Annotated in this window: 55 protein-coding genes (2 of these 55 cut by a window edge); 29 read left to right on the top strand and 26 right to left on the bottom strand. The window is 63.0% G+C overall.

The window, feature by feature from the left end; translation table 11 throughout:
• The 4 genes in view from JQ624_RS24445 to JQ624_RS24430 are tightly spaced (at most 36 nt apart) and all read left to right on the top strand, a layout consistent with a single transcriptional unit that may run on beyond the window.
• On the top strand, positions 1–543 hold the 3' portion of the coding sequence (locus tag JQ624_RS24445; protein ID WP_212421470.1) for a universal stress protein. Its footprint begins 297 nt before the window's first position; 543 of the gene's 840 nt are visible here — the last part of the coding sequence; its start codon lies beyond the left edge, outside the window; the stop codon is at positions 541–543.
• A gap of 36 nt (positions 544–579) precedes the next feature.
• Positions 580–2133, top strand: a complete 1554-nt coding sequence (locus tag JQ624_RS24440; protein ID WP_212421469.1) for a thymidine phosphorylase family protein — start codon at positions 580–582, stop codon at positions 2131–2133.
• Entirely contained in the window at positions 2130–3032 is a 903-nt protein-coding gene (locus JQ624_RS24435) for a ribose-phosphate pyrophosphokinase (RefSeq protein ID WP_212421468.1), read from the top strand. Before JQ624_RS24440 ends, JQ624_RS24435 begins: the two co-directional genes overlap by 4 nt.
• Positions 3029–4621 carry an MBL fold metallo-hydrolase RNA specificity domain-containing protein gene (locus tag JQ624_RS24430; protein WP_212421467.1) on the top strand — a complete coding sequence of 531 codons (1593 nt, stop codon included), beginning with the start codon at positions 3029–3031 and terminating at the stop codon, positions 4619–4621. Before JQ624_RS24435 ends, JQ624_RS24430 begins: the two co-directional genes overlap by 4 nt.
• 77 nt (positions 4622–4698) lie before the next feature.
• Here JQ624_RS24430 and JQ624_RS24425 read toward each other — a convergent pair whose 3' ends face one another.
• The 7 genes from JQ624_RS24425 to JQ624_RS24395 all read right to left on the bottom strand — a co-directional run bounded on the left by JQ624_RS24425 (position 4699) and on the right by JQ624_RS24395 (position 14355).
• Entirely contained in the window at positions 4699–7392 is a 2694-nt protein-coding gene (locus tag JQ624_RS24425; protein WP_212421466.1) for a bifunctional acetate--CoA ligase family protein/GNAT family N-acetyltransferase, read from the bottom strand.
• 140 nt (positions 7393–7532) lie between these two features.
• Positions 7533–9392 (bottom strand): alpha/beta fold hydrolase, encoded by a 1860-nt coding sequence (locus JQ624_RS24420; RefSeq protein ID WP_212421465.1) that lies wholly within the window; start codon positions 9390–9392, stop codon positions 7533–7535.
• A gap of 13 nt (positions 9393–9405) precedes the next feature.
• Complete coding sequence (locus JQ624_RS24415) at positions 9406–9774, bottom strand: hypothetical protein (RefSeq protein WP_212421464.1); 369 nt, start codon at positions 9772–9774, stop codon at positions 9406–9408.
• Positions 9775–9932: 158 nt separating this feature from the next.
• Complete coding sequence (locus tag JQ624_RS24410; RefSeq protein WP_212421463.1) at positions 9933–10766, bottom strand: universal stress protein; 834 nt, start codon at positions 10764–10766, stop codon at positions 9933–9935.
• A 129-nt stretch (positions 10767–10895) separates the two neighbouring features.
• Positions 10896–11798: a CHAD domain-containing protein gene (locus JQ624_RS24405; RefSeq protein ID WP_212421462.1), complete on the bottom strand. Its 903-nt coding sequence runs from the start codon at positions 11796–11798 to the stop codon at positions 10896–10898.
• A gap of 2 nt (positions 11799–11800) precedes the next feature.
• On the bottom strand, positions 11801–13375 hold the full coding sequence (locus JQ624_RS24400; protein ID WP_212421461.1) for a bifunctional aminoglycoside phosphotransferase/ATP-binding protein: 1575 nt from the start codon (positions 13373–13375) through the stop codon (positions 11801–11803).
• Positions 13372–14355: a zinc-dependent alcohol dehydrogenase family protein gene (locus tag JQ624_RS24395; protein ID WP_212421460.1), complete on the bottom strand. Its 984-nt coding sequence runs from the start codon at positions 14353–14355 to the stop codon at positions 13372–13374. The genes JQ624_RS24400 and JQ624_RS24395 overlap by 4 nt, the downstream gene beginning before the upstream one ends.
• 135 nt (positions 14356–14490) lie before the next feature.
• Here JQ624_RS24395 and JQ624_RS24390 point away from each other — a divergent pair, with 135 nt between their 5' ends.
• Both JQ624_RS24390 and JQ624_RS24385 read left to right on the top strand, forming a co-directional pair.
• Positions 14491–14961: an Hsp20/alpha crystallin family protein gene (locus tag JQ624_RS24390; RefSeq protein ID WP_212421459.1), complete on the top strand. Its 471-nt coding sequence runs from the start codon at positions 14491–14493 to the stop codon at positions 14959–14961.
• 73 nt (positions 14962–15034) lie between these two features.
• On the top strand, positions 15035–15763 hold the full coding sequence (locus JQ624_RS24385; RefSeq protein ID WP_212421458.1) for a CBS domain-containing protein: 729 nt from the start codon (positions 15035–15037) through the stop codon (positions 15761–15763).
• Between the two features lie 33 nt (positions 15764–15796).
• Here JQ624_RS24385 and JQ624_RS24380 read toward each other — a convergent pair whose 3' ends face one another.
• Both JQ624_RS24380 and JQ624_RS24375 read right to left on the bottom strand, forming a co-directional pair.
• Complete coding sequence (locus tag JQ624_RS24380) at positions 15797–16222, bottom strand: HPP family protein (RefSeq protein ID WP_212421457.1); 426 nt, start codon at positions 16220–16222, stop codon at positions 15797–15799.
• A 25-nt stretch (positions 16223–16247) separates the two neighbouring features.
• Positions 16248–17075 carry a universal stress protein gene (locus tag JQ624_RS24375; RefSeq protein ID WP_212421456.1) on the bottom strand — a complete coding sequence of 276 codons (828 nt, stop codon included), beginning with the start codon at positions 17073–17075 and terminating at the stop codon, positions 16248–16250.
• 280 nt (positions 17076–17355) lie between these two features.
• Here JQ624_RS24375 and fixL point away from each other — a divergent pair, with 280 nt between their 5' ends.
• The 5 genes from fixL to JQ624_RS24350 all read left to right on the top strand — a co-directional run bounded on the left by fixL (position 17356) and on the right by JQ624_RS24350 (position 21100).
• Positions 17356–18897: a sensor protein FixL gene (gene fixL / locus JQ624_RS24370; RefSeq protein WP_212421455.1), complete on the top strand. Its 1542-nt coding sequence runs from the start codon at positions 17356–17358 to the stop codon at positions 18895–18897.
• Positions 18881–19498: a response regulator FixJ gene (gene fixJ / locus JQ624_RS24365; protein WP_212421454.1), complete on the top strand. Its 618-nt coding sequence runs from the start codon at positions 18881–18883 to the stop codon at positions 19496–19498. The genes fixL and fixJ overlap by 17 nt, the downstream gene beginning before the upstream one ends.
• Before the next feature lie 43 nt (positions 19499–19541).
• The gene (locus JQ624_RS24360) at positions 19542–19979 is read left to right on the top strand and encodes a response regulator (protein WP_212421453.1); all 438 of its coding nucleotides are present in this window, start codon (positions 19542–19544) and stop codon (positions 19977–19979) included.
• Between the two features lie 114 nt (positions 19980–20093).
• Entirely contained in the window at positions 20094–20798 is a 705-nt protein-coding gene (locus JQ624_RS24355) for a helix-turn-helix domain-containing protein (RefSeq protein WP_212421452.1), read from the top strand.
• Positions 20799–20842: 44 nt separating this feature from the next.
• Positions 20843–21100, top strand: coding sequence for a hypothetical protein (locus tag JQ624_RS24350; RefSeq protein WP_212421451.1), 258 nt, complete (start codon positions 20843–20845; stop codon positions 21098–21100).
• Positions 21101–21192: 92 nt separating this feature from the next.
• Here the strand turns inward: JQ624_RS24350 and glp are convergent, their stop codons facing one another.
• The 11 genes from glp to JQ624_RS24295 form a co-directional block, all read right to left on the bottom strand.
• On the bottom strand, positions 21193–22410 hold the full coding sequence (glp, locus tag JQ624_RS24345) for a gephyrin-like molybdotransferase Glp (RefSeq protein ID WP_212421450.1): 1218 nt from the start codon (positions 22408–22410) through the stop codon (positions 21193–21195).
• 91 nt (positions 22411–22501) lie between these two features.
• The gene (locus JQ624_RS24340; protein ID WP_212421449.1) at positions 22502–23092 is read right to left on the bottom strand and encodes a DUF2478 domain-containing protein; all 591 of its coding nucleotides are present in this window, start codon (positions 23090–23092) and stop codon (positions 22502–22504) included.
• Positions 23061–23600, bottom strand: coding sequence for a molybdopterin adenylyltransferase (gene mog / locus JQ624_RS24335; RefSeq protein WP_212421448.1), 540 nt, complete (start codon positions 23598–23600; stop codon positions 23061–23063). Before mog ends, JQ624_RS24340 begins: the two co-directional genes overlap by 32 nt.
• Position 23601: 1 nt before the next feature.
• The gene (locus JQ624_RS24330) at positions 23602–24330 is read right to left on the bottom strand and encodes a carbonic anhydrase (RefSeq protein ID WP_212421447.1); all 729 of its coding nucleotides are present in this window, start codon (positions 24328–24330) and stop codon (positions 23602–23604) included.
• A gap of 50 nt (positions 24331–24380) precedes the next feature.
• Positions 24381–24719, bottom strand: a complete 339-nt coding sequence (locus tag JQ624_RS24325) for a hypothetical protein (protein WP_212421446.1) — start codon at positions 24717–24719, stop codon at positions 24381–24383.
• Between the two features lie 9 nt (positions 24720–24728).
• Positions 24729–25553 carry a peptidylprolyl isomerase gene (locus JQ624_RS24320; protein WP_212421445.1) on the bottom strand — a complete coding sequence of 275 codons (825 nt, stop codon included), beginning with the start codon at positions 25551–25553 and terminating at the stop codon, positions 24729–24731.
• 3 nt (positions 25554–25556) lie between these two features.
• Entirely contained in the window at positions 25557–26273 is a 717-nt protein-coding gene (gene narI / locus JQ624_RS24315; protein WP_212421444.1) for a respiratory nitrate reductase subunit gamma, read from the bottom strand.
• A 10-nt stretch (positions 26274–26283) separates the two neighbouring features.
• Positions 26284–26991 carry a nitrate reductase molybdenum cofactor assembly chaperone gene (gene narJ / locus JQ624_RS24310; RefSeq protein WP_212421443.1) on the bottom strand — a complete coding sequence of 236 codons (708 nt, stop codon included), beginning with the start codon at positions 26989–26991 and terminating at the stop codon, positions 26284–26286.
• Positions 26991–28511, bottom strand: coding sequence for a nitrate reductase subunit beta (gene narH / locus JQ624_RS24305; RefSeq protein ID WP_212421442.1), 1521 nt, complete (start codon positions 28509–28511; stop codon positions 26991–26993). Before narH ends, narJ begins: the two co-directional genes overlap by 1 nt.
• The gene (locus JQ624_RS24300) at positions 28508–32260 is read right to left on the bottom strand and encodes a nitrate reductase subunit alpha (RefSeq protein ID WP_212421441.1); all 3753 of its coding nucleotides are present in this window, start codon (positions 32258–32260) and stop codon (positions 28508–28510) included. Before JQ624_RS24300 ends, narH begins: the two co-directional genes overlap by 4 nt.
• 11 nt (positions 32261–32271) lie before the next feature.
• On the bottom strand, positions 32272–35016 hold the full coding sequence (locus JQ624_RS24295) for an MFS transporter (protein ID WP_212421440.1): 2745 nt from the start codon (positions 35014–35016) through the stop codon (positions 32272–32274).
• A 209-nt stretch (positions 35017–35225) separates the two neighbouring features.
• On the opposite strand from JQ624_RS24295, the gene JQ624_RS24290 reads away from it, so the two are divergent.
• Entirely contained in the window at positions 35226–35924 is a 699-nt protein-coding gene (locus JQ624_RS24290; protein WP_212421439.1) for a cyclic nucleotide-binding domain-containing protein, read from the top strand.
• A 264-nt stretch (positions 35925–36188) separates the two neighbouring features.
• Here the strand turns inward: JQ624_RS24290 and JQ624_RS24285 are convergent, their stop codons facing one another.
• A complete protein-coding gene (locus JQ624_RS24285) occupies positions 36189–37451 on the bottom strand; it encodes an aminotransferase class III-fold pyridoxal phosphate-dependent enzyme (RefSeq protein WP_212421438.1) in 1263 nt (420 codons plus the stop codon).
• A 185-nt stretch (positions 37452–37636) separates the two neighbouring features.
• Here JQ624_RS24285 and JQ624_RS24280 point away from each other — a divergent pair, with 185 nt between their 5' ends.
• On the top strand, positions 37637–38272 hold the full coding sequence (locus tag JQ624_RS24280) for a DsbA family protein (RefSeq protein ID WP_212421437.1): 636 nt from the start codon (positions 37637–37639) through the stop codon (positions 38270–38272).
• A gap of 85 nt (positions 38273–38357) precedes the next feature.
• Complete coding sequence (locus tag JQ624_RS24275) at positions 38358–39326, top strand: tripartite tricarboxylate transporter substrate binding protein (protein WP_212421436.1); 969 nt, start codon at positions 38358–38360, stop codon at positions 39324–39326.
• A gap of 11 nt (positions 39327–39337) precedes the next feature.
• On the opposite strand, the gene JQ624_RS24270 is transcribed toward JQ624_RS24275, so the two are convergent.
• Complete coding sequence (locus JQ624_RS24270; RefSeq protein ID WP_212421435.1) at positions 39338–39616, bottom strand: PilZ domain-containing protein; 279 nt, start codon at positions 39614–39616, stop codon at positions 39338–39340.
• A 268-nt stretch (positions 39617–39884) separates the two neighbouring features.
• Between JQ624_RS24270 and JQ624_RS24265 the strand changes: the two genes are divergently transcribed.
• Positions 39885–41087, top strand: coding sequence for an acyl-CoA dehydrogenase family protein (locus JQ624_RS24265; RefSeq protein WP_212421434.1), 1203 nt, complete (start codon positions 39885–39887; stop codon positions 41085–41087).
• A gap of 10 nt (positions 41088–41097) precedes the next feature.
• On the top strand, positions 41098–41499 hold the full coding sequence (locus JQ624_RS24260; RefSeq protein ID WP_212421433.1) for a VOC family protein: 402 nt from the start codon (positions 41098–41100) through the stop codon (positions 41497–41499).
• Between the two features lie 295 nt (positions 41500–41794).
• On the opposite strand, the gene JQ624_RS24255 is transcribed toward JQ624_RS24260, so the two are convergent.
• On the bottom strand, positions 41795–42529 hold the full coding sequence (locus JQ624_RS24255) for a Spy/CpxP family protein refolding chaperone (RefSeq protein WP_212421432.1): 735 nt from the start codon (positions 42527–42529) through the stop codon (positions 41795–41797).
• Between the two features lie 423 nt (positions 42530–42952).
• Between JQ624_RS24255 and JQ624_RS24250 the strand changes: the two genes are divergently transcribed.
• The 7 genes from JQ624_RS24250 to JQ624_RS24220 all read left to right on the top strand — a co-directional run bounded on the left by JQ624_RS24250 (position 42953) and on the right by JQ624_RS24220 (position 50447).
• Positions 42953–44293, top strand: a complete 1341-nt coding sequence (locus JQ624_RS24250) for an ABC transporter substrate-binding protein (RefSeq protein WP_212421431.1) — start codon at positions 42953–42955, stop codon at positions 44291–44293.
• Positions 44294–44438: 145 nt separating this feature from the next.
• Positions 44439–45374 carry a carbohydrate ABC transporter permease gene (locus JQ624_RS24245; protein ID WP_212421430.1) on the top strand — a complete coding sequence of 312 codons (936 nt, stop codon included), beginning with the start codon at positions 44439–44441 and terminating at the stop codon, positions 45372–45374.
• Positions 45374–46285: a carbohydrate ABC transporter permease gene (locus JQ624_RS24240; RefSeq protein ID WP_212421429.1), complete on the top strand. Its 912-nt coding sequence runs from the start codon at positions 45374–45376 to the stop codon at positions 46283–46285. Before JQ624_RS24245 ends, JQ624_RS24240 begins: the two co-directional genes overlap by 1 nt.
• Positions 46286–46289: 4 nt before the next feature.
• Positions 46290–47390 carry an ABC transporter ATP-binding protein gene (locus JQ624_RS24235; protein ID WP_212421428.1) on the top strand — a complete coding sequence of 367 codons (1101 nt, stop codon included), beginning with the start codon at positions 46290–46292 and terminating at the stop codon, positions 47388–47390.
• Positions 47391–47421: 31 nt separating this feature from the next.
• The gene (locus JQ624_RS24230; protein ID WP_212421427.1) at positions 47422–48411 is read left to right on the top strand and encodes a hydroxyacid dehydrogenase; all 990 of its coding nucleotides are present in this window, start codon (positions 47422–47424) and stop codon (positions 48409–48411) included.
• 64 nt (positions 48412–48475) lie between these two features.
• Positions 48476–49900, top strand: a complete 1425-nt coding sequence (locus JQ624_RS24225) for an amidase (protein ID WP_212421426.1) — start codon at positions 48476–48478, stop codon at positions 49898–49900.
• Positions 49901–50021: 121 nt separating this feature from the next.
• Positions 50022–50447, top strand: a complete 426-nt coding sequence (locus JQ624_RS24220; RefSeq protein ID WP_212421425.1) for a hypothetical protein — start codon at positions 50022–50024, stop codon at positions 50445–50447.
• Between the two features lie 21 nt (positions 50448–50468).
• On the opposite strand, the gene JQ624_RS24215 is transcribed toward JQ624_RS24220, so the two are convergent.
• Positions 50469–50981, bottom strand: a complete 513-nt coding sequence (locus JQ624_RS24215) for a DUF1993 family protein (protein WP_212421424.1) — start codon at positions 50979–50981, stop codon at positions 50469–50471.
• 96 nt (positions 50982–51077) lie between these two features.
• On the opposite strand from JQ624_RS24215, the gene JQ624_RS24210 reads away from it, so the two are divergent.
• The 3 genes from JQ624_RS24210 (at position 51078) to JQ624_RS24200 (ending at position 53395) form a co-directional block, all read left to right on the top strand.
• Positions 51078–51857, top strand: a complete 780-nt coding sequence (locus tag JQ624_RS24210; RefSeq protein ID WP_249130040.1) for a transporter substrate-binding domain-containing protein — start codon at positions 51078–51080, stop codon at positions 51855–51857.
• Between the two features lie 194 nt (positions 51858–52051).
• Positions 52052–52888, top strand: a complete 837-nt coding sequence (locus JQ624_RS24205; protein WP_212421422.1) for a DUF2147 domain-containing protein — start codon at positions 52052–52054, stop codon at positions 52886–52888.
• A 153-nt stretch (positions 52889–53041) separates the two neighbouring features.
• Positions 53042–53395, top strand: a complete 354-nt coding sequence (locus JQ624_RS24200) for a hypothetical protein (RefSeq protein ID WP_212421421.1) — start codon at positions 53042–53044, stop codon at positions 53393–53395.
• A gap of 12 nt (positions 53396–53407) precedes the next feature.
• Here JQ624_RS24200 and JQ624_RS24195 read toward each other — a convergent pair whose 3' ends face one another.
• Both JQ624_RS24195 and JQ624_RS24190 read right to left on the bottom strand, forming a co-directional pair.
• A complete protein-coding gene (locus JQ624_RS24195) occupies positions 53408–53812 on the bottom strand; it encodes a cupin domain-containing protein (RefSeq protein WP_212421420.1) in 405 nt (134 codons plus the stop codon).
• A 24-nt stretch (positions 53813–53836) separates the two neighbouring features.
• Positions 53837–54535 (bottom strand): ribonuclease activity regulator RraA, encoded by a 699-nt coding sequence (locus tag JQ624_RS24190; RefSeq protein WP_212421419.1) that lies wholly within the window; start codon positions 54533–54535, stop codon positions 53837–53839.
• Between the two features lie 281 nt (positions 54536–54816).
• On the opposite strand from JQ624_RS24190, the gene pxpB reads away from it, so the two are divergent.
• The 3 genes in view from pxpB to JQ624_RS24175 are tightly spaced (at most 35 nt apart) and all read left to right on the top strand, a layout consistent with a single transcriptional unit that may run on beyond the window.
• Positions 54817–55548: a 5-oxoprolinase subunit PxpB gene (pxpB, locus tag JQ624_RS24185; RefSeq protein WP_212421418.1), complete on the top strand. Its 732-nt coding sequence runs from the start codon at positions 54817–54819 to the stop codon at positions 55546–55548.
• Positions 55545–56600, top strand: a complete 1056-nt coding sequence (locus tag JQ624_RS24180) for a biotin-dependent carboxyltransferase family protein (protein WP_212421417.1) — start codon at positions 55545–55547, stop codon at positions 56598–56600. Before pxpB ends, JQ624_RS24180 begins: the two co-directional genes overlap by 4 nt.
• 35 nt (positions 56601–56635) lie before the next feature.
• Positions 56636–57038: the 5' portion of a LamB/YcsF family protein gene (locus JQ624_RS24175; protein ID WP_212421416.1), read on the top strand. The gene runs 380 nt beyond the window's last position; 403 of the gene's 783 nt are visible here — the first part of the coding sequence; its start codon is at positions 56636–56638; its stop codon lies off the right edge, out of view.

Below are 57038 nucleotides of genomic sequence, written 5' to 3'. Positions count from 1 at the left end.
CCGACCTACGCCGTGCCGGATATGCTGGTAGACCACGCGCGGCTTCGCGACCTCACCATCGTGCCGGTGCCGGAAAGCTACGACCAGTGGTACGCAGAAGCCGTGATATTCGGATCGGGGCGACCTGTCCTCGTTCTGCCCGAGAGTCAGCGAGCGCGCCCGTTCGAACTGGGGACCGTCGCCGTCGCCTGGGATTTCAGCCGCGCCGCAGCCCGCGCGGTTTCAGATGCCATGCCGCTGCTCGAAAAGGCGAAGAAGGTACGGATCGTCACCGTCACCAACGAAAAGAAGCTGGACAGCAAGCATTCCGCCGAAGCACTGGCCAAAAACCTCGCTCGCCACGGCATCGACGTGGTGCTCGACAACGTCGATGCCGGTGGCCGGCGGATCGGCGAGGTGCTCGAAGCCTACACCGTTTCGCATCAGGTCGACGTTCTCGTGATGGGCGCCTATGGGCATGCGCGATGGCGCGAGTTCATCCTCGGCGGCGCCACCAAGAGCCTGCTGTCGAAACCGCCGCTCCCGATCCTGTTTTCGCATTGACAGCCAATTCGGACATCGGAGTGCCGGGAAGTTCAGATGGTCGAAAATTTCAAGCGGGATAATTCCCGTCCGCCGCTGAAAGTCCGTCGGGTCAACCTGGACACCGGCCGCGAAAATGTCGTGGTGATTTCGCGTCACTCGAGCGCATTGCGGCCGGATATTTTTCGCGGCTTCAGCCGGGTCGAACTGCAGCGTGGCTCGAAGGTGCTGCTTGCCACGCTCCTGATCACGGATGACGACACCTTGGCCGGATCCGATGAAATCGGGCTCTCGGAGCCGGCGTTCCGCCGCTTCGCCGAGCCGGTCGGCAGTCTCGTGACGGTCTACCCTGCCGCACCGCCCGAAAGCCTCGATGCCGTTCGCGGCAAGATTCAGGGCCGAACGTTCGAGCCGGCCGAGATCGACGCCATCATTAATGACCTCACGCATTACCGCTATTCAGACATGGAGGTCGCGGCGTTCCTGATCAGTTCGGCGAGCTTCATGACCAGCCGCGAGCTGCTCGCGTTGGTTCACGCGATGGCGGTCGCCGGGACGCAACTGAAATGGCCAAGCCCCATCGTCGTCGACAAGCATTGCATCGGCGGCATTCCGGGAAACCGCACCTCCATGATCGTCGTCCCGATCGTCGCCGCGCACGGCCTCACCATCCCCAAGACATCGTCGCGCGCGATCACCTCGCCGGCCGGGACCGCCGACACCATGGAGGTGCTGGCCCGCGTCGACGTCTCTGTCGACGAGATGAAGGAAGTGGTCGCCGCATGTCGCGGTTGCCTGGTCTGGGGCGGGCACGTCAACCTGTCGCCGGCGGACGACATTCTCATCTCCGTCGAGCGTCCGCTCTGTCTCGACACCCGCGAGCAGATGGTCGCCTCGATCATCTCGAAAAAGCTCGCGGCCGGTTCGACCCATCTCCTGATCGACCTGCCGGTAGGTCCGACGGCAAAGCTCGCCAACGCCAGCGAAGCAATGCGGTTGCGCAAGCTGTTCGAGTTCGTCGGCGACCAGTTCGGCATTGCCGTCGAGGTGATCACGACGGACGGCCGTCAGCCGATCGGCAACGGCATCGGTCCGGTACTGGAGGCTAGCGACGTCATGGCTGTCCTGACCAACGAGCCGGATGCCCCCGCAGACCTGCGGGAAAAGTCATTGCGGCTTGCCGCGCATCTCCTCGAATACGACCCGCAATTGCGCGGCGGTGCGGGCTATGCGCGCGCCCGCGAACTGCTCGATAGCGGCGCGGCCCTGAAGAAAATGCAGGAGATTATCGACGCGCAGGGACCCTCGAGCTGCCGCAACGATATCGGCAAGCTGACCTTCGATGTCCGAGCTGCCGATGATGGCGCCGTTTCCGAGATCGACTGCCTGCAACTGAACCGCCTGGCGCGAACCGCGGGAGCGCCGATCGACAAGGGCGCGGGCATCAAGCTGTTCCGCAAGATCGGCGATCGCGTCGAGAAGGGCCAGCCGCTCTATCGAATTCATGCCTATGACCAGTCCGAATTCGATCTTGCCGTGACGGCTGCAACACGCAACAGCGGATATGTCATCGGCGCGCGGCAGCCGCTACCTGTCGAGACGACGCTGTGAGCGTGGCCATTCAAAGCCTGCCGTCGTCCTCGCGCGACGCTGCGAGCCTCGCTGCTCGACTCGGTGTGCCATTTCACGAGATCGCCATCCATGCCTTTCCCGATGGCGAAATACGGGTGACGGTCGGCCCGGCGTCGCCCACCACGATCATCTACGCCTCGCTGGACCGGCCAAACGACAAACTCATCGCGCTGATGTTCGCTGCCGAAGCGCTGCGGCGCGGAGGCGCGGAACGCCTCGTGCTCGTCGCGCCTTACCTGTGCTACATGCGGCAGGATACCGCCTTTCACGAGGGCGAAGCGATCAGTCAGAAGGTCATTGGCCCGTTGCTCGCACGATGCGCAGACCGTGTCGTCACCGTCGACGCGCATCTGCATCGCACGCCCGATATCAAAGCGGTATTCCCCGGCATCCAATCCGACAATCTCTCGGCCATGCCGGCCATATCCGACACGCTGCGCAAGACCGGGCTTGATCCGGCGACCCTCGTGGCGGGACCTGACGCCGAATCCCTCCCTTGGGTCAGCGACCTCGCCGGCCGGCTCGGCCTTTCCTATACGGTTGCGAAGAAGACCCGCCGCAGCGACCGCTCCGTTGCGATCGAATTTCAGGGCGGGACGCGCATCGCAGGCCGTCCCGCCCTGATCGTCGACGACATCGTCTCGTCCGGCGGAACCATCATCGCCTGCGCCAATGCGTTGACCGCTGCCGGTGCGACGGCGATCGACGCCGTCGTGACGCATGCGCTGTTTCCGGAAGCGGCTTGCAAGCAGATGACCTCTTCGGGGATTCGCTCGATCCGTTCGACGCGCAGCGTGCCGCATTCCACCAACGCGATTGCGCTCGATGAACTGTTCGCCGATGCCTTGAAGGGTGAGCTTGGGGAGACGGTTCAATGAGCGTGACCATCCGGTTTTGCGGCGCATCGCGCACCGTCACGGGCTCCTGCTATCTCTTCGAGACGAGCGCTGCGCGTTTCCTGGTCGATTGCGGGCTGTTTCAGGGACAGAAGACCTTGAAAGAACTGAACTACCGCGCTTTTCCGTTTCGCCCCGCCGATATCGACGCCGTGCTGTTGACCCATGCCCATATCGATCATAGCGGCCTGTTGCCCAAGCTCGTGCGCAGCGGATTTGCCGGCCGCATCCTGGCGACGCGCGGAACCATCGATCTCTGTTCCTACATGCTGCCCGACGCCGGCAGCATCCAGGAATCGGAAGTCCTGGCGCTGAACCGGCGCAACGCCGCGCGCGGACGCGGCGAGGTCAGCCCGATCTATACCCAGGCCGATGCGATCGCCGCCCTGCAATCGTTTTCTCCGGTCGACTACGAAAAATGGATCGACGTGATTCCCGGCGTTCGCGCGCGCTACTGGAATGCCGGGCATCTGCTCGGTTCGGCCTCGATCGAGATCGAATGCAGTGATGGAAATTCGTCAGGAAGGCCCATGCGCATTCTCGCATCCGGCGACATCGGACCGGATGCCAAATTGCTGCAGCCCGATCCCGACGCCCCTTCCGGCTTCGACTATGTCATCTCCGAATCGACCTACGGCGACAGGGAGCGGGCTGCGACGACGCCCGATGCGCGCCGCGCGCGTCTCGCCGAGGAAGTCCGCGACGCCGCAACCCGCAAGGGCGCGCTGCTGATTCCAGCCTTTGCGGTAGAGCGCACCCAGGAACTTCTCGTCGACCTGGTGGACCTGATGGAACGCGGCAAGATCCCTGCCGCCCCGATTTTTCTGGATTCTCCACTGGCGATCCGCGCCACCGAGGTGTTCCGCAGGCACGCCGAAAGCCTCGACCCCATGGTCGATGTTCGCCGGCTGCTGAACTCCCGGCAACTCCGGTTCACCGAGACGGTCGAGGAGAGCAAGGCGATCGCCAAGCTGACCGGCTTTCACATCGTCATCGCCGCCAGCGGCATGTGTGATGCCGGGCGTATCCGGCACCATCTCAGGAACTGGCTGTGGAATTCGAGAGCCACCGTCTTGCTGGTCGGCTTCCAGGCGCAGGGCACGCTAGGCCGGTTTCTGGTCGACGGCGCCAAGGCCGTCCGTATCCAGGGCAACGAGATCAAGGTGGCGGCGACTATCCGTACCATCGACGACTATTCCGGGCATGCCGACGGATCAGAACTGGCGCGATGGATCGCCGCTCGCCGCCCGATTCAGCGCGGGCTTTTTCTCGTCCATGGCGAGGAGCCGGCCATCGCCGGCCTCGCCGAACGCGTCTCCGAGCGCATTATTCCAGCGGCGCGCGTGTTTGAGCCACTGCTCGACGACATCTACGATTTGTCTGCCGCCGTGCCGACGCCGCTCGACGCGGGCCGCCGCCGGCGGCTGGCACCGGAGGCGGTGGTTGCGCTCGACTGGCACAACGACATGTCGAAGCTCGTCCTCGATATCAACGACCGCATCGAGGCGGCCGCCGACGACCGTGCGCGCGGCGTCATTATCCGGCGACTACGGCGGGCGCTCGAAGAGTAGCGTTTTCGAGCGAAGCATGCCCCCGGAATTGATCCCGGGGGGTACCGGTTCACGGAAGAATGCGTCGGAACAAGAGGCTAAAGCGTCAGCCTGACGTTACAGATGTCATGCTCCTGCGGGTCCGATTTCACTTCGAAGCCAAGGCTGCGGCACATCGCCAGCATTACGGTGTTGTCAGCCAGGACGTCGCCTGAAATGGCTTTTAATCCCTCGGATTTCGCATATTCGATGATCATCTGCATCAGCGCCCAGCCGAGCCCCCTGCCCTTGAGGTCCGACCTCAACAGGATCGCATATTCGCCGCTCTCATAGATCGAGTCCGAATGGATCCGGACCACGCCGACCAGTTCGTTGGTCGCCTCGTCGAGCGCGACAAAGGCCATCGCCCGGGCATAATCGAGTTGGGTCAGGCGGGCGATGAATTCATGGGAAAATTCCTTCATCGGAGCGAAAAACCGCAGCCGCAGGTCGTGCATCGTGACGTGTTTCAACATCGCGTGGATCAGCGGCTCGTCTTCGGGCCGGATCGGGCGAACGAACACGCGCCAGCCGTCCTTCACTTCGATGTGACGTTGCCATTGCGAGGGATAGGGACGCACGGCGAAATTCGCCGGGCCTGAACCGCGAAACTTCCGTGCCACGCGCCCGATCACGACGCGCGCGTCGACGGCGAGCACGCCGGCTTCATCGGCCAGCAACGGGTTGATATCGAGGCCGCGGATTTCGGGAATGTCGGCGGCCATCTGCGCCAGCTTGACCAGAACCATCGCGACGGCGTCTTCCTTCACCGCCGGCACGTCGCGATAGGCGCGCAACAGCCGCGAGACGCGGGTGCGCTCGATCAGGCTGCGCGCCAGTTGCAGGTCGAGCGGCGGCAGCGCCAGTGCTTTGTCGTTGATGATCTCGACCGCCGTGCCACCGCGGCCGAACACGACGACGGTGCCGAAGGTCGGATCGTCGGCGAGGCCGAGAATAAGTTCGCGCGCCTTCGCCCGCACCACCATCGCCTGCACCATCACGCCCGAAATCCGCGCCTCCGGCCGCAGCGATTTCGCCCGCGCCAGAATATCGGCGGTTGCCTTGCGCACCGCATCGGCGTTGGTGAGGTTGAGCACGACGCCGCCGACATCGGATTTGTGCACGATATCGCGCGACATGATCTTGAGCACGACGGTGGAGCCTTGTGCAAAAAGCTTGTTCGCATGCGTGACCGCCTCTTCGGCATCGGCGGCGGCAAATGTCGGCACGACGGCGATGTCATAGGCATCGAACAGCCGCTTGACCTCGATCGGATCGAGCCAGGAGCGGTCGTCGGCCAGTGCGGCGGCAACGATCTGTCGCGCCGCGTCGGCATCAGGCGCGAACTCGCTCGGCATGGCGGGTGGAACCCGCGCCAGCGCCTCCACCGCCTCGCGATGGCGAACCAGGTGCATGAAACCGAGGACGGCGTCGCCGCCGGTCTGATAGTTCGGAATTCCCGCGCCGCTCAGCAAATCACTGATCGACTGGTCCGCCCCGACCCAGACCGCCAGCACGGGCTTCGGCGACATGCGGTGTTCGGCGCGGTATTTCCCGACCACGGCGATGACGGCCGCTGCAATGTCATCGGCACGGGCGATCGCCGTCTGGACATTCATCACCAGCACGGCGTCATTGCCAGGGTCGGCCAGCAACACTTCGAGCGCCGCCGCATAGCGCGCAGGATCGGAATCGCCAACGATGTCGATCGGGTTCGATTTCGACCATGTCGGGGGCAACACCGCATCGAGCTTGTCGCGGGTCGCAGGCGAGATGCCGGCGGGAATGCCGCCTAGCTCGGCCAATCGGTCGACCGCCAGCACGCCGATGCCGCCGCCATTGGTCAGAATCGCAAGCCGCTTTCCGGGCGGCGATTTGACCCGCCCGAGCGTCTCGGCGCAGTCGAATAGTTCACGCAGATCCGATACACGCAGGATGCCGGCACGCTGAAACGCGGCATCGTAGACCGCATCAGCCCCGGCCAGCGCGCCGGTATGGGTTGCAGCGGCGCGCGCGCCTTGTGCCATCCGGCCTGACTTGACGACCACGACCGGCTTGATTCTGGCGGCTGCGCGCGCCGCCGACATGAACTTGCGGGCATCCTTGATCGCCTCGATATAAAGCAGAATGGCGTGGGTTTTTTCATCCAGCGCGAAGTAATCGAGCAGATCGGCGATATCGACATCGAGCTGGTCGCCGATCGAAACAATGCCGGAAAAGCCAACGGCCCGCTGTGCCGCCCAGTCCACCATGCCGGCCGCAATAGCGCCGGACTGGGAGATCAGCGCCAGATTTCCCGCAGCCGGCATGTGCGCGGCAAAGCTCGCGTTCAGACTGACACCGGGCATCATGATGCCCAGGCAATTCGGCCCGATCAGCCGCATGCCGTATTTTTGGGCGGCCCGCTCCGCTGCATCCGCCATCGAGCCCGGACCGTGCCCGAGCCCGGCACTGACAATGACCGCACCTGCCGCACCGCGGCGGCCCGCCTCATCGATCAGGCCCGCGATGGTGCGGGCTGGCGCGGTGAGGACAACGAGTTCGGGCGCAAAAGCCAGTCTTGCGATGCTGCCAACGGCCGCGATACCATCGATCTCGTGATAGCGCGGATTGACGAGACCGAATTCGCCCTTGAACTGGGCTTTGCGAATATTGTTGAGAATGGCGCGGCCGACCGAGCCGTGGCGCGGACTGGCCCCGACCAGCGCGACGGAATGCGGCGATAGCAGATTCTTCAAGCGATAGGTGGACATCGTTCCCCAGTACCGGCAGGCGGCTGCCTTCTGTGAGCCCAGACAGATGTTCAGCGCAATGTGACCTTTGCGCGACAGGGTAACCCGGAACAGTCTCGGCACGATGACAAAGCGCGCCTAGCTGGGTGGGTCCGTCGGGATCAATGGCGAACGTAATCGCCGGGCGCCGCAGGCAGATTCTTCGCCTGAGCGGCTTCGGTTCCCATCCGCGGCGGCTCGGATGGTTCGCCGGATCGTGCGGAGAGCCACTTCGTCCATTCCGGCCACCACGATCCCTCGACCGGCGGCACTGTCTTCAGCCATTCGTCGGGACCGGTATAGGTGGCGTGCGCCACCTCGGTCTTGATCCGATAAGTATGTTCCGGTTCGCCGGGAGGCGCCACGATTCCCGCATTATGGCCGCCGCTGGCGAGAACGAAGGTGACGTCGGCATCGACCTGGTAGTGAATCTTGTAGACGGACTTCCACGGTGCAACGTGATCGCGGAGCGTTCCGACCACGAACATCGGGGTGTGAATGTCCGACAGCGAGATCGGCCTTCCCTCGACAAGATATCGGCCCCCGGCGAGGTCGTTGTTGAGGAACAGCTTGCGCAAATACTCCGAATGCATCCGGTATGGCAGGCGGGTGGCATCGGCATTCCAGGCCATCAGATCGCTCGGCGTCGCCCGCTCTCCCATCAAATAGTCACGGGTAAGCCGCGACCAGATCAGGTCGTTGGAGCGCAGCAGCTGGAATGCGCCTGCCATTTGCGTGGTATCGAGGACACCGCCCTCCCACATCATGTCTTCGAGAAACGCAACCTGGCTTTCGTTGATGAAGAGGGTCAATTCGCCGGCCTCGGTGAAATCCGTTTGCGCGGCAAGCAGGCTGATCGACTTCAAGCGGTTGTCGCCGTCACGCGCCATGGTGGCGGCTGATATCGACAGCAGCGTTCCACCCAGGCAATAGCCCAATGCATGAACCTGACGACCGGGCACGACGCTGCCTATGGTATCGAGCGCCGCCTCCACTCCGAGCTTTCGATAGTCGTCAAAAGCGATGTCGCGGTCGGCGGCTTCCGGATTGCGCCACGAGATCATGAAGACGGTGAAGCCTTCGCCCGTGAGATATTTCACCAGCGAGTTCTGCGGCGACAGATCGAGAATGTAGTATTTCATGATCCAGGCCGGCACGATCAGAACCGGCTCCGGATGCACCTTTTCGGTGGTCGGATAGTACTGGATCAGCTCGATCAGTTCGTTGCGGAACACGACCCTGCCGCGCGACGTTGCGACGGTCTCTCCGACGACGAAATCGCCGGTCGTGACGGGCCCAAGGCCCGCCGACGCCAGGCGGATCCAGTCGCTGCAGAAATTTTGCCAGCCGCGCACGAAATTGTTGCCGCCGCTCTCGAATGTTCTCCGCAGCACTTCCGGATTGGTCGCGGCAAAATTGGAAGGCGACATCACATCCAGCATCTGCCGGACCGAGAACTCGACGATCGCCTCGTTCTGCTTCGCGACACCACGCACACCCGTGGTCGCGTTGTGCCACCATTGTTCGCCAAGCAGAAAGGCCTGCGCCATCAGATTGAACGGCGGATGTTCCCACTCCGGCCGGCCGAAGCGTTTGTCCTGCGGCTTCGGCTTGATCAGCGACCATGGTCCCTGTCCGGGCGAGACGAAGCGCTGCGCGGCCTCGCAGAAGCGCTTGGTGTCGACCAGGGCTTCCTGCGCGATCTCGATCTGCCGCTGCGGCGACGACGCCAGATGCGATAGCCAGTCCGTATAGGCCAGCAACAACGCGGCCGGCGAAATGCCGCCGGTCAGGCGTGCCAGCATGGCATGCAGGGCGCGGTCGGCCTGATATGTCTCGGCGCTGCCAGCGCCTTCGGCCAGCGGTGAGATCTGCGGTTCGATCGGCGCGGCCGACTGCCGGTCCTCGCCTCGGTCCGCGACACGGGGGGGAAGCGGCAAGACGGTAACTTCTGCCGTCGGCAGGGTCGATTTCTGGTGCATGCTATCTGGCCGATCAGTTCACAGTGCGGCCACTGATCAGGTTCGACGTGGTTGCGATCATCCGCTCGCCATGCCTGAACAGCCGTTCGGAATCGCGGCGGAAGAAGTCGAGCTGATGCTGGCCGCATTCCTGGCACATCGTCTTGACGTCCCTGACGGAATGCGCGGCCGCCATTTTCGCGACGAACTCCGTGAACAGACGCATTTCGGTCCGCGTTCGCTCCAGCATCTCGTCGCCGAGGAACACCAGTTCCTCGAACATCATTTTCTGCGCGCCAAGCATGAACTCCAGCGCGCCTTGGTTCAGTTTGGTGGCTTCCGCTTCCGCATCTGCGACGGCCGGGGAGGAACCGGAAGTGACCCGCTCAGACAGCTCTGACATGACAATCTCCGATTTCTGAATTTCCACGGAAACGATATTGACCGGCGTCGGGCCGAACATTGAGGTGCATCAAACTGTCGTCATTGCGACCGCAGCCGCAGCCAAAGAACTACAAGCAAGGAACTCGCCGGGACGAATGGTCACATCCCCTGCCAAGGTCAGTGCGACATCAGCACCGGTACGGTCATGCAGTCGAACATGCTGCGGGTGACGCCGCCCAGAATTCGCTCCTGCAATCGCGAATGGCCGTATCCCCCCATCACCAGGAGGCCCATATTGCTTTCGGCCGCGATCGACAGGATAGCACCCTGAACGTCGCCGCGATCCGCTGTCAGCCGCTGCACCCGGGCCGCAATGCCGCGCCGTCGCAGATGCACGGCAAGCTGGTCCGACGAGGCTTCACCCGCCTCCTCATTGACCGCAATCACGGTCACGGCCTTGGCGCCCATCAGAAACGGCATTGCATCGCGCACCGCGCGGGCCGCGAGGCGGCTGCCGTCCCAGGCGATGCCGACATGGTGGGCGTCGAGCGGTCCCTTGTGGATATAGGGAACCATCAGCATCGGCCCGCCGGAATTGAACAGGATCTGCTGCGGAATCTCGTTGTCGTAGCTCGCCTTCGAGGTTTCCGGCTGCAGCACGATCGTCATGTCGTACAGCCGGGCAAGCGCGCCGATGGTCTGTCCGGCCTCGGCGGGGATCGCCGCGAAGGTCCTGGTGCCGTAGGCGATTTTGGCGAGCTTGGCTTCGATCTCGAACACGGCGATCGCAGCGTCGGCCCTTTCCTGGGCGCGCTCCTGTTCAGCCCCCATCACGGCGGCAACGGCGGCGCCACCGCCCTCGACGATCATTCCGGCGGCACTCATCGATTCGTAGCCGAGGGCTACAGCATCGAGATGCGACCGGCGCGCAATGGTCAGCGCGACGGCGACGTCAATCACCGGCCTGACCGGACGCTCGGAGGGAATATGAACCAGAATGTTCCTGAACATCGCCACTCTCCCACAGATTTGCGAGGCTTTCGGCCTCGTTGCTGATATGAAAGCTAACCGACGGGCGGGTGGCCGAAGTTGACCCACATCAAGCTCGGACGATGTCGAGCGGCAGCGCGGACGGCGACGTCAGCAGGCTCCGGCGTGCTTGAGGTCGCGATGAGCCGCAATGGCGGCGCTGAGCAGCTTTTCCCTTTGACGGCGATAGCCCGGCGGATGCTTCCTGCCCCGCTTAATATTCTCGGCCTGCGGCGATCCGCCAGCAGAGCCGGCGAAGCGCTCGAGATCGCGCATGTCGCCCAATACGCGCTGCAGCCGTTTTGCCGGCCGGTGCAGGTGACGCCATTCGTTCCGGCCCCCAAAGTCGACAGTTTCGGTAAGCGCTTCAAGCATGTAGCGGAAATGTTTGGCCTTGATCCGCAGCCGGTGACGGCGTGACGCACCCAAAGTCTTCAGGTGCCGTCCTTTGCGGACCAGCCGTTCGTGCCAGCGGTTGAGCTCGCGCGCGCAGTAGGATTGCAGAGCCTCCGCGTCCTCGCGCCGCTTATGGCGCTCCAGCCACGGCCCTTGCCTGATCCAGGCTGCCATTGCCACGATCAGGCGCTGCGTCCGGACCGAGCGCAGGCAGCGAACCAGGCGCCGGTGATCCTGCGTCTGGCTCTCATCGAGCTGCTTACCGATCATGCGCTGACCCCATGCGCGGTATCGCTTGCGGCGCGCATATTCCACGACGACATCGCTGTCGCGCGCGGCGCCGAGCGAGCCGTTCAGCCAGGCGATTTCCTTCCTCAGACGCAGCCACTTCGCATCGACCACGATCGACGCAAAGAACGCCACGGCGGCGCGCAACCGCGTGATCGCGACCCGGATCTGATGCACGGCCTCGGCATCGCCGGCGCACGCGCTCGTGTGATGGGCCTTGATCGCCGCAACGCAGTCGAGCGCAATTTTCTGGAATGCAGTTGCACAATCGGGAGCTGCCGCCACGGGGGCTTTGCGCCGGCTGGATGTTCTGGCTGGGCGAGTCGCCATCGTCAGCTCACACCCTCTGCCCGCGCGAGCAACGAAGCACAGGCGCTGCGCAGCGATTGCTCCGGTGTCCCCGAGGCGTCGATCATATGCCAGTCTACCGCGCCGATCGCGAAAGTCTCCTGCTTCAGGGCAACATCCCGTGTTGCATCGGACGCATCGCCCCTGCGCTGCTCGATCCGCGCCAGCCGTGTCGCGAGATCGGCCGTCAGGAACAGGCCGACGAAGCGTACGCCGTGCATGGCCGCGAGGCCCGCGATTTCCGTCCGTTCCGCTTCCTGCAGATAAGCGGCATCGAGCACGACCGAGCAGCCCTGCGCGAGGACACGCTGCGCGGTACCGGCAAGCTCACCATAGACGCGTGTCGCGATATCGGGCCGATAGGCGGATTCCGGCAGAGCGGTGGTTTCACTGGCGCCGAACAGCTGCTTGCGGACGACATCCGAGCGGATAATGACCGCGCCGGGCGGAGGCTCGATCAGACCCGCGAGGCCGCGCGCCAGCACCGATTTTCCCGTCCCCGACAGGCCACCAATCGCCACCAGCAGCGGCGGCTTGGGCGCGATGAGGCGTCCCGCCAGATCGAAGTAGCGTTTGGCCTCCCGCCAAACCTCGTCGTTCCCTCCGGCCTGTTCGCTCTTCATGAACAGCACGTGCGCGCGGATTGCCGCCCGCACCGACAGAAACAGCGGCAGCAGGCGGAGGCCGTCGAGACCTTCATCCCCTGCCCCCGCAAGGTAGCGATTGAACACCGTACCAGCCGCCGCATCCTGATTGAAGTGGACCAGATCCATCAGCGTAAAGGCGAGATCATAGAGCACATCCGTCGTGGCGATGACGGGATCGAATTCGATGGCATCGAACAGCAGCGGCCGGCCATCCACCAAGGCAATATTGGCGAGGTGCAGATCGCCGTGGCAACGGCGCACGAACCCTTGCCCGGCGCGCTGTCTGAGTAGCGGTTGCAATGTCGTCGCAGAATTGCGGCCGGCGGCATCGAGTCGATTGACGGCAACGGCATCAAGTCCGCGCACGGTGCGAAATTTTGCGGTATTGCGTTCGATGATGGGCAGAAGGGAGGCTAGCCAGCTCTCACCGTCCGCGCGCGGCGCCCTGTCGTGGGATTGCAGAATCGCATCGGCCACGGCCGTCGCAAGCGATGGATCGACCGGCTTCGATGCCGCGACACGATCGAGCGACTGCTGTTCGTCGAACCGCGTCATTTCGACGGCCCATTCGACGGGAGTACCGGTGCCGTCGATTTCGAAGGCGCCATCGGAATTGCGCGTGACGGCGACAACACGCCGGTAGAGCTCGGGCGCGTTGCCAGCGTTGACCTTCAGTTCTTCCTCGCAGGCACGCTTGCGCTTCTCCAATGTCGAATAGTCGAGGAACGGCAAGCGCACGGCCCGCTTGATCTTCAATGCCCGGTCGGCGCCGAGAAAAACCATGGAGGCATGGGTGTCGATCCGCTTGCCGCCCCCGGCCGGACCGAAACTGGAACCATCGAGGAAGTCGAGCACCTGCTGCTGCAGGTTGGCCTCGGCTACGGCTGTGGCAGCGGGCGGTCGAACCGTCATGGCAGCAGCACGGCGGCGCCGGTGATCTGCCCGGCGCGCAGTCTCGAGAGAACTTCGTTTGCTTCCCGCAACGGAAACACGCTGGTGTGCGTCCGGATGCCGGCTTGCGCCGCAATCTTGAAAAACGCGATCCCGTCGCCGCGCGTCAGATTGGCGACCGAAAGCAACTGCCGTTCCTCCCACAGGATATGGTAAGGGAACGATGGAATGTCTGACATGTGAATGCCGGCGCACACCACGCGGCCGCCCTTCCGCACCGCGCGCAACGCCAGCGGAACGAGATCGCCTACCGGCGCGAAAATAATCGCGGCATCGAGCGGCGCGGGGGGCTGATCCTCCGATGACCCGGCCCACTCCGCGCCAAGCGATTTTGCAAGACCCTGCGCCTCGACATCGCCCGCGCGGGTAAACGCATAGACCGAGCGCCCCTGCCAGCGGGCTACCTGCGCGATGATATGGCCGGCCGCACCGAAGCCGAAGATGCCGAGATGCTTTCCATCACCCGCCATCGCCAGCGAGCGCCAGCCGATCAGGCCCGCGCAAAGCAGAGGCGCGATGGCGACATCGTCGCCGGCCTCGCCGAGCGGAAAGCAGTAGCGGGCGTCCGCGACGAGATGCGAGGCAAAGCCGCCGTCGCGCGTGTAACCGGTGAACCGCGGCCGGTCGCAGAGGTTTTCCCGCCCGCTCCGGCAATAGGAGCATTCGCCGCAAGTATAGCCCAACCAGGGAACGCCGATCCGCTCGCCAACACGAAGAGAGGTCACACCGGGCCCAAGCGCGTCCACCCGGCCGACCACCTCGTGGCCAGGAACGATTGGATAGGCGATATCAGGCAATTCTCCATCCACGACATGCAGATCGGTCCGGCACACGCCGCAGGCACCGACCTTGATGCGCACATCGCCGGGCCCGGGGACCGGATCCTCCCGCAGCTCGAACCGGAGCGGCGCGCCGGGCGCCGACAGGACCATGGCGTGCATCTCGTCTGTCATCCTCACGCAAGCGTGCGCAACCTATCTGCAACGACCCGGCCGAAGTTTGATCCCCGTCAAAGGGCCACGGTTCGCCTCCTTCTAGCATGTACCAGCCAGTACGGCTTTAACCAGGAGGTACACATGAATACCAAATCCGTGATCCCGGTTGGAACCCAGGGTGCTGTCACCCGGCGCGAAGCCAACCCGTTCTCGTTCCTGCAGCAGGAAATCGACCGGTTGTTCGAGGGCGTCACGCGCAATATTCCCGGCTTCGCCACCGCGACGATGCCAAGCATGGACATCAGCGAGACCGACAAGGTGATCGAAATTACCGCCGAGCTCCCGGGATTGGAGAAGAAGGATGTCGAGCTCAACGTTACCGACAATCTCCTCACCATCCGTGGCGAGAAGAAGAACGAACGCGAGGAGAAGAACAAGGACTACCATCTCGTCGAGCGCAGCTATGGCTCGTTCTCGCGGTCGGTCGAGCTCCCTTCCGGCGTGAAGGTCGAGGACATTTCGGCCGAGATCGCCAATGGCGTGCTGAAGGTCACCGTGCCGAAGCCGGCGCCCAAGCAGACCAAGCAGATCGATATCAAATCGGCCGCGTGAGCGGAACAGACGGAGCGCCGCATCAGCCCGCAGCGCTCCGTCGCTCCTTCAGGACATAAAACAGGAGATCGCCATGCGTGCCCATCAGATCATGACACGTTCTGTCGCCACCGTCGCACCGGACGCCACCATCCTCGAAGCGGCCAATGTCATGCTGCGACAGCATGTCAGTGGGCTCCCGGTGGTCGATGCGGCCGGCAAGCTGGTCGGCATCGTCTCGGAAGGCGATTTCATTCGTCGCAGCGAAATCGGCACGCAGCGCAAGCGTGGCCGCTGGCTCAAATTCTTGCTCGGCGCCGGCGTGACCGCGACCGACTATGTTCATGAACATGGCCGCAAGGTTTCGGAGGTCATGACCGCCGATCCGATCACCGTCGCCGAAGATGCAACCCTCGAACAGATCGTGACGTCGATGGAGACCAATGGCGTCAAGCGGTTGCCGGTGATGCGCGGCGACAAGCTGGTCGGGATTGTGTCGCGCGCCAATCTGCTGCAGGCGGTCGCAAGCCTCGCCCGCGAAATCCCCGATCCGACGGCCGACGACGACCACATTCGCAGCCGCATCATCGCCGCGATCGACAAGAACGACTGGAGCCCGTTCGGGCTCAATGTCATCGTGCGCGACGGCATTGTCCATCTCAGCGGCGTGATCACCGACGAAGGTTCGCGGCAGGCGGCTGTGGTGGCTGCGGAGAACATCGCCGGCGTCAGGAAGGTTCACGACCATCTGTGCTGGATAGACACCATGTCGGGGATGTATCTGGAATCGCCCGAAGACGTCGAGATGGCGAAAGCCGATTAGGCGCGCGCCGGCACTTCCAGCGCGCGGGGCGAATTATCCGCGCGCGCTCTCTGTCAATGCGCGCATGATGTCCTCCCGCGCGATGATCCCGACCAGGCGCTGTTCGACGTCCAGTACCGGGACGCTCTTCATCCGGTGGTCGACCATCAGCTGCAGGACGCGGGTCAGTTTCGTTGCCGGATCGACATAGATGAATTCCGGCGTCATCACATCCGCCACCATCCGCGACAGCAAATCGTCATAGGCTGGCACCATGCGGCCGGGGTTAAACGCAAAGCATTTCAGGAAGTCGAAATTGCTCACGACGCCGACGATGTCGTCGCCTTCGCGCACCGGATAGCAGTTGAAATCATCTGCCTCGAACATCTCGTGCAATTCGCGCATGGTGGTGTCGCGCGCAACCGTCTTCACCTTGCGCGTCATGTATTGCCCGGCGGTCGCTTCGAGAAATTTATGCACGGGAGTTCCTCGCCATTGTAAATCTCTAACGGGACAGGAACGCGCAGCGGCGCGATTCAGTTGCAAGGTGGCGCGTAACGCCGCTGAGCACCCATTCGCGGAATCGCGAGTGGCCGTAGGCACCCGCAATCACGACGCCCGCTCCCACATTGGCAGCAATCTTCTCGATCTGTTCGATCACGCCGCCGGCCTCTTCGGGAACGACGGTGTTCGTCGCGATGCCGTGGCCACGCAGCCACGCCGCCACGTCCGCAACATGCGAGAGCGCATCCGCGCGACGACCGTCCTGCTCGGGAATTTCCACAATCGTGACTTCCTTTGCGGCAGCCAGGAGCGGTAACGCGTCGAACACGGCCCGGCGCGCTTCCCGCACATCCTTCCAGGCGATCAGAGCGCTTCTCAGGTCGAGCCACTGTACCGCGGGCGGCACGACGACAAGCGGCCGGCCGGCCTGCATCACCAGATCGCTCGGATCGGGAGCCGCGTTGGGATCCACCAGGGTCTCCGAGCGGGCGCCGATCACAAGGATATCGGCGGCCCTCACCTGCTGCAGCATGTAGGGCACCGGGAACGTCCGGGCGGAACGCCACTCTACCGCTGTCGCGCGCTTCTCGACCGAAGCCCGAAACTCGGCTTCGAGCTCCGACAGTCGTTTCTGGATGGCGGAAGCCTCCTCATCGAGGAGCTTTTGCGCAAAATCGCCTTCCGCGAAATACATTGGCGGCCTGAGGTCCGAGGCGGCAACGCCGATGATTCGTGCCCCGAATCGTTCGGCGATATCTCCGGCCACCCGGAGGCAGGCATCGTTGGGCCGGTCCAGCGCCAGACCGACCATGACGGTTTTGTAGTCCATAACCTGCTCCATGCCTTGGGACGAAATGCCGTATGGCCTTGGCCACATACCAACATCCTAGAGCTCCGCTCCGGTTTGAAGCTGACCTAGATCAAGAATCTCCCTCGGCTCTTCCAGGCATCTGCAATCGAGCACTGTGCAGGAGTTGGGGCCGGCAATTCTGAAAAAATTCATTTTATATCAATTGGATACATGTCATTTTTAATTTTGGCTCGCTGCTATTTCACACGCTCGATTTAATGCGGTATCTGATAAGCAAGAGCAGCCTAGAAAGCGAAGCATGATCGACCCCGACCGTCCCTTTCGAGATCAAGATCCGCTCGACCAGAACGCGCGCAGTGGCGCCGAGGGATCGGGCGTCGGCGCCTGGGATCTTGAGCTGTCGACCCGGAAGTTGAGCTGGTCTACCGCCACCCGGAAGCTCTTCGGCGTCGAATCGGATGCGCCTGTAGACTACGACGTGTTTCTTTCCCTGCTCGATGTGCAGGATCGCGATCGCGCGGCAAGAGCCGTGCAAGAGTCGATCGATACCGGGTGCAATTTCGACGTCCAGTACCGGGTGCACCGGGATTCGGATCAGGGTCACTGGGTACGCGCGGTTGGCACCACCATCAATGGTCCCGATGGCGCGCCTGCCCGGCTCAGCGGCGTCATGATCGACATCAACCGCGAGAAAGGTCTCGAGGACGAGGTCAGGACCAGCGAGAGGCACTTTCGTTCGATCCTGGATACGATCCCGGATGCGATGATCGTGATCGACGAGCATGGTATCATGCAGTTCTTCTCCAGCGCCGCCGAGCGTCAGTTCGGCTACAGCGAACCCGAGGCGATCGGAAAGAACATCAGCACGCTGATGCCGGAGCCGGATCGCAGCCGCCACGACGGCTATCTCGCGCGCTACCTGAGGACGGGCGAACGGCGCATCATCGGCATCGGGCGTATCGTCACCGGCATGCGCAAGGACGGCACGACGTTTCCGATGCATCTCACCATCGGCGAGATGCATTCGGGGGGAAAGCCCTTCTTTACCGGCTTCGTCCGCGATCTCACCGAGCAGCAACAGACCCAGGCACGGCTGCAGGAACTGCAATCCGAACTGGTCCACGTTTCGCGTCTGAGCGCGATGGGCGAGATGGCTTCCGCCCTGGCCCACGAACTCAATCAGCCGCTATCGGCCATCAGTAATTACATGAAGGGATCGCGCCGCCTTTTGGCGGGCAGCACCGACGCCAACGCGCCCAAGATCGAAGCGGCACTCGATCGCGCCGCCGAACAGGCGATTCGCGCCGGCGACATCATCAGGCGATTGCGCGACTTCGTCGCCCGCGACGCGTCCGAGAAGCGTGTCGAAAGTCTTTCAAAGATGATCGAAGAGGCCGGCGCACTCGGGCTCACCGGCGCCCGCGAACAGGGCGTGTTTCTGCGCTTCAACCTGGACCCGACGTGCGATCTGGTACTTGCCGACAGGGTCCAGATTCAGCAGGTCCTGGTCAACCTGTTCCGCAATGCGCTGGAAGCGATGGCTGCCTCGACGCACCGTGAGCTGATTGCCTCAAACACCAAGGCCGCAGACGATATGATCGAAATTGCCGTTTCCGATACCGGGTCCGGCTTCGCAGGCGATGCGCTTGTGAACCTGTTCCAGCCCTTTTTCACGACGAAGGAGACCGGCATGGGCGTCGGCCTTTCCATCAGCCGCACCATCATCGAAAGTCACGGCGGCCGGATGTGGGCCGAAACCAACAGGTCCGGTGGCGCAACGTTCCGTTTCACGCTGACCGCGGCGCACGCCAGGGATATGACCGATGCCGCCGAGCGCTAAAGTTTATGTCATTGACGACGATCCGGCGATGCGTGATTCGCTGGATTTCCTGCTGGGCTCGGCCGGCTTCGACGTGCGTCTTTTCGATTCCGCGCTAGCTTTTCTGAACGAGCTTCCGAACCTGGAGGTCGGCTGCGTGGTCACGGACGTACGCATGCCGGGCATCGACGGCATGGAGCTGCTGCGTCAGTTGAGTTCCGGCCCGCGAAAGCTTCCGGTCATCGTCATGACCGGCCATGGCGACGTACCCCTCGCCGTCGAGGCGATGAAGCTTGGGGCGCTCGATTTTCTCGAGAAGCCGTTCGAGGATGACCGGCTGATCGGCATGATCCAGACTGCGCTCTCGGAGAGCCAGAGCGGTTCGAAAAGCGAGGCGTTGTCGGCCGATATGGCTGCCCGCGTCGCCAGCCTTACCCAGCGCGAACGCCAGGTGATGCAGGGGCTGGTGACGGGGCAATCGAACAAGGCGATCGCCCGAGAATACGATATCAGCCCGCGCACGGTGGAGGTCTATCGGGCGAATGTGATGACCAAGATGCAGGCCGGCAACCTTTCCGAGCTGGTGCGGTTTGCGATCAGGGCCGGCATCGTCGAAGATTGAGCCAAGTCAATTCGGGTCTTGGCAAAATGTCTATTTTGTCAACATGACCGACACCCGAACCAGCGCCAGCGGTGAAGCCAGCGTCAACCTTCCGCCCAGGAAATCGATGATTTATGTCGTCGATGACGATTACGACGTCCGGACATCTTTGCGATTTCTGCTGGAAACCGAAGGATTCGACGTCCGCACGTTCCGCAGCGGGGTCGCGCTGCTGGGATCTTCCACCCGAAACCGCGCGGATTGTCTTGTCGTTGACTACAAGATGGCGGAACTCGATGGCCTGGAACTGGCCCATCGTCTGCGAAGGCTCCAGGTCTCCACCCCTATCATTCTGATCACGGGTTATCCTGACGCGAGCATCTCGGCCAAAGCAAGCTTGGCTGGAGTGCACCAGGTGCTTTTGAAGCCTAACCTCGAGGACAGCCTGATCGACTGCGTTCGGAAGGCGATCGATGCGCCGAGCGCGGCAGGCCAGCCCTGAAAGGCCAGCCTCCGTAAAACCCCGTAGGGGCCTGCCCTTAGGATATCGACCCAAATATCGGGCAGCAAAAATCCCAGTTACACCAAAGCCATCCCGCATCGAGGAGATGGCAAAATGCTCACCCAGACGATCACCACCCAGACAGTCCCGGCAGCCAAGGTTTTCCCCACCCCACGCGCCCAGAGTGTTCCGGCCGTCGACCAGTTCAGCATGATCGCGACCTGCGCGGGCGTGATTGCCACCGAGTTTTCCTACCGGAAGGATGAGGAAATTTACGGCGAGGGCGAGCCTTCCGAATATGTCTATCAGGTGATCCGCGGCGCAGTTCGCACCTACAAGCTCCTCAACGACGGACGGCGCCAGATCGGCGCGTTCCATTTGCCCGGCGACGTGTTCGGCCTCGATGCCGGTTCGAGCCATCGCCTGACGGCTGAAGCGATCGCCGACACCACGGTCCGCCTGGTGAAGCGCCGCAGCCTGGAAGCCGCCGCCGGATCGAATGTCCAGGTCGCCCACAACCTCTGGACCATGACTGCAGGCGACCTCCGGCACGCCGAAGACCACATGTTGCTTCTGGGCCGCAAGACCGCGATGGAAAAAGTTGCGACTTTCCTGCTGGAAATGGACCGTCGCCTCGCCAGGGCCGGTATGATGGCCCTGCCGATGTGCCGCCGCGACATCGGCGACTATCTCGGCCTGACGCTGGAAACCGTTTCGCGGGCGCTTTCACAGCTCAGCGACCAGGGCGTTCTGGTGTTTTCGAGTGCCCGTCAAATCGTGCTGCGCAACCGGCAGCGGCTGGCAGACATGGACGCCTGAGAGTAGACTAGGCGACAAGGATACAGGAAGGACGGGAGGGCAAGATGAACAATTATCGCGTCTCCTTCTACAAGGATCTTTGTAATTCCGATGGCCACAGCTTCAAGTGCCTGCAGCGTCAGATCGACGTTCAATCAGTCGGGCCATCCCAGGCGCTGGTGTTGGCGGAACGGTTGGTCGATAACGAACGCCTGAACGCCGATTGCGTCGAGGTCATGCACCTGAGCGGCCATCACGAGTTGGAACATCCGGCGGGCCATTCCCCCGCACCCTGCAAGCACACATGGAACCGCGTCGCGTGATGAACTGACCGCGGCGTGAACCGAGGCCGGCTCGCGCGCCTGCGCACCGGCTATTTCGCCGCGCTCGTTCTCAGGCGCGGTGACCACAACTCCTATCTCGCAAACGGCCGCCAGCGTATCTGCGCGCCGCGTTCGATGGATTCCAGCTCCGGGGCGACGACGACGAAACCACCGGCGAGGCTAAGCTGATGCAGCTTGCCGGAATTGGCGCCCGGCAACAGCTCGATTAATGGCAGGCCATGCACTTCACCCGCCAGAACGGCGGGCAGATAGGTTGAGCGGCCCGGCCGTCCCCTCCAGTCGAAATTCGCGATGGCTGCGCACTCGCTGCCTGCGGCAGGCCTGATCCCAGCGCGAGCTGCCAGAATCTCATCGATAATGACCTTGAACGTCGTGAACAGTGCGCCGGGATTGCCGGGCAGTCCGATATAGGTGGCGCCAGCCATTTTGCCGAGGACGAGCGGCTTGCCCGGCTTGATAGCGACCTTGCGAATCCACAGCCTGCCGCCGCAGCGCTGGAACGCATCCACGACGTGGTCTTCGTCGCCCACGGATACACCGCCGGCACTGATGATCATGTCGGCGCGCGCCGCTGCCGTCTGGAAAACGGCCCGCAACCTCGACGGCTTATCGATGATACTTCCGAGATCGATGATCTCGATCCATGGCTTTGCGAGCAGGCCGCGCAGGACGAAACGGTTGGCATCGTAGATCTCGCCGGCCAGGAGGTTTTCGCCGGGCTGCCGAAGCTCGGATCCGGTCGTGAACATCGCTACGCGAAGCCTGCGGAATACGCGAACGCCGGGATAGCCGCTGGCCGCGGCGACGCCTGCCTGCAGCGGTCCCATCTCCGTGCCCGCCTCGATCAGGCTGTCGCCCGGCCGGACGTCCTCGCCCCGCCTTCGAATGTTGTCGCCCGCTCGCGGCGCATGGGAGAGAACGATACGGTCGCCCTCCCGCCGGACATCTTCCTGGGCGATGACGGCATTGGCGCCGGCGGGGATCGGCGCACCCGTCAGGATGCGAAAGGCGCAACCGTCCTGCAGCACCGGCTTCCCGACGGTGCGCCGCGCAGCGATGCTGCCGGCCACCTTCAACCGGGCTGGAAATTCTGTGGCCAAGCCGTCCGCGTCGACAGCATAGCCGTCCATCGCGCTGTAATCGAACCGCGGCAGCGGCTCATCTGCCTTGACTGGCTGGGCAAGAATCCGCCCCGCTACGGCTGAGAGATCGACCAGCTCGGTCTCGGCGATGGGCCGCGCCTCGGCCAAACCGATGGCAAGCGCCTGTTGCACTGAAACAAGGTCCATGCTTGCAGACGGAAGGCAGGCGTCGATTTCTGTTTGCAGCAACGCTGGCATTTCGCCTCCGCAAGGTCTGTTCGATGGATGCAACCTCTGTCTAACAGGCGGCCGGCTCAGGACTTTGCGCTATCGCAACAGGAAAGGTTCTGTTGAGCCAGTCCGCGACCTCCGACGGATCATCGGTGAATTCGACCGACATGCCGCCGGCGAAGTCGCGCCAGGGTTCGAGGTTTCGGATCGGAACCCCGATCACGACGGGAATGCCGCGATCGACCGCCATCGCCACCAGGTCAAGCAGCCCGCGGCCTTCGGCCTCCACCTTGCCGAACTTGTTGAGGACCAGGAGATCCGGGTCGGCATCGAGCGAACGCGCCACCTGCCCGTTCACTTCCGCGAGCGCCGCCTCGTCGAGCCGGCATCCGCTGGCACCGGGGCCGCGATCTTCGAACAGATCCGTTCGCAGTCCTGTGGTGAGCTCTTCCAGCGCGACATCGCAATGACCGGCCGCGTCTGAGCAGACCGGGTGTTGCAGCACGCCGGCTACCCTGAGCCCGCGGTGGCGGCCGTCCGCAACGATGCGTTCGAAGGTTGATTGCGGATAGGCCTCGTTGGCGTACACGATCGCCACCAGGGCCTGTTGCGGCCGCACGGCTGCGCTATGCGGCGGGACGGAATGCTGTGCATACATCTGGATTGACCTCTATTCGTCGCGCCCCGATCAGATCGAGGCAGTAGGGAATTGCGGGAAATACCGCGTTCAGGCAGACATCGATGGCAGAGGGGCGCCCCGGCAGATTGACGATCAGGCACTTTCCGCGCGTTCCGGCAGTCTGCCGGGAGAGAATGGCGGTCGGCACCTGTTCGAGGCTGATCCGGCGCATCAGTTCGCCAAAACCCTCCAGCTCGCGCGTGATGACCATCCGCGTTGCTTCCGGCGTCAGGTCCCGCGGCGCCGGCCCGGTGCCACCGGTTGTCAGGATCAGGTCGCAATCCTCACGCTCGACCATTTCGATCAGCGCCTGCGCCACGCTGTCGATGCCATCAGGAACGATCCTGACAACCGCTACCCAGTTCGACCGCACCGCCCGGCCAAGGAAATCGTTGATCGCCTTGCCGCTGATATCCTCATATTCGCCGCGGCTGGCCCGATCGGATATCGTCAGCACGCCAATTCGCGCCAGCAGATTGTCCGGCATCTCAGCCCTCCTCCAATAGCTGCGGCTCCAGCATCGAGAGCCCCGCGAAGGCTTCCTCGGCGTGGCGGCGAACCATGGTGATTGGCTCGGCGAGCCCCGCATAATTGTCTTCCCCGTCGAGCGTCTCGGCATCGTCCAGCGACGACAGCTTCAGCCCGAGATCGCGCAACAGTCCGTCACCCAGACCATAGATCCAGCCGTGAACCGTGATGGATTGCTGGCGCTGCCAGGCGCCGCGCAAAATCGGCGTGGCAGCGATCCGCCGTAGCTGCAGTTCGACATTCAATTCGCAGGCGCGGTCCATTCTGGCCGCTTCATTCGGAAGCTGCGCCAGATCGGGCGCGCATCGCCGGCACATTTCCCGCACCGGCGCCAGCCAGTGATCGACCAGACTACCTCCGCCAGGCGGCTCGAAGGCCCTGCGGATGCCGCCGCAGCCATAATGGCCGCAGACGATGACGTGCTTCACCTGCAGTGTCTCGACCGCGAATTCCAGCACCGACAGCAAATTCATGTCGCCGGTGTGAACGACGTTGCCGACATTGCGGTGCACGAACACTTCGCCGGGATCGAGGCCGACGATGTCGTTGGCGGGAACACGGCTGTCCGAACAGCCGAGCCAGAGATAGCGCGGCGCCTGCTGCTCGGCGAGACGGCGAAAGTAATCGGGATCGCTGCGGGTCTTTCCCGTCGCCCAGGCCACGTTACGGTCGAACAGCTCGTCGATCATGGCGCATCACAATCCAGAGCCGATCGCATCGGAGGTCAAAGGGGGCGAACTCACGAGCAGCCTCCTCCACCGCCACAAGTGCAGCCGGCATGGGCGGACGGCTCCGGCGCCTCGTCCTTTTTCAGCGACCAGTTGACCATGTAAACGAGGCAGCCGGTGCCGGGATCGTCGGTACGCTCGACGACATTCATCAGGCCGAGCCAGTCCTCGCTGCCGGCGAGATTGGCAAAGCGCCGGACGGCGCCGGAGGCGTACTCGCCGACGGTTTCCTCATAACGGGTAGCGGCCTCGCCGACGCGGGCGAACAGCACGATGTCGTTGCAGGCAAGCAGCGCCTCGCTGGCGGACGCGTCCTCGCTGAAGCTGCGGATGATGTCGCCAAGTTGCATCTTCAACTCCTACTGCAACAGCGGCGACGCCGCCGCGGCAAGCGTGACGCCCGAAATATCTGCCCGGCCGGCCAGCACCGAGACGTATTGCGCCAACGCGCGATGCTGGACGCTGGTCGTGAGATAGTCCGCAATGCGGTCGCGGGCGAGTTCGAACGGCAGCACCTGCCCAGGCGCATGCTGATCGAGCCGGATGACATGGAAGCCATAGCGGGTTTCAGCGATGGCGAATTCGCCGGGACGCATCCGCTCCAGCGCAGCCTCGAACTCCGCAACCGTCTGGCCGCGCGTCAACTGACCGAGCCGACCGCCCTCCTGCGCCGAAGTCTTGCAAGCCGAATGACTGCGGGCGAATTCGGCAAACAAAGCCGGATCGGAGCGGATGGCGGCCAGAATATTCTCGGCCGCCAGGCGGGCCTCAGTGCGCGCCGCGACGTCGTCGGGACGCGAGGCGATCAGGATATGCGCGGCTTCATACAGGTCTCCCGAACGAAAGCGCTGGCGGTTCTGTTCGTAGAACCGCAGGCACGCCGCCTCGTCCGGCTCCGGCGTTACGACCTCGCGCTCGATCAGCGCCCGCATCGCCGCTTCCTCGTCGGTCTCGGAGCGCCCTTCGGCATCGCAAAGCGGCTCCGCCTCGATTCCGAGCCGGGCCGATTCCTGCAGCAGGAGTTCGCGCACGACCAGCGCCCGGGCCGCCGCCTGCCACGCCAGGATCGGCTTTTCCGCAGGGTGGTTCTGCACCTCGCGGGCGATCACCTCGCGCGGAATGACCTTGCCGTTGACGCTGATGGTCCGGGGCTTGGGCAGCGTATTCGTCAGTGAGCAATCCATGACCTACTCCGCCGGTTGAATGGGACGGGCCATGCGGCCGTCGCGGCTGCGGACGACCTGATAGCCACGGCGGCCGAGATACCAGACCGGCGCGCTCCAGATGTGAACCAGCCGCGTGAACGGGAAGACGAGGAAGAGCGTCATGCCGAGCACAAGGTGGGCCTTGAAGATCGGGTGCACGTCCAGAATGTTGACGGCGACGCCGGGCTGCAGCGTCAGGATGCCCTGCGCCCAATCCATGAACTTCACCATCTCATGGCCGTCGGGGTGGCCCATCGAGACCGGAATACTCGCAAGCCCGAGCAGTAGTTGCGCGAACAGCAGCAGCAGGATCGCGGTATCGCCGAACGAGGAGTTGGCGCGGATGCGTGGGTCGAACAGGCGGCGATGCGTCAATAGCGCAATGCCGACCAGGCACATCAAACCGGCGAGCCCGCCGGCCACGATCGCCAGCATCTGCTTGAAGCCATGCGAGACGCCCAGCCAGTCGAACACCCAGATCGGCGTCAGCAGGCCGACGAAATGGCCGAGAAAGATGAAGAGAATGCCGACGTGGAACAGGTTGGAACCCCATGTCAGTTGCCGACGCCGCAGCAACTGGCTGGATCCGGTCCGCCACGTATATTGCTCGCGGTCGAACCGGAACAGGCTGCCGAACAGGAAGACGGTCAGGCAAAGGTAAGGATACCAGCCAAAGACGATTGAATTGAGCGCTTGCATGGCTCTCTCCTCACTGCGGACGTGGCGCGGGATCGACCGCGCGTCTGGCGTGGCGAAGTTTTGCGATCAGGCCTTCGTGGCCGCAGGCGCCCTGCCCTTGGGCACCGGGACCGAACCGCACTTCTTCCTCTTCCCAGGCGGCATCGAGCGCCTCGAGATCCATCGGATCGGGGTCGATACCTTTCAGCAATTCGTCGACAATCTCGCGCGACGGGGCCGCCGCCGAGATCGCGACCAGCGCATCGAACACAGTCTTGTATTTCGATTGCCGCCGTTCGAGCCGCTCGGCAAGCGCTGCAAAAATATGGGCGGTCTGGCCCAGCAATTCACGCGCCTCGGCGAGCGGCTGCGTCGAGAGAAATTCGAGAAACAGCGGCACGTAGTCGGGCAGTTCGTTGGCCGCGATAAACAGGTCGGCCTTCTCGTACATCGCCTTGAGGTCGACCATCGCCTGGCCGCGGTCGCGGCTCTCGCCATGGACGTGCTCGAACAGATGCAGCGCCAGCGTCTTGCTGCGATCGAACAGCAGGCCGTAGCGCTCCTGCAGATCGTAGACCTCGCCGACCGCGATTTCCTCGATCAGCAGGTCGAGCGCACCGCGACAGGCCGCCGGTACCAACTTCTCGGCGTCCAGGATCGCCGGGAACTCGGACGCCGCATCGATCAGCCCCTCCGTCGGGTAGCTGAGCAGAGCCGACAGGACCTTGAACGTCTTCATCACGCGATCTCCATCGGGTTCTTGGCCTTGCGCGGCGAGCCGAACAAATTGGTTTCGCTTTCGCCGCCGGAACAGCCGTTGCCGAAGGTGAAGCCGCAGGAGCCGCGCATGTCGTAGGCGTCGGCGCCGAGTTCGCGGTGCGCGGTCGGAATCACGAACCGGTCCTCGTAATTGGCGATCGCCATGATCTGGTACATCTCGTCGATCTGTGCCGGCGTGAGCCCGACCCGCTTGGCAATCACCTCGTCGACGACGCCGTCGATGGTCTTGGCCCGCATGTAGGAACGCATCGCCAGCATCCGTTCCAGCGCCAGCGTCACCGGTTTCTCGTCGCCCGCAGTGAGCAGGTTGGCGAGATACTTCATGGGGATGCGCAGTGATTTCACATCAGGCATTTCACCGTCGAGCCCGATCTTGCCGGCGGAGGCGGCCGAAGTGATCGGCGACAGCGGCGGCACGTACCAGACCATCGGCAGCGTGCGGTATTCCGGATGCAGCGGGAACGCGACTTTCCATTCCATCGCCATCTTCCAGATCGGCGAGGCCTTGGCGGATTCGAGCCATGCATGCGGAATGCCCTGCCTCTCCGCCTCGGCGATGACCTTGGGATCGTTGGGATCGAGGAAGACGTCGAGCTGGGCCTGATAGAGATCGCGCTCGTCGGGCTTGCTTGCGGCTTCCGCAATCCGGTCCGCGTCATAAAGTACCACGCCGAGATAGCGGATGCGTCCGACGCAGGTCTCCGAGCATACCGTCGGCTGGCCGGCCTCGATCCGCGGGTAGCAGAAGATGCACTTCTCGGATTTGCCGGAGGACCAGTTGTAATAGATCTTCTTGTAGGGGCAGCCGGAGACGCACATGCGCCAGCCGCGGCACTTGTCCTGGTCGATCAGGACGATGCCGTCCTCCTCGCGCTTGTAGATCGCGCCCGACGGACACGCCGCGACGCAAGCCGGGTTGAGGCAGTGCTCGCACAGCCGCGGCAGGTACATCATGAAGGTGTTTTCGAACTGCCCATAGATGTCCTTCTGGACGCCTTCGAAGTTCGCATCCATCGACCGCTTGGCGAACTCGCCGCCGAGGATTTCCTCCCAATTCGGGCCCCATTCGATCTTTTCCATCCGTTCGCCCGACACCAGCGATCGCGGCCGCGCGGTCGGCATCGCCGGCATTTCCTTGGCCTGCTGCAGATGTGCGTAGTCGAAGGTGAACGGCTCGTAATAGTCGTCGATCTCGGGCAGGTCCGGGTTGGCGAAGATGTTCGCCAGCACGCGCCATTTGCCGCCGATGCGCGGTTCGATCTTGCCGTTACGCTTGCGTTTCCAGCCGCCCTTCCAGCGTGCCTGGTTTTCCCAATCCTTGGGATAACCGATGCCCGGCTTGGTCTCGACGTTGTTGAACCACGCGTATTCCATGCCTTCGCGGCTGGTCCACACGTTCTTGCAGGTGACGCTGCAGGTGTGACACCCGATGCACTTGTCGAGGTTCAACACCATGGCGATTTGAGCACGGATCTTCATTCTGCGGCCTCCAAACGGGGGGTACCAGGCTGATCTGCCGTCGGCGTGTCGAGCCAGTCGATCTTCGACATCTTCCTGACGATGACGAACTCGTCACGGTTGGCGCCAACCGTGCCGTAATAGTTGAAGCCGTAGGACTGCTGGGCGTAGCCGCCGATCATGTGCGTCGGCTTGGTCACGACCCGGGTCACCGAGTTGTGGATGCCGCCGCGCTGCCCGGTCTGCTCGGAGCCAGGCACGTTCACGATCTTCTCCTGGGCATGGTACATCATGCACATGCCCGGCTTGACGCGTTGCGAGACCACCGCACGCGCTACCAGCGCGCCGTTGGTGTTGAAAGCCTCGATCCAGTCATTGTCGACGATGCCTGCGGCCTTGGCGTCGGTCTCGCTGATCCAGACGATCGGCCCGCCGCGCGACAGCGTCAGCATCAGCAGATTGTCGGTATAGGTGGAGTGGATGCCCCACTTCTGGTGCGGCGTGATGAAGTTCAGCACCACCGACGCGTTGCCATTCGGCTTGCGGTCGATCACCGGCTTGACGGTCTTGGTGTCGATCGGCGGCCGGTAGACGCAGAAGCCTTCGCCGAAGGCGCGCATCCACAGATGATCCTGGTAGAGCTGCTGGCGGCCGGTCAGGGTCCGCCACGGGATCAGTTCGTGGACGTTGGTGTAGCCGGCGTTGTAGCAAACCTTCTCCGATTCAAGGCCTGACCAGATCGGCGAGGAGATGATCTTGCGCGGCTGCGCGACCACGTCGCGGAACCGGATCTTCTCGTCTTCCTTCGGGATCGCCAGATGCTGATGCTCTCGGCCGGTGAAGCCTTCCAGCGACGCCCACGCCTTGACCGCAACTTCGCCATTGGTCTCCGGCGCGAGGCTCAGGATGACCTCACAGGCGTCGATCGCGCTGTCGATGCGGGCAAGCCCCTTGCTCGCGCCCTCCTCGGTCACGATGCCATTGAGCTTCTTGAGCAGGTCGACCTCATGGTCGGTGTTCCAGCTCATGCCCTTGCCGCCGTTGCCGAGCTTGTTCATCAACGGCCCAAGCGAGGTGAAGCGCTTGTAGAGGTTCGGATAGTCGCGTTCGACCACCGTCACCGCCGGCATCGTCTTGCCGGGGATAGGATCGATCTGGCCCTTTTTCCAGTCCTTGACGTCGAACGGCTGCGCGATCTCGCCGGCCGTATCGTGCATGATCGGCGTCAGCACGACGTCCTTTTCGACGCCCAGCACTTCGGGCGCCACCCGCGAGAACGCTTCCGCAATGCCCTTGTAGATGTCCCAGTCGCTGCGCGATTCCCAGACCGGATCGACCGCCGCCGACAGCGGGTGAATGAACGGGTGCATGTCGGACGTATTGAGATCGTTCTTCTCGTACCAGGTCGCCGTCGGCAGCACGATGTCCGAATACATGCAGGTCGTGGACATTCGGAAATCGAGCGTGACCAGCAGGTCGAGCTTTCCTTCCGGCGCCTCGTCGCGCCACTTCACGTCCATGGGCTTCTTCTTGCCGTGTTCGCCGAGATCCTTGCCCATCATGCCGTGCTTGGTGCCGAGCAGATGCTTGAGGAAGTATTCGTGGCCCTTGCCCGATGCGCCCAAGAGGTTCGAGCGCCAGACGAACAGGTTACGCGGCCAGTTCCTGGGATTGTCGGGATCTTCGCAGGACAATTGCAGGTCACCCGACTTCAGGGACTTGGCAACATAGTCCTTTGCCTCCATCCCCGCCGCCGTGGCTTGTTTCGATACTTCGAGGGGATTGGTCTGCAGTTGCGGCGCTGACGGCAACCAGCCCATCCGTTCGGCGCGCACGTTGTAGTCGATCAGCGCGCCGTCCCACGGCCCCGCCGGCGCGGTCGGCGACAGGATCTCGCTGACATCGAGCGTCTCGTAACGCCACTGGTCGGTGTGGGCGTAGAACGCGGACGTCGAGTTCATCTGCCGCGGCGGACGGCCCCAGTCGAGGCCAAACGCCAGCGGCGTCCAGCCCGACTGCGGGCGCAGCTTTTCCTGGCCGACATAATGCGACCAGCCGCCGCCGGACTGCCCGATACAGCCGCACATCACCAGCATGTTGATGATGCCGCGGTAGTTCATGTCCATGTGGTACCAGTGATTCAATCCGGCGCCGAGGATGACCATGGAACGGCCGCCGGTCTTTTCGGCATTGAGCGCGAATTCGCGCGCCACCGTGATGATCTGGTCGCGCGGCACGCCGCTGATCTTTTCCGCCCAGGCCGGCGTATACGGCTCAAGATCGTCGTAGCTCTTGCCGATGTTCTCGCCGCCGAACCCGCGATCGACACCGTAATTGGCGAGGAACAGATCGAACACTGAGGCCACGACGGTCTCGCCGTCGGCAAGCTGCAGCGTCTTGGTCGGCACGTTGCGCTTGAGCACATCGGGGTGATCGGTGCCCGCAAAATGATCGTGCTCGCGGTTGCCGAAATAGGGGAAGCCGACCGAAGAGGTGCCGTCCTTGATATCGTTCAGCGACAGCCGGAGCCTTGTTTCCTGATTGCCGGACGCCTTCTCCTCCAGGCTCCACTTGCCCTTCTCGCCCCAGCGGAAACCGACCGAGCCCTTGGGCACGACGATTTCACCGGAGGTCTCGTCATAGGCGACCGTCTTCCATTCCGGATTGTTGGCTTCCCCCATTCCCTTCACGAAGTCGGAGGCGCGCAGGAAACGCTCGGGTACATAGTGATCGCCCTGCTTCACCAGCCGCACCAGCATCGGCATGTCTGTGTACTGGCGCACATAGTCGTTGAAATACTTGGCCTGACGGTCGACGTGGAATTCCTTCAGGATGACGTGGCCCATCGCCATCGCCAGCGCCGCATCGGTCCCCTGCTTCGGCGATACCCAGAGATCGGCGAACTTCGAGGCTTCGGAATAGTCCGGGCAGATCACCACGCTCTTGGCGCCCTTGTAGCGGACCTCCGTATAGAAGTGCGCATCCGGCGTGCGGGTTTGCGGGACGTTCGACCCCCACAGGATCAGAAAACCGGAATTGTACCAGTCGGCGCTTTCGGGAACGTCGGTCTGCTCGCCCCAGGTCTGCGGCGAGGCCGGCGGCAAGTCGCAGTACCAGTCGTAGAACGACATGCAGACGCCGCCGAGCAGCGACAGGTAGCGCGCGCCGGCCGCGTAGCTCACCATCGACATCGCCGGGATCGGCGAGAAGCCGAACACGCGGTCCGGGCCGTACGTCCTGGCGGTATAGGCGTTGGCCGCCGCCACGAGTTCGTTGACCTCGGCCCAGCTGGCGCGGACAAAGCCGCCGAGCCCGCGCTTCTGCACATAGGCAGCGCGCTTCTTCGGGTCCTCGACGATCGACTTCCAGGCCGCCACCGGCGTCATCAGCACGCGTGCTTCGCGCCACAGCTTCAGCAATCGCGAGCGCACCAGCGGGTATTTCACCCGGTTGCCGGAGTAGAGATACCAGCTATAGCTCGCGCCGCGCGCACAGCCGCGCGGCTCGTGGTTGGGCAGATCCGGCCGCGTGCGCGGATAGTCGGTCTGCTGCGTCTCCCAGGTAACGATGCCGCCCTTGACATAGACCTTCCACGAGCACGAGCCCGTGCAGTTCACGCCATGGGTGGAACGAACGATCTTGTCGTGCTGCCAGCGCTTCCGGTAACCGTCCTCCCAGGAACGATCCTCGGTGGTCATCACGCCGTGCCCGCCGGCGAATTCGGCCTTGGGGCGCGTGAAGAACGACAACCTGTCGAGAAAATGACTCATCGTGAGCTTCCTTATTCGGCAGCTTGGGTGACGGGAGAAATGCGGGGGCTGCGCTCGACGTCATGGAGCAGTCCACCCTTGCGGGTGTAGACGGCCCAGGTGATCACGACGCAGATTACGTAGAAGATGAAGAACCCCCACAGCGCGCCCTGCACGCCGCCGGTGAGATCGATCGAGGTCCCATAGGACTTCGGGATGAAGAAGGCGCCGAAGGCTGCGATCGCCGAGGTGAAGCCGGTGATGGCAGCCGATTCCTTTTCGGCCTGCCGCTGGCGGGTCAGTGCATCGGCGGTCGGCATCAGCCGGTCCATTTCCTTGCGCATGATGTTGGGGATCATCTGGAAGGTCGATGCATTGCCGACACCGGTTGCGAAGAACAGGACGAGGAACATGGCAAAGAAGCCCCAGAACGCTCCCGGCTGGTCTTTGATGCCGATGAAATAGAGGATACCGAGCACGCCGATCATCATCAGGATGAAGACCCAGAAGGTGACGCGCGCCCCGCCCCATTTGTCGGAGACCCACCCCGTAGCCGAGCGCGACAGCGCGCCGACCAGCGGTCCAAGGAAGACGAACGGCAGCGCATCGACCATCGGGAACTGGGTCTTGGCGAGCAGTGGGAAGCCGGCGGAGTAACCGATGAAGGAGCCGAAGGTCCCGGTATAGAGCCAGCACATGATCCAGTTATGCTTGCGCTGGAAGATCACCGCCTGATCGGCGAACGAAGCCTTGGCGGAAGCGATATCGTTCATGCCGAACCACGCCGCGAATGCGCTGGCGACGATGAACGGCACCCAGATGAAGCCGGCGTTCTGCAGCCACAGCGATGACGTCTGCGTTCCGCTGGTGACCGTTGCCGGGTCGCCGCCGAACCAGCCGAACACGCCGACCGTGATGATGATCGGCACCACGAACTGCACGGTGGAGACGCCGAGATTGCCGAGGCCGGCGTTGAGCGCAAGCGCGTTGCCCTTCTCCGCCCGCGGGAAGAAGAAGGAAATGTTGGCCATCGACGAGGCGAAATTGCCGCCGCCGAAGCCGCACAGCAGTGCCAGCGCCAGGAACACCGGATAAGGCGTCGACGGATTCTGCACGGCATAACCGATACCGATGGCCGGGATCAGCAGCGACCAGGTCGCGAGCGTGGTCCAGAGCCGGCCGCCGAAGATCGGCACCATGAAGGAGTAGAAGATCCGCAGCACCGCGCCGGAGATGCCCGGCAGCGCCGCCAGCCAGAACAGCTCCGCTGTGGTGAACTTAAAACCGACCGAGGGCAGCTTCGCGACCACCACCGACCAGACCTGCCAGACCGCGAACGACAGCAGCAGCGCCGGGATCGAAATCCAGAGATTGCGCCGTGCGATCGCACGCCCGGTGGTCTCCCAGAAGGTCTTGTCTTCCGGGCGCCAGTCGGTCAGGACGGCGCCGGACAGCGCGCCGACATGCTCGGGCTTGTGGATCTCCTGCATTTCGGGAAGTTCGGGAAGCTTTTTCAGCTCTTCGCCGACGACACCGCGTTCCATCTGCCGGATCGCCATGTGCATCCAGACAAGCGAACCCGTCACCAGCAGGAACAGCAGCATGAAGCAGCTGGTCCACAGGCCGGTCAGGTCGACGAGCGCGCCGAACGTGATCGGAAGCACGAAACCGCCGAGACCGCCGATCATTCCGACCAGTCCGCCAACCGCGCCGACATTGTTGGGATAATAGACCGGGATGTGCTTGTAGACGGCGGCCTTGCCCAGCGCCATGAAGAAGCCGAGCACGAACACGAGGACCGTGAACGGCACCAGTCCCATTTCCATATGGAAGCCGACGGTGCCGTTGACCGTCTTCACCAGATAGTCGGTCGGCGGATAGGACAGCACGAAGGTCGTGGCGACGCCGACCAGGAAAGTCCAGTACATCACACGTCGCGCGCCGAAGCGATCGGAGAGATGCCCGCCATAGGCCCGAAACACGCTGGCCGGCAGCGAGAACATCGCAGCCACCATGCCGGCGGTCTTGATGTCGACGCCGTAGACCTTGATGAGGTATTGCGGCAGCCACAGCGCCAGCGCGACGAAGGCGCCGAACACGAAGAAGTAATAGAGCGCGAACCGCCAGACCTGAACGTTCTTCAGCGGCTCGAGTTCCAGCCATGCACTCGTCGGCTTCTCGTTCTTCGCGCGCCGCGCACGGACGACGGGATCTTCTTCCGAGAAGAACCAGAACGCGATGCCCATCAGACCGATCGCCAGCGCCCACACCTGAGCGACGGTCTGCCAGCCATAGGCCACCAGCACGAAGGGCGCCACGAACTTGGTCAGTGCCGCGCCGACGTTTCCGGCGCCAAAGATGCCAAGTGCGGTGCCTTGCTTGCCCGCCGCATAAAAGCGTGAAACGTAGGCAATTCCGACGGCGAAGGAGCCGCCGGCGATACCGACGAACAACGCGGCGACCAGGAATTCGGGGTAGGTGCGCGCCCAAGTCAACAGGTAAGTTGCGACCGCCGCGGCCAGCATGACGACCGTGTAGACCCGCCGCCCGCCATATTGGTCGGTCCAGATGCCGAGCAAGAGCCGGATCAGCGATCCGCTGAGGATGGGGGTGCCGACCAGGAGGCCGAACTGGGTGTCATTGAGCCCCAGTTCCTGCTTGATGCGGATGCCGATGATCGAAAAGATCGTCCAGACCGCAAAGCAGATCGTGAAAGCGATGGTTGAAAGCCATAATGCCCGGCCCTGATGCACGGTGCGAAAGTCTGCGGCGTCCATAATGAATCCCCCGAGAAGCGGCGATGCGCCACAGATCGCCATGTCGGGGAGAGTTTGTTTTGCGCTGGATCAACTTCGCGGCTGCCGGTACGCTATTGTGTGAATTGCTGCGGTGCAAATTGTCCAGATCGGCACGCCATGTTGTAAGTCATCACAGTATGCTGTGATAAATATCACAAACAATCTTCCCAAAAGTTGAGGCAGAATCGTTGCGTCCCCACGAGCTCGAACAATTGAAATCCTTGCCGCTCTTTTCGGAGATGACGACGCAAAACCTGCAGCGCCTGCTTGATGCTGCGCTGCTGCAGCAGTTTCCGACCGGCGTAACGCTCATTCGCGAAGGCGAGCCCGCAGATTTTCTGCACGTTCTGGTCGACGGGTTGGTCGAGATCTACACCGAACAGCAAGGCACGGAATGGGGAATATCGCTGATCAACCCGGTTTCGACCTTCATCCTCGCGGCCGTCGTCAGTGATCAGCCCTACCTGAACTCGGCGCGCACCCTTGCGGATTCGCGCGTGCTGCTGATTCCCGCCCGGCACGTCCGTGAGGCTTTCGACCAGGACGTCGCCTTCGCGCGGATCGTGGCGCGCGAACTGGCATTCGCCTATCGCGGGGCGGTCAAGAAACTGAAGGGCTACATGGCGCGGTCGAGCGTCGAGCGTCTTGCCAACTGGATCCTGACCGAGGCACGCCGGGACAACACCCAGGAAATCGTCGTAATCCCGTTTGATCGCGGCACGCTAGCTTCGCATATTGGCACCACGCGCGAAAATCTGTCCCGCAACCTGGCTTTACTAACGGAACATGGCGTGCGGGTCCGCGGCCGCGAGATCGTGATGGACCGGAAGGAACTGCTCGAAGCCTTCGCCCGTCCGCAGACGTTGATAGACGATCCGACCTCCTGAACGATCGAAGTTCCGGCGGGCCGGCTGTTTGATCCAGGGTCTCGTTTGATCCAGGTCTCGTTTGATCCAAGTCAATGCGAACGCGGCCAAAAGAGCGGAATATTAATTCATATGATGCCCGACGAAGATGTCGGCATCATTCGGCGATCTCGCCGTTTTCTCCTAAGACTGCCCCGCCATCGCTGGTCGTAAAGACCGCGTTGCGGGGCATTTTTATTGCTGCCCGCAAATCCCGAATCGGTTTCGGTCGCGGCACCGACGACTTTATCGATTGGATCTTGCTTCCAGTTCGCGGACGGCCATGAAGCCGTGCGAAGCCGCCTGCAGCGCCTCGTCGATATCGGCTGGGCGATGCGCCGCGGACAGGAACATATTGTGCTGGGGATGAAAGAACGCGCCGTGGCGTAGCGCGGCCGAGCAGAACGCCCTGCCCTTGCGTATATCCGCGTCGGCCTCGAACAGCATCAGCGGCATCTGCGGCGGGCCGCTCTGGCGGATCGCGATGCCATGTTCCTTCGCCAGCGACGCCAGTCCCTCGCGCAACCGCAGGCCCATCGCGTGGACATGCCCGGCCACGTCAGTCTCGCGCGCGATTCGCAACGTCGCCCGCGCGGCCGCCATCGCCACCGTGCCACACCAGAACGACCCGGTGACGAAGACCTTGGTGACGGCTTCGCGAAAGCGATCGTTGCCGGTAACGGCAGCCAGCGCATAGCCATTGGCGATCGCTTTGCTCCAGGCGCACAGGTCCGGACGCACGCCGAGCGCTTCCCAGCTCCCCCTGACATCGAGGCGCAGGCCGGCCCGCACTTCATCGATAATCAAGGCGGCGTCGGCCACGTCGCAGGCCGCACGCGCGGCTGCCGCGAATTCCTTCGTCGGCAATTCGAGATCGCGTCCCATGTCGTGGCGGAAAGCCGTCACCAGTATCGCCGCGAGATCCTTGCCGGCCTCCTCGACGGCCGCCCGCAGGCTCTCCACGTCATTGTACTCGAAGTGCAGGAGATGGGCGCGGTCTTCGGCCGTCACCCCGGCGACACTTGGCGAGCACCATGGCAGCGCGCCGTGATAGCTGCCACGCGCGACCAGCACCTTGCGGCGTCCGGTGCCGGCGCGCGCGATTGTCACGCAGCACGTGGTCGCGTCACCGCCGTTCTTTTGAAACATCGCCCAATCGGCATGCGGCAGCATGGCCACAAAATCCTCGGCCAGTTCCACCATGACCTCACCCGGACCGTTGAAGCAGTCTCCCTTGACAGCTTGCGCATCGGCCGCTGCCTGAACTTCCGGATGCCGATGGCCAAGCAGGATCGGTCCCCAACTGCACATGAAGTCGATGTACTCGCGCCCATCGACGTCGCGGACGCGGCAGCCCTCCGCGGAAGCAAAGTATTGCGGATAGCCTTCCGGGAGCCGCGCCGCATTCAGATGGCCCCACATGCCGCCTGGAACCACCAGCCGGGCCCTTGCGCGCAACATGGCATCCGCTGACTGCGTTTCGCTCGACAGCGCCGTGTGCTGGGTCATGACGTTCTCTTGTTTGGTTTGCAGAGCTTGCCTTGCGCTTCCTGTCGCCGCCCATGATTGGATCGCCAACAATTCACGGTCAACTCCGATCGCAGTCAGGTCAGGTGGCTTTCGGTTCGCGAAACCAGTAGAATTGGCGAATATGACGGCTCGCCACCTCTCGCCCGTTCGTTTCGGAGTAACCGTTGAACGTTCGTCACCGCATCGCCTTCACCGTGCTCCTCGCTTTCGCATCACCCGCTTTCTCAGGTGCAGCTATCGCGCAAAGCGCGATTGCGGCTGCGGTCGCCAAACCGGTATCGCTGCCGGACATTGCAATCGGATCTGCGAAAGCACCGATCACGCTTACCGAATATTCGTCGATGAGTTGCCCGCATTGCGCAGCCTTCGGCCAGAATGTGTTCCCGATGTTGCGGTCGAAATATATCGATACCGGCAAGGTGCGTTTCGTGTTCCGTGAATTTCCGCTCGATATCAAGGCCGCCGCCGCTTCGATACTGGCGCGCTGCATCGGCAAGGGCGATTCCGAAAAGTACCTCAGCGCGGTCGAGACCATGTTCAAGCTGCAGGACCGCCTGATGGCGCAAACCAAGGATACGCTGATCTATGTCGGCAAGCAGCACGGAATGAGCGAACAGGACGTCGAGATCTGCGAGAAAGACCAGGCACAGTTCGACAAGCTGACTGCCGACCAGCAATACGCCGTTCGGGAGTTGAAAGTTACCTCGACGCCGACCTTCTTTCTCAACGGCGTGCGGCTGCAGGGCTCGATGCCGTTCGAGGAGCTGGAAGAGCGGATCAAGCCGCTGCTCAGGAAGTAGCGGCCGCAGGCCGTCGCAGTCACCCCTTGTCTGGCGCCGCCACCTCGCCGATGATGGCCCCAACAAACATATTGGGGAGAGCGCCATGGTCGCGGCTTTGCGCGTAGTGTTGGCAGCGACGTGGCTGCTGTCCGGCATCGTGGCATCATCGGCGCAGGGCTATCCGAGCAGACCGGTGCGCGTCGTGGTCGGCTTTCCCGCCGGCGGACCGACCGATGCCATCGCCCGCATCGTGGCGCAGAAGCTTACCGACAATCTCGGCCAGCAATTCTTCGTCGAGAACATCGGTGGCGCCGGCGGCAACACCGCGGCCGGACAGGTCGCACGCGTGACGCCGGACGGCTACACGATCATGGCCATCAGCACCGGCTTCGTCGTGAATCCCAGCCTCTACGCCAAGGTGCCGTATGATCCGGTCAAGGATTTCGCGCCGGTGACGCTGGTCGCGGTCTCGCCGAATGTCGTGGTGGTCAACCCGCAAGTGCCCGCCAAGACACTCCCGGAACTGGTGCAGCTCATTCGGGACAACCCCGGCAAATACAGCTTCGCCGGGCCCGGCGTCGGATCGACGCCGCATCTGGGCGGCGAGTTGTTCCGGCTCGCCTTCAGGCTTGACCTGGTGCACGTGCCGTTCACAGGCGCTGGGCCGGCGATCCAGGCAACCGTCGGCGGGCACACCCCGATCGCCTTCACCGCGCTGCCGCCTGCCCTGTCGGCGGTGCAGAGCGGACAGCTGCGCGCGCTTGGGGTGGCGTCAACCGAACGTGCCGCCGGGATGCCCGACGTGCCGACCTTCGCCGAACAGGGCGTGAAGGATCAGGACGCCGACACGCTCACGGGCGTCGTCGCCCCTGCGGGGACGCCGAAAGAGATCGTCGATCTGCTTTATCGTGAGATCGCCAAAAGCGTCGCCCAGCCGGACGTCAAGGAGCGCCTCACCGTGCTCGGCTTCAAGCCGGTCGCCAATACGCCGGACCAGTTCGGCGCGCGCATCAGGCTGGAGATGGACAAGTGGGGCAAGGTGGTGCGCGATGCAAAGCTGCGGATCGAGTAACGGGCTCAGCGTTACGATGCTGGCGGTTCCGCGACCGTATCCGCGATCTCCATGAAGGTCAGGCCGATACGATTCTTCTGGATCCAGGCGACCCGGCACTCGTGCACGACTGAGGGATCCTTTGCCATCACCAGACGAAAGTGCTGCGGGACGAAGGCCGGGTTGTCGACATCGATCGCTGCTCCCTCGCGCGAGATATTCCGCACCACGCAGGGCATGACGGAACCGCCCGACGAAACATAGGCGGGCTCGTCAATCTCCGTTCGCGGATGCTTTCGCTTCTCTTCCATGCCGTCCGTTCCCGTCCCGATCGATTCCGACCAAACCGCAAGGCTAGCGCAAAACCTTAAACGAGTCGGCGCATGTTCCCGGGAGACCGGAACAGGCGCCGCCTGCGGCCGATGCGATTGTCTTCGGGCTCCATTGTGCAGAGCGGCACGAAATCCCGGTCGCTTATTCGCAGATGTGCTCCGCGTCACCATGGACTTGCCGATCGCGACGATGGCACGATAGCCTTTCCACCAATGACTGGCACATGGACGCGATGGACCGGCAGGCATGGTCTTGAATACACCGATCGCAAGCTCTGCCGATCTTGCCGGCGACCAGGCGGTGATCGCCCGGGCCGAGGCCATACGACCTGATGTCGCAACAGCTTCCGACGACATCGAGACCGCGCGCCGGCTGCCGCCTGCGCTGCTCGACAAGCTGCACGACGCGCAATTGTTCCGGCTGTTGCTGCCCCGCTCGACCAACGGGATCGAAACCGATCCGGTAACATTTTTTCACGTCATCGAAACCATCGCCAAAGCCGATGCATCCACCGCCTGGTGCCTCAGCCAGGCCGGCGGTTGCGCAATGTCGGCAGCCTATCTCGACCTGCCAGTGGCGCAGGCGATCTTTGGCGATCCACGCGCGGTGCTGGCGTGGGGGCCTGGCCCCAAGGTTCGCGCGGTCGAATGCGAAGGCGGCTACAGGGTAACCGGTGTGTGGTCCTTTGCATCCGGCGGCCGCCATGCGACCTGGCTCGGAGCACACTGCCCGATCCATGCAGCCGACGGTTCGCCCAAATACGACGCCAACGGCGTGCCGATCGAACGTACCATGCTGGTACGCTCCGAAGACGTCGAATGGACCGACATCTGGAACACCGTTGGCCTGCGCGGCACCGCCAGCGACCAGTTCGCGCTCAACGATTTCTTCGTGCGCGCGGACCATTCGATTACCCGCGAGTTCGACCGGGAATGCCGCGAGAGCGGCCCGCTCTACCGCATGAGCAATCACACCTGTTACCAGGTGGGTTTCGCCGGCGTCGCCTGCGGCATCGCCCGCACCGCGCTCGACAATTTCGTCGAGACGATGCGCAACAAGGTGCCGCGCGGCGCGAGGGTGTCGTTGCAAGACAATGCCGTGGTCCAGTGCAACCTCGCCCAGGCGGAAGTCAATCTCCGCGCTGCGCGCGGCTACGTGTTGCAGTCGATGGCCGATACCTGGAGAGATCTCACCGCGGGCGCAACCATCACCGTCGCACAGCGCATGAACATCCGCATGGCCTCTACAAACGCCATTCACAAGGCGCGCGAGGCGGTCGACTTTGCCTACAACGCCGCAGGCGCCACCGCGATCTTCGAGAACCATCCGCTGGAGCGCCGGTTCCGCGACATCCATACCGTGACCCAGCAGCTGCAGGGCCAGCTCAGGCATTTTGAAACTGTCGGCGCTTGGATGATGGGCGTCGATACCGATCTCAGCTTTGTCTAGGAGAACGACCATGGGACTTGGCGGATTGCAGCACTACACCATCGAACCATCTGACCTTGAGCGAACCAAGGACTTCTACTGTGACGTGCTGGGTCTGGAGAACGGCGACCGTCCGCCGCTCGATTTTCCCGGCTACTGGCTCTATTCCGGCGGCACCGCCACGGTGCATCTGATGGGCACGCGCAAGCCGCGCGAGGGGATCGTGGTGCGCGGCACCGAGAGAAAGTACGAGGATACCGGCCGGCTTGACCACATCGCCTTTGCGGCGACCGATGTCGAGGCCATGCGCAAGCGTCTGCAGTCGAAAGGTGTCAAGTTCCGCGAGAGCATCGTGCCGCGCACCGGCGATACGCAGTTCTTCCTCTACGATCCCGATGGCGTCGGCGTCGAACTGAACTTCCCGAAAACCTGAGGCCCCGCGCCCGTCGCGTGTCCGGCCTCAATTTCGCGTTCGTGCCGGCCGGGTTGGTGTCTGGTGCTGTGGCGTCAAGAAGCATGTGATGTTGGGGGGCAACACTGCCCGTCAAACAATGAAGTTTCCCGACAACGCCGCAAGTCAGCCATCACTAAGGCGCGAGTCCGTCAGGGTTTCATCATCATTGCAATGAGATTGGGCGAGCCGCGCCGCTGCGGCAGAGTAGCCGGGTGCCGCGCCTTTCAACCTACCCCAGGGCATGCGTACCCGGCTATTCGTCGGGCGGAGCCCGCTAATCGAGCCCGCGCTCGTGGCTCAGATTGACCATTTCCTGAATGAAGACCGCCTTTTGCTTGTCGTTCAGACTGGCAAATAGCGGCTCGGCCGCATCGGCCACGTTGCGCTGATCGACGGCGCGGTCGTTGAGGAACTGGGCCTCGTTGCGCATCTGCTCGATGATATCATCAGGGGGATCGCGCTTGGCGCGCGCCACACGCAGATTGAGGCGATCGGCGCCGTTATGACCGAGATAGTGCATCGCACTGTTGAACCCGGCCCAATGCTTCTCCTGTTCGGGCGTGAGGTTTAGCTCTTTCTTGATCCGCTCGATATTGGCGTCGCTGTTGGCGACGATCTGTTCGGCCGTGACCGTCGGCGCTGCGGGCTGGGCAAGGCCGGCCGACTGCTTGGCCGCTTCTTTCCTGCCACCCTTGGCTGCCTTCGCTGGCTTCGGTGCGTCGCCCTGTTTGCTTTCTTTTGCCGCCGGCGCAGGACCAGTCTTGCTGCCTGTTGCGCCGGTCAGCACACCGGTGACTCCGGTCACGACGCCCACGACGCCGCCAATGGCGCCGCCAAGCACGCCGCCGACCGGGCCCGCCGCCTTGTTGCCCTCGCGGGCGCCCTTCTCGACACCCTGAACCACCTGCGCATCCGCAAGCCGCGGCGCGCTAAGAAGCATGATGGCGGCCAACCCCATGGCCGCGCACACTTTCCAACGCGTGCGCAGTTTGGATGTCGGGCTGGTCATTGTTGGTCTCCGTGGTCGTTAACTAGGACTGGTGTCCTCGAATCCGAATCTTATCGTTTTAGCGACGAGCAAGTCTAGCCGCGGCGCCGACCGTTATCGCTGGCGTCGGAGTGCCAAACCCGTGGGATGGGACCCCGCGGCGCGACCGCAATCCCTGAACCATCTCGCGTTCATGACGCCGTGTGCAACGCAATATGCCGCGCAGAAAGGCATTGCATTATTCCGACCGCTGGAAATTCGCACGCAACGTTAGTTCTAGAATTTCGCACACGTCATTTCTCGACAGACGGGTTTAATTCTGTTCTGATTGCGCAACCAAATCTCCGCGGGCGCCGTCCCTGAACCGGCGTGATCGTGAATGAAGAATAACGAATAAGAGGAAACGGCAAGACGACAACAAGAAGCAAGCAGAGAGGGAATGACATGTCACGCAAGAAGCTTTCTCGCCGACAATTCGTTGCTGCTACGGCGCTGTCATCCGCAGCGCTCATCACCGCGCCCTATGTGCGTGGCGCCCATGCCGCCGGCAAGCTTTCGATCGGCTTCTGGGATCACTGGGTTCCCGGCGCCAACAAGGCCTCCACCGATCTCGTCAATGAATGGGCTGCCAAGGAGAAGGTCGAGGTTCAGATCGACTACATCCCTAGCCAGGGCAACAAGAACCTGCTGACCATCGCCGCCGAAGCGCAGGCGAAGTCAGGCCACGATATTCTCGCGATGCCGACATGGTGGCCGCACGCACAGGCGGAATTGCTGGAGCCCATGAATGATGTCGTCGAAGCGCTCATCAAGCAGAACGGCGAAGTCAACGGCACCGTCAAATACCTCGGCAAGGCCGGTGACAAGTGGCTGGCCGTGCCGGCCTGCGTCGGCAGCCAGATCAAGGGGCCCTGCTCGCGCATCGATCTGATGAAGCAGCACGCCGGCATTGACGTCCAGGCCATGTATCCGGCGGGCGCAGCGCCGAAGGCCGAGGCCTGGACCACGGATGCCTTCCTGAAGGCGGCCGAGGCTTGTCACAAGGGCGGCGTTCCCTTCGGCATCGGTCTCGGTGAGACCAGCGACTCCGTCGATACCGTCGGCGCGTTCTTCCTCGCCTTCGGAGCCGAGGTCGTCGATGCCAAGGGCAATGTCGTCGTGAAGAACGACAACGTGCGTCAGGTTCTCGAATATTACAAAAAGCTGATGGCATTCCTGCCTCCGGACGCACCGGCGTGGGACGACGGTTCCAACAACAGGTGGCTGGTCTCGGGCAAGGGCGCGCTGATCATGAATCCGCCGAGCGCGTGGGCTGTGGCCAAACGCGATGCGCCGCAGGTTGCTGAGCAATGCTGGACCCACGGCTTCCCGGTCGGACCGAAGGGCCGCTTTGCCCCGTTCCTTCCGTATTTCTGGAGCGTCTGGAACTTCTCGAAGAACAAGGAGGCGGCCAAGAGCGTGCTAACGCATCTGTCGCAGCCGGCTGCGGTGGAAAAAATGGTGGCGGCGAGCGGCGGCTACGACCTGCCCGCCTTCGAGAAACTGACGACCCTGAAGACGTGGGCCGAGGAAGGACCGCCAAAGGGCACGCTCTACCACTATCCGAACCCGCACAAGCATCAGTTGCTTTCGATCTCGGCATCACCGGCGCCGCCGAAGGTCGCCCAGCAGATTTACACGCGGGCGACCCTGACCAAGATGTGCGTGCGCTTCTATCAGGGCGAGCCGATGGAGAAGACGCTGGCCTGGGCGGAAGGCGAGCTCGAAGGCTTCATGCGGAGTTGACGCGATTTCGCCGCCACGGCCCGTCGGATCCAGGGACGTGGCGGCACGCATCCGACTGCCGACACGATGGGAGCCGGCGCTACGCCGGCTTCTCGACGCGGAAACCATCAATTCTCTGAAATGAAACTCGCGAGGAAGATGCATCATGGTTGATGTCGCGATTGAGCGTAACGCCGCCGCTCCGCGAACGGCGCGCAAGCGCGCCAGTTTACGAACCGCGTTAAAGCGAAAATCCACCGCGGCGTTTCTCATGACGCTGCCGCTGATCCTGTTGATCTCGCTCCTGGTGATCTATCCCGCGTTCTACTCGCTGCATCTGGCAACCCTGAACAAGTCGATGCAGCGTTTTGTCGGACTTGGAAACTTCCAGTTTCTGTTCAAGCGCGAAACGTTCTGGCTGGTGGTCGAGCAATCCTGCATCTTTGCGATCACGGCCGTGATCTTCAAGGCGCTGATCGGATTTATCGTCGCTCACTTCGTCCACAACGTTCCGGCCAAGGGCCAGCGCAAATGGCGTGGCATGCTGCTGGTGCCGTGGGTCATTCCGCCGGCGATGAGCACGCTGGCGTGGTTGTGGCTGTTCGATCCGTCGTACAGCGCCTTCAACTATCTGTTGGCCGGGTTCGGTGTCGACCGGATTCCATGGACCGGCGAAGCCGGCTGGGCCCGCTTCTCGGTCATCCTGGTGAATATCTGGTTCGGCGCCCCGTTCTTCATGATCATGTACCTTGCGGCGCTGAAGTCGGTGCCCGAGCAACTCTATGAAGCCGCTGCCATCGACGGCGCCAATTGGTGGCAACGCATCTGGTACGTGACGCTGCCGATGATGCGCAACATCATCGCGATCACGACGCTGTTCTCTCTCATCGTCACCTTCGCCAACTTCGATATTGTGCGCATCCTCACCGCCGGCGGCCCGCTCGACCATACCCATATTTTCGCGACCTGGGCGTTCCGTATCGGTATCGAGGGAAGCGATATTCCGCTCGGCGCCAGCGTCTCGCTGTTCATGTTTCCGATACTCGCAATCGCGGCGATCTTCATCCTGCGCGATATCAACAAACGCGGGAATGAAGCCTGATGAGCACGTTAACAATCGACAAGGCCGCACCGACCCGCAAGGTGAAATACGGCAGCATGAGCCGTGACCGCGCCTGGGCGCTGAAGTGGTCGTACTTCTTTCTTACTTTGTTCGCGATCTTCTCGCTGGTGCCGCCGCTCTACATGATGATCACTTCGCTGAAGACCAGCGCCGAGATTTCCGCCGCCACCAACCCCTGGTGGGTGTTCCATCCGACGCTTTCGAACTACGTCGAATTGCTGACATCGAACCAGTTCCTGACATTCTTTCGAAATTCGGCGCTGGTCTCGATTTTCGTCGTGACGATCACCATGCTGATCAGCGTGCCCGCGGCATTCGCGCTGGCGCGGATGCGGTTCTGGGGCTCGGCGACACTCGCGACCGGGGTTTTCCTGACCTACCTGATTCCCGAGACGCTGCTGTTTCTGCCATTGTTCAAGATGTTCGTGGTGTTCAGCGAATTCACCGGGATCCAGCTGATCAACAAATGGTACGTGCTGCTGATCGTCTATCCGACGCTGACCGTGCCATTCTGCACCTGGATCATGATCGGTTACTTCGCGTCGATCCCGAAGGAACTCGACGAGGCCGCCATCATCGACGGCGCGTCATGGTTCCAGACGCTGACGCGCATCTTCATTCCGGTTGCCTTCCCCGGCATTATTGCCGCGACCATCTTTGCTTTCACGGTCTCGTGGGCGCAATTCCTCTATCCGCTGGTGTTTACGACGTCGATCGATCAACTGGTACTGCCGGTCGGCATCATCACCTCCCTGATCAAGGGTGACGTGTTCAACTGGGGACAGATCATGACCGGCGCCCTGCTCGGCGCGGCACCGCCGCTCATCATCTACGCCTTCCTGATGGACTATTACATTGCCGGCCTGACCGCCGGTGCGACAAAGGGTTGATCTCATGGCTGACGTGACGTTGCGCAAGGTGGTTAAGCGGTATGACGAAGTCGAGGCGGTGCGCGGCATCGACCTTGACATCGCCGACCATGAGTTTGTCGTGCTGGTCGGACCTTCGGGCTGCGGCAAGTCGACGACGCTGCGGATGATCGCGGGCCTGGAAGATATTTCCGACGGCGACATCATGATAGGAGGCGACGTCATCAACGACGTGCCGCCGAAGGATCGCGATATTGCGATGGTGTTTCAGAACTACGCGCTCTACCCGCATATGACGGTTGCGGAGAACATGTCGTTCGGATTGCGGCTGAAGCGCTATCCGAAAGCCGAGATCAAGAGCCGCGTCGACGAGGCCGCGCGCATGCTCGACATCGTCGAACTCGTCGACCGCAAGCCGAAGCAATTGTCCGGCGGCCAGCGCCAGCGCGTCGCCATGGGCCGCGCCATCGTGCGCAACCCGAAGGTGTTTCTGTTCGACGAGCCGCTGTCCAACCTCGACGCCAAGCTGCGTGTACAGATGCGGATCGAGATCAAGAAGGTGCATCAGAAAGTCCGCACCACGACGGTCTACGTGACCCACGACCAGGTGGAGGCGATGACGCTGGCCGACCGTGTCGTTGTGATGAACCATGGCCGGATCGAGCAGATCGGCACGCCGAACGAACTTTATCACAAGCCCGCCACGAAATTCGTCGCCAGCTTCATCGGCTCGCCGGCGATGAATTTCATCCCGTGCCGGCTGGAGGATCTCGCCGGCAAGTTGCACGTCCGGCTTACCGATCGCATCGTCTTCCCGCTGCCGCCGGCGCGCGCCGCTCGCTATCAGGGCGTCCCGCGCACCGACAAATTGCTGCTGGGGCTGCGGCCCGAGCACATCACCGAGGCCAAGCAGCATTCGGAGCCGGGCGTGGAGACCTTCGACACGGTGCTCGATGTCACCGAGCCGATGGGAATGGAGACGCTGATCTATTTTACGATGGAGGGCACGCAGGTCTGCGGCCGGGTCAATCCCAATGCCGGCGCGCACGATGGCGGCCCGCTTCGATTGGCTGTGGACCTCAATAACATGCACCTGCTAAACGAGGTGACCGGCGCCGTCCTTTGACGGCGCAATTGCTGGAGATCAAGGGCAGGAAATGACTACCAACAAGAAGAAAATCTTCGTCACGGAATCGATGTCACAACCGGGACGAGCGCTGCTTCACGCGCGGGACGACATCGAACTCGTCGAATTTCCCAACATGATTTCGCAGAAGGATTTCGAAGCCAAGCTGAAGGAGCACGCGCCGGTGCACGGCGTCGCCCTCGGCGGCACCCGCTTCGGCGAGCCCGAGCTCGAAGCCTCGAAAGACATGCTGGTTGTGACCCGGATCGGGGTCGGGTTCGATGCCGTCGACGTCCCCGCGCTCAGCCGCCGCAAGGTGCCACTGATGGTGGCGGGCACCGCCAATTCGCCGTCCGTTGCCGAACACGCCCTGTTCATGATGCTGACGCTCGCCAAGCGCGCGACAGAAATGCATTCGCTCGTCAGGGACGACAAATGGGCGGACCGGCTGGGGATGCTGCCCTACGACCTCTTCGGCAAGACGGTACTGATCGTCGGTTTTGGACGCATCGGCACGCGCACCGCCAAGCGCTGCCTCGCGATGGAAATGAACGTCCTGGTTTTCGATCCCTACAAGCCTGCCGCCGACATCAAGACCGCCGGCTGCGAACTGGTTGCCGACCTCAACGCCGCGCTGCCGCGTGCCGACTTCGTCAGCATCCATTGCCCGAAGAATCCGGAGACGGTCGGCATGTTCAATGCGGACAGGCTGAAGCGGATGAAGCCGACCGCCTATCTGATCAACACGGCGCGCGGCGGAATCGTCGACGAGGCCGCCCTGCATGCCGCGCTGGTCTCCGGCAAGCTTGCCGGCGCGGGCCTCGACGTTTTCGAGCAGGAGCCCCCGCCGGCCGGTCAAGCGTTGTTGGCCCTACCGAATGTCATCATGGCGCCGCATGTCGCTGGTGTCACGGTGGAAGCCGTCGACCGGATGAGCGAGCAGACCGCCCGCAACATTCTGAGCGTGCTGGATGGCGATCCCGTGCGCCAGAACGTGATCAATCAGGACGTGCTCGGCTAAACGTCCGTAAACAAGCGACGCTGGGCGCGGCCGGTCCACCGACCGGCCGGCAAGTGGTATGCGCATGGCCTTCAAGGAATACGGCAATTACGACGCGGTCGGCCTTGCCGAATTGGTTCGGAAGAAAGAAGTCTCGGCCAAGGAATTGCTCGACGAAGCCATCGCCCGTACAGCGAAGGTCGATCCGCAGATCAATGCGGTCGTCGTCAAGCATTACGACTATGCCGAGCGCCAGATCGAGCGCCGCCTGCCCGACGGCCCTTTTTCTGGCGTGCCGTTCCTGCTGAAGGATCTCGATCTCCTGGAAGGCACACGCACGACCTCAGGCGCCACGGCCCTGAAGGATTTTGTGGCCGACCACAGCGGCACGCTGGCGCAGCGCTTCCTCGATACCGGCGTCTCGATCTTCGGCAAGAGCGCCAGTCCCGAATTCGGCCTGATGCCGACGACGGAGTCGCGCCTGTTCGGGCCGACCCGCAATCCCTGGAATCTTGAGCACTCCTCCGGCGGTTCATCCGGCGGCGCGGCGGCGGCGGTTGCCGCCCGCATCCTGCCCGTCGCGCATGCCAGCGATGGCGGCGGCTCGATCCGGATCCCCGCTTCCGCCTCCGGCGTGTTCGGCTTGAAGCCGACCCGGGCGCGCAATCCGCTCGGCCCCGATCGCGGCGAAGGCTGGGGTGGCTTCTCCTGCGGCCATGTCGTGAGCATCAGTGTACGCGACAGCGCGGTCATGATGGACGCGATCCACGGCCCGGAGCCGTCGAGCCCCTATGTGGCGCCGCCGCCGGAACGGCCGTTTTCGCAAGAAGTCGGCCGCGATCCCGGCCAGCTCCGCATCGCCTTCACCGACAAATCGCCGTATGGCGACGCCATCGATCCGGAAATCGCGGCGGCCGTACGCGACATTGCGGGCCTGCTGGCGGGGCTCGGCCATCACATCGAGGAACGGGCGCCGGTACTTGCCGCTGATCCGGCCGCGGTCATGACCACCATCGTCGGCGCTAACACCGCCCTGACGGTACGGCTGATCGAGCAAAGGCTCGGGCGTGCCGCAACGGAAAACGATTTCGAGATATTGACGCTGGCGCACGCTCGCAACGCGCAAAAGACCACCGCGACCGATTACGTCGCTGCCCAGCTCGCGGCCTTCCAGATCTCACGCTCGCTGGCGGTTTTCTTTGAGAGCTGCGACGTTTTCCTGTGTCCGACATTGTGCGCGCCGCCGCTGCGCATCGGCGAACTCAACACCATGTCGGAGGACCTGTCGCACATTGCCCCGATCCTGCGCCGCTATATGCCGGGGACCTCCATGTTCAACATGTCCGGACAGCCGGCGATGTCGGTGCCGCTGGCGTGGAACAAGGCAGGATTGCCGCTCGGCATGATGTTTTCGGCCCGGTTCGGCGATGAGGCGACCCTGTTTCGGCTGGCCGGGCAGCTCGAACAAATGCGGCCCTGGAAGAACAGAATACCGCCGGTATGTGCTTAAACTCCGCCCCAAAAGCGCCACGGATGGACAAGGCTCAGCCTTATTCGGTAACGAGAAAAGACACGGGGCGGAAACGGGGACATTGATTCTGCTCACGACGCCCCGATCCGGAGGCTGAATCGTGACTCAAAGCGACCCGACCGACAACGCGCTGGCGGCCATCGCCAGCATTCTCGACCGCCCGGAAAGCCATCGCGAGCCCGAAAAGCCCGCGGTCGCTGAGCATGCGCCCGTGATCCCTCCACCGATCCCAGTGACCCCTCCGCCGATCGAGGCTCATGGCTATTCCAAGCACGGTCCCGGTCCGATGGCCTCGATCCGTTTCAAGTGGACGGTCCGCCTCGAGAATGGCGACTACTATGTCGACGAGACCATCGGCGAGAATTCCACTCCGATCGTCAACGGCCCGATGTCGAGGGAAGCCGCGATCCAGATGGTGGACGATCGCGAAAGCGACGCACGGCGGCGCTTCGAGCAACTGAAGAGCGAAATGACCGGACGCGGCGCTGCCGCCAATCTGGTTCGCAAGGACAGCGGCGAGGCATAGCCCCGACCGATTCCGCAGGCGTTATCTCGGCGCTCCCAGAAAATCCTTCTTGGCGAGGTCGACGCCTGCGTGGCGCAGGATGTCGTAGGCTGTCGTGACATGAAAGAAGAACTGCGGAACGCTGAACGTCAGCAGCAACGATTTGCCGGCGAATTTGCGCTGCGTGCCGTTCTTGAAAGTGAAAGCGACTTCCTTGTCGGCTGCGGCGTCGATCTCGGCACGCGGCAAGCCTTGCACGAAATCGATCGCCGCCGAAATCCGCGCCTTGAGCTCGGGGATATCGGGCTCGGTGTCTGAAAATGTGTGGGGGGCACGGCCAGCCAGCAGCGCGCCGGCAACGACCGCATGCCGGTTGGCTTCTCCCACCTGCTGCTTCAGGCTGTACATGGTGGGTGAGAGCCGCATGTTCAGAAGGACGGTCGGATCGATGTTGCGGGCTTCAGCATAGGCCGAGGCTTGGTCGAGAAGACCGGACAGATTCCCGAGATACGGCACGAACACGCCGACGGAAGCTTCGTGAAGCGAGATGGTCACGTTTCGATTTCTCCGGCTGGCGCCGCGTTTGTATCTGGTTTAAATCCGACGCTATCGCTTCAGGATGTCAGCTATTTCGCCGGTGGAGAAGACGTGATGATTCGGATGTTCGCCAGCCTTGCGTTCGTCATGCTGTGGACGGTTTTCGCCCATGCGCAGCAGCCGGCGAATTCCCGCCTCGACGACATCATCAAGCGCGGCACGCTGCGGGTCGGCATGACCGGCGACTATCAGCCGTTCACCTATTTCGACAAGGCCACGTCGAAATTCCGCGGCTTCGACGTCGACATGGCGGAAGCGCTTGGCAAGGCGCTCGGCGTCAAGGTCGAGTTCGTTCAGACGGCGTGGCCGCAGCTGATGAAGGATTTCGAGGCCGACAATTTCGATATCGCGATGGGCGGCGTCTCGATCACGCTCGACCGCCAGAAGAAGGGAATGTTCTCGACGCCGATCATGCGCGAGGGCAAGACGCCGATCGCCCGCTGCGCCGACCAGGGCAAGTATGAAACCATCGCCGATATCGACAAGGCCGGCACCCGCGTCATCGTTAATCCCGGCGGCACCAACGAACGCTTCGCCAAGGCGAACATCAAGAACGCCGAGATCAAGACGTGGAACGACAACGTCACGATTTTCGACGAAATCGCCAAGGGCAACGCCGACCTGATGATGACCGACTCTTCGGAGACCCGTTACCAGCAGAAACAGCACCCGGGCGTGCTCTGCGCGGTGCATCCGGACAAGCCGTTCGACTTTGCCGAGAAGGCCTACTGGCTGCAGCGCGACGTCGCGCTGAAGGCCTTTGTCGATCAGTGGCTGCACATCGCCACCGAGGACGGCAGCTTCAGGAAAATCTATGCGGCCTGGTTCGATTGATTCCTGGCTGGACAAGCTAGTTTTCGCAGGAAATGACCGTCCATTGGGGGCTATTTAGACTGCCCAAACCGAATTTGAACCAAAGCCGCTAGTACACGACTTATACTTTGAAAGTGATCTGGATCACGTTGGGTGAAGCTATTGCTGCGTAATAGCTTCGGGGAATGGGGTTCCCTGCTCAGGAGGTCGCAACAATGAAGAAGTGTCTCGCTATCGCCGTGCTCTTGCTGGCGAGCAGCCTCACCACCGCGCAGGCCCAGTACACGTTCGAGTATGGCGGCCGCACCATCACCATCGATCCCGATCGAGGCACCGTTTCCATTCCCGGCGTCTACGATAATAGCGGCAAGAAGGCCAAGCGCTCGCGTGGCGAGGAAGGCGATCTTGATCGTCCGGGCAAGAAGGCGCCGCAGCAGGCGAAGTCCGCCCCGCAGGCCACACCAGAGACGGCGCCACCGCCGGCCGCGCCGGCACCGGCTGAGCAGACGGCTGCCCCCGCGGCGGCACCAGCGCCTGTTGCCCCTGCTCCGGCCGCTCCCGCTGCGACGACGACCACGCCATCGACCGCCACGGCGGCTGTTGCGCCGACTGATGCGGTTGCCCCTGCGCCAGCAGCGCCCGCTGCTCCTCAAGCCGCTGCGGCCCCGCCGCCAGCGGCTGCTCCCGTTGCCGCACCCGCGCCGCCGCAACAGAAACAGGCCGCCGCCCCGGCAACTTCGGCGCCTTCGCCCTCGAACTCACCGCTCGGCGTGTGGCTGACGGAGGAGAAGGAAGGCAAGGTGCGGATCGAACCGTGCGGCCCCAATCTCTGCGGCTATTCCGTCGACAAGAAGTCGAACCAGAACGGCGAGCAGGTTCTGATCAACATGAAACCCGGCAAGGACAAGTGGAGCGGCCGGATTTTCGATCCGAATACCGGCAGCACCTACGATTCGACGATCGCCCTCAAGGGCTCCGACAGTCTGCGCGTCCAGGGCTGCGCCTTCGGCGGCATGTTCTGTGGCGGCCAGACCTGGACCCGCGTCAACTGATCAGCACGCACCGCTGTGCAATCAACCGAAGCCCCGCCGCAACGCGGGGCTTTTCACTGAGCCCTGTCATCGTGTTCTGGCGCGTGATGACAGTCACTGTCGTCGTAGAACCGCTGTGAGAGCATGATCGTGTCCAAACCAAAGGGGCACGTCATGGTAAAGTCTCGGAAATCTGTAGTCGTCGCTTCGCTGCTTGCTGCACTGGGATTTGCAACACCATCCGCAGCCGCGACATTCGACGGCGCCTGGAATGTGCAGATTACCTCATCGAACGCCGCCTGCAGCAGCGGCGCGTCGGTCTCGATCGGAATCAGCAACGGCCAGGTCGCCTCGAACAGCGCGACTGTAACGGCGTCGGGTCGCGTTGCCGAGGCCGGCAACATCCATGTGACCCTTGCAAGCGGCATGAAACGCGCGGTCGGCTCCGGCGTTCTCGCGGGCACGTCAGGGTCGGGCACATGGCGCGCAGCCCTGTGCTCCGGCACCTGGACCGCGCAACGGATATGAAGCCGCCGGAACTCAGCCGACCTTCTCGGAGTACTCCGCGTCGGTCACGTGCTCCATCCAGGTGACATAGCTTCCGTCGAACGTTTCCTGCATGGCAATGTGCGTCATGCTGTTGGTTGGCGAGGCACCGTGCCAATGCTTCTCGCCCGGCGGAATCCAGACGACGTCGCCGGGCCGGATTTCGCGGATCGGCCCGCCCTTGGCCTGCACCCGGCCAACACCTGAGATCACGTACAGCGTCTGTCCCAGGGGATGCGTATGCCATGCCGTGCGCGCCCCCGGCTCGAACGAAACCCGCGTCGAGACCAGCCGCGCCGGCGACTCCGTTACGATGATCGGATCCTGCAGCACCGTGCCGGTGAAATAGTCCGGCGGCGCCCGGCGCGTCGGCCGGGAGCCCGCGAGATGGATATCCATGGAGTTGTCTCCCTTTTCCTCTGGCTATTTCTTGCTGGCTGCGTAGCGCGCCTTGGTCTCGGCGTTCATCGGATAGAGGCCGGGCAAGGCGGCGCCGTTATTCACCTCGTTGACGATCCAGGCTTCCATCCGCTCCTGCTCCGGCCCCTCGGCCAGCACATGGTCGAGCAGCGCCTGCGGGATCAGCACCGCGCCGTCCTGGTCGGCGACGACGATGTCGTTGGGAAATACCGCAACCCCGCCGCAGCCAATCGGCTCGCCCCAGCCGACGAAGGTCAGCCCGGCCACGGAAGGCGGCGCCGCGAAGCCATCGCACCACACGGGCAAATTGGTGCCGAGCACGCCTTCGACGTCGCGCACCACGCCATCGGTGATCAGTGCCGCAACGCCGCGCTTGACCATGCGCGCGCAGAGAATGTCGCCGAAGATGCCGGCATCGGCGACGCCCATGGCGTCGACCACGGCGATGCAGCCTTTCGGCATCGCTTCAATCGCGGTGCGGGTCGAAACCGGCGACGACCACGACTCGGGCGTTGCCAGATCCTCCCGCGCGGGCACGAAGCGCAGCGTAAAGGCCGGTCCGACCAGCCGCGGCTGTCCAGGCCGCAGCGGCTTGGTGCCGCGCATCCAGACGTTTCGCAGGCCCTTCTTGAGCAGCACGGTGGTGATGGTGGCGGTGGACACGCCGGAGAGGGTTGCGAGGGCTTCGGGGGACAGGGACATCTGGAATGCGGGCTCCGGAGGATGGGTGAAAGGTAGCGCATCTTGCGAAGCGCTGATGTCGCGTCAAGGGCTCGCGGAAAGCAGCGCGATCACAACATCTTATCATCGACATGCAGATTAATTTATTGAACTTACTGGCTGATTTCGCGCGAAGCGAATTCCACTGGCGCCCAAAACACGCTACAGGTTGAGGCGAGCATGATCCGGAAAAGTGGATACCGGTTTTCCGAAGAGATCATGCTCAAAACCAAAAGCCAAAGCTGCGAGACAGTTTAGAGGCCATGGCCGCGACGCTTCCCCCGCCCCGCCTTTTGCCGAGTGGCGACAGCGCCATCACGGTGGAATTCAGCCGCAACATCGACGATGCCGCCAACCGGCGGGTGCTGGCGCTCGACCGCGCTATGGCCGCTGAGCCGGTCACGGGTGTCACCGAGACCGTGCCGACCTATCGCTCGCTGCTGGTGCATTACGATCCCGAGCAAATCGATTTCGACAAGCTTGGCGAAAAGATTCTCGCGCTCGCGCAACGGCCGGTACCGGCAACGACAAAGACCCGGCGCTGGCGCATTCCGGTCGTTTATGGCGGCGAGCAAGGCATCGACCTCGAGGACGTCGCAAAAACCCTCAACACCACGCCCGACGAGATCGTGGCGCGGCATGTCGCCGGCGACTACCGGGTCGCGATGATCGGCTTTACGCCCGGCTGGTCCTATCTCAGCGGGCTTGCAGAGTCGCTGCACATGCCGCGGCGGCAGAATCCGCGCTTGCTGACGCCGGCCGGCACCATCTCGATCGGCGGGGTGCAGACCGGCATACAGTGCCTCGCCGGCCCGAGCGGCTGGCATCTTCTGGGACGGACGGCCGTCCGCACGTACCAGCTCCATCGCGATCCGATCTTCCTGCTGGAGCCGGGCGACAACGTCACCTTTACGGCGGTCGATGCCAAGACGTTCGCGGAGCAGGATCGCGCCGCCGAATCCGGCGAATTCATTGCCGAGCAGATCGCCTCATGAGCAAGCTCGTCATTGCATCGATCGGCCCGGCAAGTTCGGTACAGGACGGCGGACGTCCCGGCGCCCAGCGTTACGGCCTGGTGCCGAGCGGCGCAATGGATCGGCTGGCGCTGGCGGCCGCAAATACGCTGGTTGGCAACGAGCCATTCACGGCGGCTGTCGAAGTCGGTCCGTTCGGAGCAAAGTTCAACGCACGCGGCGGCGCGGTGCGCGTCGCGCTGGCGGGAGCCCCGCGCAATGCCGATATCGCCGGCCGCGCCATGGCGTCCGACACTTCCGCAACCCTCGCCGATGGCGAGACCCTGACGCTCGGCTTTGCCCGCGGCGGCTCGTTCAGCTATCTCGCGATCGAAGGCGGCATTGCCGGCGAGCCGATGTTCGGCAGCCTCGCCGTCAATGCACGCGCCGGCCTCGGCAGCCCCTATCCGCGCCCGCTGCAGGCCGGCGACGAACTGCAGACAAAGGCGGCAAGCGGTGCTCCCGAACAGCGGATCGAGCTGCCGGCAGCAACCGATGCGCCGATCCGCGTGGTCTGGGGTCCGCAGGATGACGAATTCGCCGACGAGACCAAGAAGCTGTTTGTCGACAGCGAATGGAAGATATCGGCGATCAGCGACCGCATGGGCTACCGGCTCGAAGGCCCCGTGCTTAGGCATCTCCACGGCCACAACATCGTTTCCGACGGCACCGTCAACGGCAGCCTGCAGGTGCCCGGCAATGGCCAGCCGATCGTGCTGATGCCGGACCGCGGCACCAGCGGCGGCTATCCCAAGATCGCGACCGTGATTTCCGCCGACCTCGGGCGGTTCGCGCAGATCCCCGCCGGGCGCGCCTTCCGCTTTCGGGCCGTCAGCATGGCGGAGGCGCAGGCCGAAGCGCGCAAATTTGCCGTGTTGCTGCGTACCCTGCCCGAGCGGCTGCGCGCCATCGAAGGCGTTGATCTCAACATCGATGCGCTGCACGATGCCAATGTCGCGGGCCACGCCGTCAGCGCAGTCGATGCCGGAACCTGGCACGCCGAATCTCTGGCCGACATAGCGGGCCCGGACTGATCGACCAATCCACTCACGAGAAGCGGACCAGCATCATGACATCAATCGACCTCAATTGCGATCTCGGCGAAGGATTTGGCGCGTGGGAAATGGGCAATGACGCCGCGATGATCGAGCTTGCGACATCGGTGAACGTCGCCTGCGGCTTTCATGCCGGCGACGCCGACATCATGCGCCGCACCGTTGAGCTGGCGAAAGCGCGCGGCGTCAGCGTCGGCGCGCACCCTGGATATCGCGACCTGCACGGCTTCGGCCGGCGGCCGATCCCAGGCTTGAAGTCGTCGGAGATCGAGAACCTGATCGCCTACCAGATCGGCGCGTTGCAGGCGATTGCGACCGCGGCCGGCCACAAGGTCACACATGTGAAGGCCCATGGCGCGCTCTCCAACGTCGCCTGCGAGGACGACATGACCGCAAAGGCCATCGCCAACGGCATCA

Origin of the sequence: Bradyrhizobium sp. AUGA SZCCT0283 (genome assembly GCF_018130385.1) — a bacterium.
Taxonomy (GTDB): Bacteria; Pseudomonadota; Alphaproteobacteria; order Rhizobiales; family Xanthobacteraceae; genus Bradyrhizobium.
The sequence above is the reverse complement of the archived record's forward strand: the minus strand, read 5'-3'. Positions and strand labels throughout refer to the sequence as shown.

Coding starts and splice junctions, on each gene's coding strand:
- JQ624_RS24295 (WP_212421440.1), bottom strand. CDS start 35,016: ATGGACGCCGCAGACTTTCGCACCGTGCATCAGGGCCGGGCATTATGG.
- JQ624_RS24300 (WP_212421441.1), bottom strand. CDS start 32,260: ATGAGTCATTTTCTCGACAGGTTGTCGTTCTTCACGCGCCCCAAGGCC.
- JQ624_RS24230 (WP_212421427.1), top strand. CDS start 47,422: ATGACTACCAACAAGAAGAAAATCTTCGTCACGGAATCGATGTCACAA.
- JQ624_RS24255 (WP_212421432.1), bottom strand. CDS start 42,529: ATGACCAGCCCGACATCCAAACTGCGCACGCGTTGGAAAGTGTGCGCG.
- mog (WP_212421448.1), bottom strand. CDS start 23,600: ATGCCGGACAATCTGCTGGCGCGAATTGGCGTGCTGACGATATCCGAT.
- JQ624_RS24225 (WP_212421426.1), top strand. CDS start 48,476: ATGGCCTTCAAGGAATACGGCAATTACGACGCGGTCGGCCTTGCCGAA.
- JQ624_RS24240 (WP_212421429.1), top strand. CDS start 45,374: ATGAGCACGTTAACAATCGACAAGGCCGCACCGACCCGCAAGGTGAAA.
- fixL (WP_212421455.1), top strand. CDS start 17,356: ATGATCGACCCCGACCGTCCCTTTCGAGATCAAGATCCGCTCGACCAG.
- JQ624_RS24235 (WP_212421428.1), top strand. CDS start 46,290: ATGGCTGACGTGACGTTGCGCAAGGTGGTTAAGCGGTATGACGAAGTC.
- JQ624_RS24355 (WP_212421452.1), top strand. CDS start 20,094: ATGCTCACCCAGACGATCACCACCCAGACAGTCCCGGCAGCCAAGGTT.
- JQ624_RS24430 (WP_212421467.1), top strand. CDS start 3,029: ATGAGCGTGACCATCCGGTTTTGCGGCGCATCGCGCACCGTCACGGGC.
- JQ624_RS24275 (WP_212421436.1), top strand. CDS start 38,358: ATGGTCGCGGCTTTGCGCGTAGTGTTGGCAGCGACGTGGCTGCTGTCC.
- narH (WP_212421442.1), bottom strand. CDS start 28,511: ATGAAGATCCGTGCTCAAATCGCCATGGTGTTGAACCTCGACAAGTGC.
- fixJ (WP_212421454.1), top strand. CDS start 18,881: ATGCCGCCGAGCGCTAAAGTTTATGTCATTGACGACGATCCGGCGATG.
- JQ624_RS24285 (WP_212421438.1), bottom strand. CDS start 37,451: ATGACCCAGCACACGGCGCTGTCGAGCGAAACGCAGTCAGCGGATGCC.
- JQ624_RS24400 (WP_212421461.1), bottom strand. CDS start 13,375: ATGACGGTTCGACCGCCCGCTGCCACAGCCGTAGCCGAGGCCAACCTG.
- JQ624_RS24180 (WP_212421417.1), top strand. CDS start 55,545: ATGAGCAAGCTCGTCATTGCATCGATCGGCCCGGCAAGTTCGGTACAG.
- pxpB (WP_212421418.1), top strand. CDS start 54,817: ATGGCCGCGACGCTTCCCCCGCCCCGCCTTTTGCCGAGTGGCGACAGC.
- JQ624_RS24200 (WP_212421421.1), top strand. CDS start 53,042: ATGGTAAAGTCTCGGAAATCTGTAGTCGTCGCTTCGCTGCTTGCTGCA.
- JQ624_RS24245 (WP_212421430.1), top strand. CDS start 44,439: ATGGTTGATGTCGCGATTGAGCGTAACGCCGCCGCTCCGCGAACGGCG.
- JQ624_RS24340 (WP_212421449.1), bottom strand. CDS start 23,092: ATGTATGCACAGCATTCCGTCCCGCCGCATAGCGCAGCCGTGCGGCCG.
- JQ624_RS24415 (WP_212421464.1), bottom strand. CDS start 9,774: ATGTCAGAGCTGTCTGAGCGGGTCACTTCCGGTTCCTCCCCGGCCGTC.
- JQ624_RS24425 (WP_212421466.1), bottom strand. CDS start 7,392: ATGTCCACCTATCGCTTGAAGAATCTGCTATCGCCGCATTCCGTCGCG.
- JQ624_RS24265 (WP_212421434.1), top strand. CDS start 39,885: ATGGTCTTGAATACACCGATCGCAAGCTCTGCCGATCTTGCCGGCGAC.
- JQ624_RS24405 (WP_212421462.1), bottom strand. CDS start 11,798: ATGGCGACTCGCCCAGCCAGAACATCCAGCCGGCGCAAAGCCCCCGTG.
- JQ624_RS24385 (WP_212421458.1), top strand. CDS start 15,035: ATGCGTGCCCATCAGATCATGACACGTTCTGTCGCCACCGTCGCACCG.
- JQ624_RS24360 (WP_212421453.1), top strand. CDS start 19,542: ATGACCGACACCCGAACCAGCGCCAGCGGTGAAGCCAGCGTCAACCTT.
- JQ624_RS24420 (WP_212421465.1), bottom strand. CDS start 9,392: ATGCACCAGAAATCGACCCTGCCGACGGCAGAAGTTACCGTCTTGCCG.
- JQ624_RS24270 (WP_212421435.1), bottom strand. CDS start 39,616: ATGGAAGAGAAGCGAAAGCATCCGCGAACGGAGATTGACGAGCCCGCC.
- JQ624_RS24250 (WP_212421431.1), top strand. CDS start 42,953: ATGTCACGCAAGAAGCTTTCTCGCCGACAATTCGTTGCTGCTACGGCG.
- narJ (WP_212421443.1), bottom strand. CDS start 26,991: ATGAAGACGTTCAAGGTCCTGTCGGCTCTGCTCAGCTACCCGACGGAG.
- JQ624_RS24395 (WP_212421460.1), bottom strand. CDS start 14,355: ATGCACGCCATGGTCCTGTCGGCGCCCGGCGCGCCGCTCCGGTTCGAG.
- JQ624_RS24210 (WP_249130040.1), top strand. CDS start 51,078: ATGATTCGGATGTTCGCCAGCCTTGCGTTCGTCATGCTGTGGACGGTT.
- JQ624_RS24330 (WP_212421447.1), bottom strand. CDS start 24,330: ATGATCGACGAGCTGTTCGACCGTAACGTGGCCTGGGCGACGGGAAAG.
- JQ624_RS24390 (WP_212421459.1), top strand. CDS start 14,491: ATGAATACCAAATCCGTGATCCCGGTTGGAACCCAGGGTGCTGTCACC.
- JQ624_RS24320 (WP_212421445.1), bottom strand. CDS start 25,553: ATGGATTGCTCACTGACGAATACGCTGCCCAAGCCCCGGACCATCAGC.
- JQ624_RS24375 (WP_212421456.1), bottom strand. CDS start 17,075: ATGGACTACAAAACCGTCATGGTCGGTCTGGCGCTGGACCGGCCCAAC.
- JQ624_RS24325 (WP_212421446.1), bottom strand. CDS start 24,719: ATGCAACTTGGCGACATCATCCGCAGCTTCAGCGAGGACGCGTCCGCC.
- JQ624_RS24440 (WP_212421469.1), top strand. CDS start 580: ATGGTCGAAAATTTCAAGCGGGATAATTCCCGTCCGCCGCTGAAAGTC.
- JQ624_RS24350 (WP_212421451.1), top strand. CDS start 20,843: ATGAACAATTATCGCGTCTCCTTCTACAAGGATCTTTGTAATTCCGAT.
- JQ624_RS24410 (WP_212421463.1), bottom strand. CDS start 10,766: ATGTTCAGGAACATTCTGGTTCATATTCCCTCCGAGCGTCCGGTCAGG.
- JQ624_RS24260 (WP_212421433.1), top strand. CDS start 41,098: ATGGGACTTGGCGGATTGCAGCACTACACCATCGAACCATCTGACCTT.
- JQ624_RS24190 (WP_212421419.1), bottom strand. CDS start 54,535: ATGTCCCTGTCCCCCGAAGCCCTCGCAACCCTCTCCGGCGTGTCCACC.
- glp (WP_212421450.1), bottom strand. CDS start 22,410: ATGGACCTTGTTTCAGTGCAACAGGCGCTTGCCATCGGTTTGGCCGAG.
- JQ624_RS24195 (WP_212421420.1), bottom strand. CDS start 53,812: ATGGATATCCATCTCGCGGGCTCCCGGCCGACGCGCCGGGCGCCGCCG.
- JQ624_RS24205 (WP_212421422.1), top strand. CDS start 52,052: ATGAAGAAGTGTCTCGCTATCGCCGTGCTCTTGCTGGCGAGCAGCCTC.
- narI (WP_212421444.1), bottom strand. CDS start 26,273: ATGCAAGCGCTCAATTCAATCGTCTTTGGCTGGTATCCTTACCTTTGC.